Source organism: Streptomyces sp. NPDC029014 (genome assembly GCF_055564695.1).
Map to the genome: position 1 here is coordinate 1 of NZ_JBVHVT010000035.1, position 53,727 is coordinate 53,727.

57 protein-coding genes, 1 tRNA gene and 1 pseudogene are annotated in these 53,727 nt (G+C 73.6%); 26 read left to right on the forward strand and 33 right to left on the reverse strand.

Going from position 1 to position 53,727, the window contains the following annotated elements; all coding sequences use genetic code 11:
* On the reverse strand, nt 1-1,237 hold a 1,237-nt coding region (locus tag ACZ4VL_RS20375), incomplete at its 3' end, for a hypothetical protein (RefSeq protein WP_468201668.1).
* A gap of 120 nt (nt 1,238-1,357) precedes the next feature.
* Between ACZ4VL_RS20375 and ACZ4VL_RS20380 the strand changes: the two genes are divergently transcribed.
* Together ACZ4VL_RS20380 and ACZ4VL_RS20385 are read left to right on the forward strand one after the other, a co-directional pair.
* Nucleotides 1,358-2,479 carry a GlxA family transcriptional regulator gene (locus ACZ4VL_RS20380; RefSeq protein ID WP_468201670.1) on the forward strand — a complete coding sequence of 374 codons (1,122 nt, stop codon included), beginning with the start codon at nt 1,358-1,360 and terminating at the stop codon, nt 2,477-2,479.
* Between the two features lie 102 nt (nt 2,480-2,581).
* Entirely contained in the window at nt 2,582-3,358 is a 777-nt protein-coding gene (locus tag ACZ4VL_RS20385) for an MBL fold metallo-hydrolase (RefSeq protein WP_468201673.1), read from the forward strand.
* Nucleotides 3,359-3,374: 16 nt separating this feature from the next.
* Here ACZ4VL_RS20385 and ACZ4VL_RS20390 read toward each other — a convergent pair whose 3' ends face one another.
* Genes ACZ4VL_RS20390 through ACZ4VL_RS20400 form a run of 3 tightly spaced genes read right to left on the reverse strand, consistent with a single transcriptional unit; the run spans nt 3,375 to nt 4,474 of the window.
* Nucleotides 3,375-3,809: a hypothetical protein gene (locus ACZ4VL_RS20390; RefSeq protein ID WP_468201675.1), complete on the reverse strand. Its 435-nt coding sequence runs from the start codon at nt 3,807-3,809 to the stop codon at nt 3,375-3,377.
* The gene (locus tag ACZ4VL_RS20395; protein ID WP_468201678.1) at nt 3,806-4,246 is read right to left on the reverse strand and encodes a MarR family winged helix-turn-helix transcriptional regulator; all 441 of its coding nucleotides are present in this window, start codon (nt 4,244-4,246) and stop codon (nt 3,806-3,808) included. The genes ACZ4VL_RS20390 and ACZ4VL_RS20395 overlap by 4 nt, the downstream gene beginning before the upstream one ends.
* Nucleotides 4,247-4,297: 51 nt before the next feature.
* The gene (locus ACZ4VL_RS20400; protein WP_468201680.1) at nt 4,298-4,474 is read right to left on the reverse strand and encodes a hypothetical protein; all 177 of its coding nucleotides are present in this window, start codon (nt 4,472-4,474) and stop codon (nt 4,298-4,300) included.
* Between the two features lie 156 nt (nt 4,475-4,630).
* Here ACZ4VL_RS20400 and ACZ4VL_RS20405 point away from each other — a divergent pair.
* A pseudogene (locus ACZ4VL_RS20405) lies at nt 4,631-4,838 on the forward strand (discoidin domain-containing protein); the annotation flags it as partial.
* Nucleotides 4,839-5,037: 199 nt separating this feature from the next.
* Nucleotides 5,038-5,319, forward strand: a complete 282-nt coding sequence (locus ACZ4VL_RS20410; RefSeq protein ID WP_468201683.1) for a hypothetical protein — start codon at nt 5,038-5,040, stop codon at nt 5,317-5,319.
* A gap of 58 nt (nt 5,320-5,377) precedes the next feature.
* Here the strand turns inward: ACZ4VL_RS20410 and ACZ4VL_RS20415 are convergent, their stop codons facing one another.
* Together ACZ4VL_RS20415 and ACZ4VL_RS20420 are read right to left on the reverse strand one after the other, a co-directional pair.
* Nucleotides 5,378-6,133, reverse strand: coding sequence for a DsbA family oxidoreductase (locus ACZ4VL_RS20415; protein WP_468201686.1), 756 nt, complete (start codon nt 6,131-6,133; stop codon nt 5,378-5,380).
* 170 nt (nt 6,134-6,303) lie between these two features.
* The gene (locus ACZ4VL_RS20420) at nt 6,304-6,435 is read right to left on the reverse strand and encodes a hypothetical protein (protein ID WP_468201688.1); all 132 of its coding nucleotides are present in this window, start codon (nt 6,433-6,435) and stop codon (nt 6,304-6,306) included.
* Between the two features lie 189 nt (nt 6,436-6,624).
* On the opposite strand from ACZ4VL_RS20420, the gene ACZ4VL_RS20425 reads away from it, so the two are divergent.
* On the forward strand, nt 6,625-9,504 hold the full coding sequence (locus ACZ4VL_RS20425) for an ATP-binding protein (RefSeq protein WP_468201689.1): 2,880 nt from the start codon (nt 6,625-6,627) through the stop codon (nt 9,502-9,504).
* On the opposite strand, the gene ACZ4VL_RS20430 is transcribed toward ACZ4VL_RS20425, so the two are convergent.
* Both ACZ4VL_RS20430 and ACZ4VL_RS20435 read right to left on the reverse strand, forming a co-directional pair.
* Nucleotides 9,478-10,614 carry an NADAR family protein gene (locus ACZ4VL_RS20430; RefSeq protein WP_468201692.1) on the reverse strand — a complete coding sequence of 379 codons (1,137 nt, stop codon included), beginning with the start codon at nt 10,612-10,614 and terminating at the stop codon, nt 9,478-9,480. The two genes, ACZ4VL_RS20425 and ACZ4VL_RS20430, sit on opposite strands and share 27 nt — an antisense overlap.
* Before the next feature lie 60 nt (nt 10,615-10,674).
* The gene (locus ACZ4VL_RS20435; RefSeq protein WP_468201694.1) at nt 10,675-11,382 is read right to left on the reverse strand and encodes a TetR/AcrR family transcriptional regulator; all 708 of its coding nucleotides are present in this window, start codon (nt 11,380-11,382) and stop codon (nt 10,675-10,677) included.
* Between the two features lie 194 nt (nt 11,383-11,576).
* On the opposite strand from ACZ4VL_RS20435, the gene ACZ4VL_RS20440 reads away from it, so the two are divergent.
* The 3 genes from ACZ4VL_RS20440 (at nt 11,577) to ACZ4VL_RS20450 (ending at nt 13,473) form a co-directional block, all read left to right on the forward strand.
* Nucleotides 11,577-12,290: a hypothetical protein gene (locus ACZ4VL_RS20440; protein WP_468201696.1), complete on the forward strand. Its 714-nt coding sequence runs from the start codon at nt 11,577-11,579 to the stop codon at nt 12,288-12,290.
* A gap of 67 nt (nt 12,291-12,357) precedes the next feature.
* A tRNA-Trp gene (locus ACZ4VL_RS20445) sits at nt 12,358-12,432 on the forward strand.
* A gap of 57 nt (nt 12,433-12,489) precedes the next feature.
* Nucleotides 12,490-13,473, forward strand: coding sequence for a hypothetical protein (locus tag ACZ4VL_RS20450; protein WP_468201698.1), 984 nt, complete (start codon nt 12,490-12,492; stop codon nt 13,471-13,473).
* 56 nt (nt 13,474-13,529) lie between these two features.
* Here the strand turns inward: ACZ4VL_RS20450 and ACZ4VL_RS20455 are convergent, their stop codons facing one another.
* From ACZ4VL_RS20455 to ACZ4VL_RS20465, 3 genes are all read right to left on the reverse strand, one after another.
* Nucleotides 13,530-13,769 (reverse strand): hypothetical protein, encoded by a 240-nt coding sequence (locus tag ACZ4VL_RS20455; RefSeq protein WP_468201700.1) that lies wholly within the window; start codon nt 13,767-13,769, stop codon nt 13,530-13,532.
* A 99-nt stretch (nt 13,770-13,868) separates the two neighbouring features.
* Nucleotides 13,869-15,095: a cation:proton antiporter gene (locus tag ACZ4VL_RS20460; protein WP_468201702.1), complete on the reverse strand. Its 1,227-nt coding sequence runs from the start codon at nt 15,093-15,095 to the stop codon at nt 13,869-13,871.
* A gap of 7 nt (nt 15,096-15,102) precedes the next feature.
* Nucleotides 15,103-15,573 (reverse strand): cation:proton antiporter regulatory subunit, encoded by a 471-nt coding sequence (locus ACZ4VL_RS20465; RefSeq protein WP_468201704.1) that lies wholly within the window; start codon nt 15,571-15,573, stop codon nt 15,103-15,105.
* A 261-nt stretch (nt 15,574-15,834) separates the two neighbouring features.
* Here ACZ4VL_RS20465 and ACZ4VL_RS20470 point away from each other — a divergent pair, with 261 nt between their 5' ends.
* From ACZ4VL_RS20470 to ACZ4VL_RS20485, 4 genes are all read left to right on the forward strand, one after another.
* On the forward strand, nt 15,835-16,833 hold the full coding sequence (locus tag ACZ4VL_RS20470) for a HAMP domain-containing sensor histidine kinase (protein ID WP_468201707.1): 999 nt from the start codon (nt 15,835-15,837) through the stop codon (nt 16,831-16,833).
* On the forward strand, nt 16,830-17,501 hold the full coding sequence (locus ACZ4VL_RS20475) for a response regulator (protein WP_468201710.1): 672 nt from the start codon (nt 16,830-16,832) through the stop codon (nt 17,499-17,501). Before ACZ4VL_RS20470 ends, ACZ4VL_RS20475 begins: the two co-directional genes overlap by 4 nt.
* A gap of 257 nt (nt 17,502-17,758) precedes the next feature.
* Nucleotides 17,759-17,962, forward strand: coding sequence for a hypothetical protein (locus ACZ4VL_RS20480; RefSeq protein ID WP_468201711.1), 204 nt, complete (start codon nt 17,759-17,761; stop codon nt 17,960-17,962).
* A gap of 88 nt (nt 17,963-18,050) precedes the next feature.
* Complete coding sequence (locus tag ACZ4VL_RS20485) at nt 18,051-18,740, forward strand: hypothetical protein (protein ID WP_468201714.1); 690 nt, start codon at nt 18,051-18,053, stop codon at nt 18,738-18,740.
* A 50-nt stretch (nt 18,741-18,790) separates the two neighbouring features.
* On the opposite strand, the gene ACZ4VL_RS20490 is transcribed toward ACZ4VL_RS20485, so the two are convergent.
* The gene (locus ACZ4VL_RS20490) at nt 18,791-19,747 is read right to left on the reverse strand and encodes an alpha/beta fold hydrolase (protein ID WP_468201717.1); all 957 of its coding nucleotides are present in this window, start codon (nt 19,745-19,747) and stop codon (nt 18,791-18,793) included.
* A gap of 124 nt (nt 19,748-19,871) precedes the next feature.
* On the opposite strand from ACZ4VL_RS20490, the gene ACZ4VL_RS20495 reads away from it, so the two are divergent.
* Together ACZ4VL_RS20495 and ACZ4VL_RS20500 are read left to right on the forward strand one after the other, a co-directional pair.
* Nucleotides 19,872-20,480, forward strand: coding sequence for a TetR/AcrR family transcriptional regulator (locus ACZ4VL_RS20495; protein WP_468201719.1), 609 nt, complete (start codon nt 19,872-19,874; stop codon nt 20,478-20,480).
* A 157-nt stretch (nt 20,481-20,637) separates the two neighbouring features.
* On the forward strand, nt 20,638-21,141 hold the full coding sequence (locus tag ACZ4VL_RS20500) for a hypothetical protein (RefSeq protein ID WP_468201720.1): 504 nt from the start codon (nt 20,638-20,640) through the stop codon (nt 21,139-21,141).
* Nucleotides 21,142-21,187: 46 nt separating this feature from the next.
* On the opposite strand, the gene ACZ4VL_RS20505 is transcribed toward ACZ4VL_RS20500, so the two are convergent.
* The 7 genes from ACZ4VL_RS20505 to ACZ4VL_RS20535 all read right to left on the reverse strand — a co-directional run bounded on the left by ACZ4VL_RS20505 (nt 21,188) and on the right by ACZ4VL_RS20535 (nt 26,585).
* Nucleotides 21,188-21,538, reverse strand: coding sequence for a hypothetical protein (locus ACZ4VL_RS20505; protein ID WP_468201722.1), 351 nt, complete (start codon nt 21,536-21,538; stop codon nt 21,188-21,190).
* Entirely contained in the window at nt 21,535-22,134 is a 600-nt protein-coding gene (locus tag ACZ4VL_RS20510; protein ID WP_468201724.1) for an RNA polymerase sigma factor, read from the reverse strand. Before ACZ4VL_RS20510 ends, ACZ4VL_RS20505 begins: the two co-directional genes overlap by 4 nt.
* A 424-nt stretch (nt 22,135-22,558) precedes the next feature.
* Nucleotides 22,559-22,945 carry a peptidase inhibitor family I36 protein gene (locus ACZ4VL_RS20515; RefSeq protein WP_468201727.1) on the reverse strand — a complete coding sequence of 129 codons (387 nt, stop codon included), beginning with the start codon at nt 22,943-22,945 and terminating at the stop codon, nt 22,559-22,561.
* Nucleotides 22,945-23,592, reverse strand: coding sequence for a hypothetical protein (locus ACZ4VL_RS20520; RefSeq protein ID WP_468201728.1), 648 nt, complete (start codon nt 23,590-23,592; stop codon nt 22,945-22,947). Before ACZ4VL_RS20520 ends, ACZ4VL_RS20515 begins: the two co-directional genes overlap by 1 nt.
* An 82-nt stretch (nt 23,593-23,674) precedes the next feature.
* Nucleotides 23,675-25,318, reverse strand: coding sequence for a PLP-dependent aminotransferase family protein (locus ACZ4VL_RS20525; RefSeq protein WP_468201731.1), 1,644 nt, complete (start codon nt 25,316-25,318; stop codon nt 23,675-23,677).
* 287 nt (nt 25,319-25,605) lie between these two features.
* Entirely contained in the window at nt 25,606-25,758 is a 153-nt protein-coding gene (locus ACZ4VL_RS20530; protein WP_468201734.1) for a hypothetical protein, read from the reverse strand.
* 296 nt (nt 25,759-26,054) lie between these two features.
* Nucleotides 26,055-26,585, reverse strand: coding sequence for a nucleotidyltransferase domain-containing protein (locus ACZ4VL_RS20535; protein WP_468201736.1), 531 nt, complete (start codon nt 26,583-26,585; stop codon nt 26,055-26,057).
* 100 nt (nt 26,586-26,685) lie between these two features.
* On the opposite strand from ACZ4VL_RS20535, the gene ACZ4VL_RS20540 reads away from it, so the two are divergent.
* Nucleotides 26,686-27,579, forward strand: coding sequence for an aminoglycoside phosphotransferase family protein (locus ACZ4VL_RS20540; protein WP_468201739.1), 894 nt, complete (start codon nt 26,686-26,688; stop codon nt 27,577-27,579).
* Nucleotides 27,580-27,649: 70 nt separating this feature from the next.
* Here ACZ4VL_RS20540 and ACZ4VL_RS20545 read toward each other — a convergent pair whose 3' ends face one another.
* The gene (locus ACZ4VL_RS20545; protein ID WP_468201854.1) at nt 27,650-27,763 is read right to left on the reverse strand and encodes an ALF repeat-containing protein; all 114 of its coding nucleotides are present in this window, start codon (nt 27,761-27,763) and stop codon (nt 27,650-27,652) included.
* A 5-nt stretch (nt 27,764-27,768) separates the two neighbouring features.
* Nucleotides 27,769-27,852, reverse strand: coding sequence for a hypothetical protein (locus ACZ4VL_RS20550; RefSeq protein WP_468201856.1), 84 nt, complete (start codon nt 27,850-27,852; stop codon nt 27,769-27,771).
* Between the two features lie 179 nt (nt 27,853-28,031).
* On the opposite strand from ACZ4VL_RS20550, the gene ACZ4VL_RS20555 reads away from it, so the two are divergent.
* Together ACZ4VL_RS20555 and ACZ4VL_RS20560 are read left to right on the forward strand one after the other, a co-directional pair.
* Nucleotides 28,032-29,324: a sensor histidine kinase gene (locus ACZ4VL_RS20555; RefSeq protein WP_468201741.1), complete on the forward strand. Its 1,293-nt coding sequence runs from the start codon at nt 28,032-28,034 to the stop codon at nt 29,322-29,324.
* Nucleotides 29,312-29,998 (forward strand): response regulator transcription factor, encoded by a 687-nt coding sequence (locus ACZ4VL_RS20560; protein ID WP_468201744.1) that lies wholly within the window; start codon nt 29,312-29,314, stop codon nt 29,996-29,998. Before ACZ4VL_RS20555 ends, ACZ4VL_RS20560 begins: the two co-directional genes overlap by 13 nt.
* 81 nt (nt 29,999-30,079) lie before the next feature.
* Here the strand turns inward: ACZ4VL_RS20560 and ACZ4VL_RS20565 are convergent, their stop codons facing one another.
* Complete coding sequence (locus ACZ4VL_RS20565; protein WP_468201747.1) at nt 30,080-32,533, reverse strand: trypsin-like serine protease; 2,454 nt, start codon at nt 32,531-32,533, stop codon at nt 30,080-30,082.
* Nucleotides 32,534-32,837: 304 nt separating this feature from the next.
* Nucleotides 32,838-33,422: a hypothetical protein gene (locus ACZ4VL_RS20570; RefSeq protein WP_468201749.1), complete on the reverse strand. Its 585-nt coding sequence runs from the start codon at nt 33,420-33,422 to the stop codon at nt 32,838-32,840.
* Between the two features lie 329 nt (nt 33,423-33,751).
* Between ACZ4VL_RS20570 and ACZ4VL_RS20575 the strand changes: the two genes are divergently transcribed.
* Nucleotides 33,752-37,120, forward strand: coding sequence for an ALF repeat-containing protein (locus tag ACZ4VL_RS20575; RefSeq protein WP_468201752.1), 3,369 nt, complete (start codon nt 33,752-33,754; stop codon nt 37,118-37,120).
* Here ACZ4VL_RS20575 and ACZ4VL_RS20580 read toward each other — a convergent pair.
* Together ACZ4VL_RS20580 and ACZ4VL_RS20585 are read right to left on the reverse strand one after the other, a co-directional pair.
* The gene (locus ACZ4VL_RS20580; RefSeq protein WP_468201755.1) at nt 37,089-38,564 is read right to left on the reverse strand and encodes a hypothetical protein; all 1,476 of its coding nucleotides are present in this window, start codon (nt 38,562-38,564) and stop codon (nt 37,089-37,091) included. The two genes, ACZ4VL_RS20575 and ACZ4VL_RS20580, sit on opposite strands and share 32 nt — an antisense overlap.
* A gap of 102 nt (nt 38,565-38,666) precedes the next feature.
* Nucleotides 38,667-39,782 (reverse strand): hypothetical protein, encoded by a 1,116-nt coding sequence (locus ACZ4VL_RS20585; protein WP_468201758.1) that lies wholly within the window; start codon nt 39,780-39,782, stop codon nt 38,667-38,669.
* Nucleotides 39,783-39,966: 184 nt separating this feature from the next.
* On the opposite strand from ACZ4VL_RS20585, the gene ACZ4VL_RS20590 reads away from it, so the two are divergent.
* Nucleotides 39,967-40,563, forward strand: coding sequence for a class I SAM-dependent methyltransferase (locus ACZ4VL_RS20590; RefSeq protein ID WP_468201761.1), 597 nt, complete (start codon nt 39,967-39,969; stop codon nt 40,561-40,563).
* Between the two features lie 43 nt (nt 40,564-40,606).
* On the opposite strand, the gene ACZ4VL_RS20595 is transcribed toward ACZ4VL_RS20590, so the two are convergent.
* Nucleotides 40,607-41,461, reverse strand: coding sequence for an alpha/beta fold hydrolase (locus ACZ4VL_RS20595; RefSeq protein WP_468201764.1), 855 nt, complete (start codon nt 41,459-41,461; stop codon nt 40,607-40,609).
* Between the two features lie 206 nt (nt 41,462-41,667).
* On the opposite strand from ACZ4VL_RS20595, the gene ACZ4VL_RS20600 reads away from it, so the two are divergent.
* Together ACZ4VL_RS20600 and ACZ4VL_RS20605 are read left to right on the forward strand one after the other, a co-directional pair.
* Nucleotides 41,668-42,141: a hypothetical protein gene (locus ACZ4VL_RS20600; protein WP_468201767.1), complete on the forward strand. Its 474-nt coding sequence runs from the start codon at nt 41,668-41,670 to the stop codon at nt 42,139-42,141.
* 50 nt (nt 42,142-42,191) lie between these two features.
* Entirely contained in the window at nt 42,192-42,344 is a 153-nt protein-coding gene (locus ACZ4VL_RS20605; protein ID WP_468201770.1) for a hypothetical protein, read from the forward strand.
* 600 nt (nt 42,345-42,944) lie between these two features.
* Here ACZ4VL_RS20605 and ACZ4VL_RS20610 read toward each other — a convergent pair.
* Nucleotides 42,945-43,259, reverse strand: a complete 315-nt coding sequence (locus ACZ4VL_RS20610; protein WP_468201773.1) for a hypothetical protein — start codon at nt 43,257-43,259, stop codon at nt 42,945-42,947.
* Between the two features lie 229 nt (nt 43,260-43,488).
* Nucleotides 43,489-43,968 carry a hypothetical protein gene (locus ACZ4VL_RS20615; protein WP_468201775.1) on the reverse strand — a complete coding sequence of 160 codons (480 nt, stop codon included), beginning with the start codon at nt 43,966-43,968 and terminating at the stop codon, nt 43,489-43,491.
* Between the two features lie 213 nt (nt 43,969-44,181).
* Between ACZ4VL_RS20615 and ACZ4VL_RS20620 the strand changes: the two genes are divergently transcribed.
* Both ACZ4VL_RS20620 and ACZ4VL_RS20625 read left to right on the forward strand, forming a co-directional pair.
* Nucleotides 44,182-45,165, forward strand: a complete 984-nt coding sequence (locus ACZ4VL_RS20620) for a nucleotidyl transferase AbiEii/AbiGii toxin family protein (protein ID WP_468201778.1) — start codon at nt 44,182-44,184, stop codon at nt 45,163-45,165.
* Nucleotides 45,156-46,418: a DUF1266 domain-containing protein gene (locus tag ACZ4VL_RS20625; protein WP_468201780.1), complete on the forward strand. Its 1,263-nt coding sequence runs from the start codon at nt 45,156-45,158 to the stop codon at nt 46,416-46,418. The genes ACZ4VL_RS20620 and ACZ4VL_RS20625 overlap by 10 nt, the downstream gene beginning before the upstream one ends.
* A gap of 37 nt (nt 46,419-46,455) precedes the next feature.
* Here the strand turns inward: ACZ4VL_RS20625 and ACZ4VL_RS20630 are convergent, their stop codons facing one another.
* The 3 genes from ACZ4VL_RS20630 to ACZ4VL_RS20640 form a co-directional block, all read right to left on the reverse strand.
* Complete coding sequence (locus ACZ4VL_RS20630; RefSeq protein WP_468201783.1) at nt 46,456-48,156, reverse strand: sensor histidine kinase; 1,701 nt, start codon at nt 48,154-48,156, stop codon at nt 46,456-46,458.
* Between the two features lie 132 nt (nt 48,157-48,288).
* Nucleotides 48,289-48,999: an ABC transporter permease gene (locus tag ACZ4VL_RS20635; protein ID WP_468201786.1), complete on the reverse strand. Its 711-nt coding sequence runs from the start codon at nt 48,997-48,999 to the stop codon at nt 48,289-48,291.
* Between the two features lie 55 nt (nt 49,000-49,054).
* Nucleotides 49,055-50,059, reverse strand: a complete 1,005-nt coding sequence (locus ACZ4VL_RS20640; RefSeq protein WP_468201789.1) for an ABC transporter ATP-binding protein — start codon at nt 50,057-50,059, stop codon at nt 49,055-49,057.
* A 191-nt stretch (nt 50,060-50,250) separates the two neighbouring features.
* Here ACZ4VL_RS20640 and ACZ4VL_RS20645 point away from each other — a divergent pair, with 191 nt between their 5' ends.
* Entirely contained in the window at nt 50,251-50,931 is a 681-nt protein-coding gene (locus tag ACZ4VL_RS20645; RefSeq protein WP_468201792.1) for a response regulator, read from the forward strand.
* Nucleotides 50,932-51,127: 196 nt separating this feature from the next.
* Nucleotides 51,128-52,345 carry a glycosyltransferase gene (locus tag ACZ4VL_RS20650; RefSeq protein ID WP_468201795.1) on the forward strand — a complete coding sequence of 406 codons (1,218 nt, stop codon included), beginning with the start codon at nt 51,128-51,130 and terminating at the stop codon, nt 52,343-52,345.
* Nucleotides 52,346-52,508: 163 nt separating this feature from the next.
* On the opposite strand, the gene ACZ4VL_RS20655 is transcribed toward ACZ4VL_RS20650, so the two are convergent.
* Nucleotides 52,509-52,865, reverse strand: a complete 357-nt coding sequence (locus ACZ4VL_RS20655) for a hypothetical protein (RefSeq protein ID WP_468201798.1) — start codon at nt 52,863-52,865, stop codon at nt 52,509-52,511.
* Between the two features lie 159 nt (nt 52,866-53,024).
* Here ACZ4VL_RS20655 and ACZ4VL_RS20660 point away from each other — a divergent pair, with 159 nt between their 5' ends.
* Nucleotides 53,025-53,390: a hypothetical protein gene (locus ACZ4VL_RS20660; protein WP_468201801.1), complete on the forward strand. Its 366-nt coding sequence runs from the start codon at nt 53,025-53,027 to the stop codon at nt 53,388-53,390.
* Between the two features lie 33 nt (nt 53,391-53,423).
* Here the strand turns inward: ACZ4VL_RS20660 and ACZ4VL_RS20665 are convergent, their stop codons facing one another.
* Complete coding sequence (locus ACZ4VL_RS20665; RefSeq protein ID WP_468201805.1) at nt 53,424-53,609, reverse strand: hypothetical protein; 186 nt, start codon at nt 53,607-53,609, stop codon at nt 53,424-53,426.
* Nucleotides 53,610-53,727 lie beyond the last annotated feature (118 nt).

Below are 53,727 nucleotides of genomic sequence, written 5' to 3' on the forward strand. Positions count from 1 at the left end.
CGGGTCGTCCCGCCCGCCCCCCCCCCCCCCCCTCCCCCCCCCCCCCCCCCCCCCCCCCCCCCCCCCCCCCCCCCCCCCCCCCCCCCCGCCGCAGCCACCACGACCGCCGTGGCTCCGCGACGCGTTCGAGGGGGAGGTCGACCAGGTGTGCCCGGTAGTGGCCGGTTTCCAGCTCGCGGATCAGCGGTTCCAGAGCGCGTACGGTCGCTGCGGTGAGGCGGCGCGGGTCGGCGAGGGCTCCGCGCACGCGCGCCGCACCGGTCCTCGCGCCGGCGGGCGGGAAACCGAGCAGGTTCATCGTGGTCTCGCAGGTGTCGCAGTCCGGGCCGACGCGGTAGAGCGCGTGCGGTCCGACGTACAGGGTGCGGTCCCAGCGCGGCCGTGATGCTCCCGGCTGCGGCGGGTCGTGGTCGACGCGCACCCGCCCGCGTCCCTCGTCCAGGGAGAAGCGCAGCCGCCGGGGCGAGTCGGCGGCCACGTCGCGCACCTCGGGTACGGGCGACGCGGCGAGGTCGACGGTCGGCCAGACGCGGCGGACGTGGGCGCAGTGGTCCTGCGCCGTCCGCCACTCGGGCAGGAGCGGGTCGCGCCCGGTGAGGCGGACGAGGGCGCGGTGGACGTCGCCGGCGGGCAGGTCGGGACCGGTGCCGAGCCAGTCGAGCAGGTGCGGAACGGCCGCCGGGTCGCCCATCTCCTCCAACGCGACCGTGCAGGCGACGTGGGTGAGCCCGGTGACCTCGAACAGGCGCCGGGCGATCGGCACGGTCCACTCGCGCGCACCGAGGCGCGCCAGCCCGAGGGCCGCCCGCCCGCACTCGGCGTCCCTCCGCAGCAGTGTCCCGAGCCCCGCCGCGCGGCTCGGATCCCGGGACAGCCCGAGCGCGTCGATGGTGGCCGGCGTGTACCCCAGGCGCGCGATCAGCCCGTCGAGCACCGGCGCCGGCACCGCCAGGCTGCGCTGCACCGCCACCGCCAGCAGCTCTGCCGAACCGAGCCGCGCCAACAGGTCGAGCACGACCCGGTCGCCGCCCTCGCGGAGCAGCGTGAGGAGGTGCCCGAGCAGCTGGCGCTCGCCCTCGTCTGCGCCCTCGTAGCGGCTGCTCGCGTACGCGGCCAGTACGGCCGGGCCGCCGGGCGGGTCGGCGACCAGCTCCTCGAACGCGATCCAGTAGCAGGTGTCGGCGAGGGCGGCGTCGACGCGGGCTTCGAGACGGGCTTCGAGACGGGCTGCGGGCATGAGGTGGAGGGTATCGGGGCGTGGTTCGTCGGGCGCGGCCGCGGCCATGGCCGGGGCATGGCCGTTTCTGACAGGAACGGGTCGTTGCGGACGGGCCTGCTCCGGGCCAAGGATCGGGGCATGGCCGAAACGCGCAGAGTCGTCATCGCAGCTTTCCCGGGCGTCGAGTTGCTTGACGTGACCGGGCCCGCCGAGGTGTTCTCCGTCGCGTCGCGCCTGCTGGCACCCACCGGGCCCGGGTACCGGGTGGAGATCGCGGCCGCGGCCGCCGGGGAGCTGCGCACCTCCGGCGGGGTGCGCCTGGTGGCCGACGTGGCGTTGGACGACGTCGGCGACGGGGTGGACACGCTGCTGGTGGCGGGCGCGATGGAGAGGGAGCAGTCGGGGGGACGGATCGCGGCGGTGGTGGACCCGGTCGTGGCGGACTGGCTCGCCCGCACCGCTCCGGGGGCGCGTCGTGTCGCCGGGATGTGCGCCGGTGCGCACCTGCTGGCCGCCACGGGGATGCTGGACGGCCTGCCCGCGACCACGCACTGGTTGACGGCCGATCAGCTCGCCGCGGAGCACCCCGCGGTCGCGGTCGACCCCGACCCGATCTTCGTACGGGCGGGGCGGGTGTGGACCTGTGCCGGGGTCACGGCGGTGCTGGACCTGGCCCTCGCCATGGTCGCGGAGGACCACGGTCAGGCACTGGCCGTGGAGGTGGCCCGGGCCATGGTGATGTACGTCAAACGGGCGGGCGGGCAGAGCCAGTTCAGCGTTCCGCTGTCCGTGCAGGCTGCGGCCGACGACGACCGCGTCGACGAGCTGCGCGCCTGGATCCAGGAGCACCTGGCCGAGGACCTTCCCGTGCCGGTGCTCGCCGACCGGATGCACCTGAGCGTGCGCCACTTCGGGCGGCTGTTCCGGCGCCGTACGGGGCGGACGCCGGCTGCGTACCTGGAGGCGGTGCGCCTGGAGGCGGCGCGACGGCTGCTGGAGGAGAGCGATCGCGGCCTGCCGGAGGTCGCCGCCCGGACCGGGCTGGGCTCGGTCGAGACCCTGCACCGCGTCTTCCGCAAGCGGCTGGGGACCACCCCGGCCGAGTACCGTCGCCGGTTCCGCTCACCCGACGCGCCGACCGACGCGCCGACCGACACGCCCGGCACATTCGACGCGCCCGACGCGCCCCACGCGCCCCACGCCCCTGCGGCCCTTGCCGGGCCCGCCGCCTCCGGGCGGCCCGCCTCCCGGGCCTTCTGATCCTTCGCAGCGCGTCCTCACCGCACCGCCGCCGTTCGCCGGGGGCGGTGGGTCGCCCCGCGCTGCCGTCCGACCACACGCACCACACCGAGGAGAAACCCCATGTCCCGCACCGAGGTCGTCGCGATCCCCGTCCTGGGCAAGCACGCCGTCAACGCCTACCTGCTGCTGGGCCGCCGGCCGGTCATCGTCGACGCGGGCACGCCGGGCAGCGGCGCCATGATCCGCGATGCCGTGGCCCGCCACGGCGTCGACCCCGCCGACATCGCGCTGATCGTCATCACCCACGGGCACATCGACCACTTCGGCTCCGCCGCCGAACTGGCCCGCCTCACGGGAGCGCCCGTCGCCGGCCACGCCGCCGACGTGCAGACGTTCCGCAGTGGCCGCGCCCGCGAACCCCACCTCCCGACCGGCCCGATGGGCCGCCTGATGGACCGCAACCCGAAGCTGCACGCCACCGCCGAGCCCTTCGAACCCGAGGTCCTGGTCCGCGGGGAGACGAGCCTGCACGACTTCGGGATCGGCGGCCGCATCATGCCCACGCCAGGCCACACCGCCGGCTCGATCTCCGTCCTCACCGACGACGGAGACCTGGTCGCCGGCGACCTCGTCGCGAACTCCTTCATGGGCCTGATCCCCGGCCGTCCCGCCAATCCGCCCTTCCACGACGACCCGCAGCAGAACCTCGCCAGCCTGCGCGAGATGCTCGCGCTCAAGCCGACCCGGCTGTACGTCGGCCACGGCACCCCGCTGGACCCCCGGCGCGTCGCGACCTGGGCTTCGGCGGAGCAGCGGCGCCTGGACGCACGGGCCGCGGCCGGCCGGCTGCGCGTGCGGACCCCCGACGCCGCGGCCCCGCAGGACCTCGGGCGGTGACCGGCCGGTCCAGGGCTCAGGCGTCGGCGTGCTGCCAGGGGAACGGGCTGCGGTCGGGTGCGACCCAGCCGGTCCTGGCCCGGGTGCCGGCCAGGGTGGCGGGGTGATAGTAGCGGGTCAGCAGCTTCTTGTCGAGCAGCGCCGGGTTGCGGTCGGCGAACGCGTCGAAGTCGGCGGTGTCCGTCCCGTCGGCGTGGTGGCCCACCAGCTCGACCCAGGCGCGGCTGACGGTGGAGTTGTACTTCTGCGGGGCGCCCGCGTAGCGGGCGGTGCGCCGGATGCCGTCGCTGACCAGGGCCACCGCTGCGCCGGTTCCGTGGCGTCGGACGGCCAGCCAGGTCAGCTGCACGTGCTGGCGGTGCCCGAAGTGTTCGGCGGTGGCCATGACCTCTGCCATGAGCTCCGCGAACGGTGACGGGTCCTCGTGCGCCTGCTGCGTTTCGGTGGTCATGATCCCGATCCCTTCTCGATCAGCGCGTCCAGCACGGCGTGGAAGCCGTCCACGGCCCCGGCGGGCAGGCCGTGCAGCGCGCGGCCTTCGAGATCGGCGAGGGTTCGGCTGATCTCGGCGGCTGCCGCGCGCCCGGACGCGGTGAGTTCGATGCGTACGGAGCGGCGGTCGCCCGCCTGCTTGCCGCGGGTGATGTGTCCGCGCCGCTCCAGCCGGTCCAGCACGCTGGTGAGCGTGGTGGGCCGGCTGCCCACGGCGGCTCCCAGTCGGGAGACGGTCCGGCCGTGGCCGTCGGCCAGGTTGGCCAGTGCGTTGATCTCGGCCGCGGTCAGGTCGAGGTGGGCCAGTTCGGTGGTGATCAGGTGCAGCGTGGCGTGGGTGGCGCGCTGCAGGGCCAGGAGCACCGACTGCTCGGCGGGCATCGATTCAGAACTCACGATTTCGGATAATACGATATCGCAGTATTGGCCGACGAGCGAGGGCGCAGGTCAGTCTCCGCCACCTCCCCCGCCCCCGCCGCAGGAGGAACCGCACGAGGATCCGCCGCCGCAGGAGTCGCCGCCGCCACCCCACAGGCCCTTGCGCCGCTTCGATCTCCCGCCCCCGCGCAGCACCTGGAAGACCACCACGACGATGACCACTGCCATGGTCAGTACGACTTCCATCACTCGACCCCCGTTTCTCTCCGTTCCGGTCGTAGGGGCACGATGCCCCGAGCGGTGGCGCCCCCAAGCCCGGGTTGAGCAACTTCAGAGCTTCCGCGACCACGGGCGGGCGCGGTGGCGCGGTGGCGCGGTGGCGCGGTACGGCGCGAACCGGCCCTGCTGATCGGCCCCGCGACCGCCGGCGCGGCCGCCGGGCCGGGTTGGTGGGAACCGACGGCGCGTCCGGCCCCGGACTCGCAGGTCGACGTCACGGGCGAGCCGTTTCACCGGGACCGACGCGCAGGGACGGGTCCGCGGCTGGGTCGACGGGCACGTCCACCTGATGTCCGACGAGGGCTTCGGAGGGCGCCTGGTCTGCGGAAGGGTCTCGCCTGGCTGCCCGGCCCCCGGGCCGCGTCCGGAAACCCCGTGCAGTACCCGTTCCGCAGCCCCGACGGCGGATCGGTCCTCGACCGGCAGGTCACCGGCAGCCGGGTGTGGGACGTCAACACGGACGGCGGCGGCACCCACTACGGGCACCTCGCCTCCCCGCGCCCCCTCCCGGCGGATTCACCCACGAGGCGGTGTGGAAGGTGCTGCGCGACCCCGCGCCCGGCACGGTCCGGCTCTACGAGTGCAAGGCCGCCGAGCACTCGCTGCTGACCCGCGACCCGGGTTGCGAGGGCCAGCAGCCGCTCGGCCCGGTCGGCTACGTGTACACCGCGGCCGTACCGGGGTCGGTGCCGCTCTACCGGTGCTACATCCCCTCCGTCTTCGACCACTTCGTCTCCACCGGGCCCGACTGCGAGGGCCCGTCCACGAGGGAGGGTCTCCTCGGCTACGCCGTCCCGACGACCGCGCCGTAACCCCCCTCCCCCGGGCTGCGCGCCGGAGGGAGACGGGGGCGTCGGAGGTCCGCCGAGGCTAGCGGGCGGCTGCGGCGGCGTCCGCGTGCACGTCCGCGTTCACGTCCGCATCCGCATCCGCATCCGCATCCGTGTACAGGGTGTCGAGGAGTTCGTCGGCCCAGTCGGTGCTGTACGCGTCCAGCCTCGGGAAGCCGCCCTCGTACGGGGAGCGGGTCCAGGTGAAGGTGGCGCCGGGGTTGTGGCTGGCGTAACCCTCCGCGGCGAACAGGTGCGGGCTGCCCTGGATGCCGGGGCCCTGGGCGATCCGCCACTGCTCGTAGACCTCGGCGCGGCCGCTCCCGCGGGCCAGGGCGGCCGCCAGCGCCTCGGCGTCCACGTGCTCGCACCCCTCGGCGAGTTCGAGGATCACCGAGTGGAGGCTGATGCACTTGCTGTCGACGTAGAACGCCGTGCGCAGCGCGCGGTCCAGCTCGTCGCTGCCGCGCAGCCCGCCGATCGCCGGGTCCTTGGCGGCCTGCACCGCCTCCAGGGCGGGCAGGGTGGTGACGGGGTAGGTCTCGGGCCGGCCGTGCCACAGCCGCCATCCCAGCTCGGGGCGGTTCGCGGCGATGGTCACGATCTCCGGGTCGACGATGAACTTCGGGGTGGGCTCGCTGTTGAACAGCTCCAGCGGGAAGGCCCGGTGGTCTATCTGCAGGTCCAGCTGCCGCCGGTCGACCGCGTCGTTCAGGGTGTGCAGGGCGAGGCTCGCCCACGGGCAGCCGATGTCCGACCAGACGGTCACCGTAGGGCTGTTGGTGTGCGTCGGCACGTTCTCCTCCGAAGGTAGTACGAGGCCCCCGGCCGCTTCGCTGCGGCCGGGCGCGCACGCCGATCACAACCCGGGCCGGGACCGCAGGTCCATCGGCGACGGGGCAGTCCGTCAGGTGACGGGTGCTGCTCGGGCGGCGCCTCCCGAAGGCGCAGCCGCGGCGGCCCCGTTCAGCGCTGGAGGAGACGGGTGACCAGAGCCTCGGTCGCGCCGGCCGCGACGACGAGGCCGAGGGGCGGCAGTGCGGTGCGGAGGACCTTGCGGACACGGGCGAGGAACGACGGTCCGGAGGTACGGGTCATGGCGGGCTCCCGGAGGGCCGAGCCGGCCGCCGGGTGCGGCCGGGCGATGACCCCATGGACGCGCTTCCGGGGGGTTTCCGGCGAACCCGCCCGCGCTCGCCGGACGGACACCTAGCCTGCCGTCGGGGGAACATCGGATCTTCCGACGTCCGGCGGAGTCCGGAAGCCTCGGAACGGCAGGGGGCGCTCGTGGGTGGTCAGGCGGAACGGTTCTGGGCCGCGCTCGCGAGGGCCTACGAGGAAGCGCGACGTCCCACGCTCAGCGCGTTGGTGCGCGCGGCGGAGCGGCCCGGCCCACCGGGCAGCGGCCCCGGGAAGTCCACCGTCCACGGCTGGTTGACCGGAGAATCGGTGCCCGGTCGGGAGCACGCGGGACACTTCCTGCGCGTCGCCGCCTTCCTGCGGGACGAGGCGGCCGAGGCGGGACACGCCCACCCGGTGCTCGGGGAGGCGGGCTGGCAGCAGCTGTTGGCCCGGGCCCGGCGGGAGCGCGACGAGGCCCGGGGCGGCCGGCCCCGTACGCGCAGCACGCCCGACGTCCGGATCACGCCGGCGAACCTGCCGCCCGACCCGCCGGGCTTCACCGGCCGGGACGAGGAACTGGCCGCGATCCGGTCCGGGCTGACCCCGTCCGGGGGCGAGGACACCACGGCGGTGGTGGTGTCCGCCGTCGCCGGGATGGGCGGGATCGGCAAGACCGCGCTGGCCCTGCGCGCCGCCCATGAGGCCCTGGCCGGGGGGCGGTTCCCCGGCGGCGTGCTCTTCGCCGACCTGCACGGCTACGGTGAAGTCGACCCGGTGGACGGTGCGGGGGCCGTCGCCGACCGCTTCCTGCGCCTCTCGGGGGCCAAGCCGGACGCGCTGCGCACGAACGACGAGAAGTTGGACGCCTGGCGGTTGCGCCTGGACCAGCTGGCCGCGGAGGACCGACCGGTACTGGTCGTCCTGGACAACGTCCGCACCCCGGGCCAGATCGGCGGCCTGGTGCCGCCTCCCCCGCACCGCGCCCTGGTCACCTCGCGCCACCGGCTGTCCTCCCTGCGGGCCCGCCGTGTCGGCCTCGCCCCGCTCCCACCGGACGTGGCCGTCGGCCTCCTGGCGCGGGCGTCGGCCACGGAGGGCGCCGCGGTCGACGCGCGGATCACGGCCGGGCGGGCCGACGCGTTGGCGCTGGCCGGCCTGTGCGGGTACCTGCCGCTGGCCCTGTGGATCGTCGGCGTACTCCTGATCGACGAGCCGGAGCGTCCCCTCGCCGACCTCGTGGAGGAACTGGAGGACGCCCAGGCCCGGCTGGACGTGATGACGTACGACGGCGAGGACGACGACGGCCGCCCCCTGGCGGTGCGGGCCTGCTTCGAACTGTCGTACCGGCACCTGACCGAGCCGCAGCGCCGCGCCTTCCGGCTCCTGGCCGCCGTCCCGGGCCCCGACGTCTCCACCACGGCGGCCGCGGCCCTGCTCGACCTGCCCCGGGCCGGTGCGCGACGGATGCTGATCGGACTGGACCGGGCTCATCTGCTCGTGCACGCGCCGGGCACGGAACGCTGGTCGATGCACGACCTCGTCCGCCTCTTCGCCGACGAGGTCGGCCGCGCCGGAGCCGAGCAGGACGACCGGGACACGGCCGTCGCACGGCTGCTGGACCACTACCTCGGCATGACCGCGGCAGCGGTCGCCCACCTCCAGCACGATCCGGAACGACCGGACCATTTCCGCGATCACACACAGGCGCTGCAATGGCTGGACGAGGAACACACCGCGCTCCTCGCGGCGGCCGGAGCGGCACCCGCCGGCCACCCCGCCGCGACGGACATCGCCGTGACCCTCGCCCCGTACTTCGCTCGACGGCGCCGCTTCGACGAGTGGCTGACGCTGACCACGGCCTCCTTGGCGGCCTTCCGGGAGGCCGGCAACCGCCGAGGCGAACTCACGGCGCTCAACAACCTCGCCTACGCGTTCCGTGAGGCGCACCGGATCGAGGAAGCCGTCGACGCCGCGACCGCCGCCGTCGACGGCTTCCGGGAGACCGGAGATCGCACGGGCGAGGGCAAGGCGCTCGTCAACCTCGGGTGCGCGCTCATGGAGGCGGGCCGAAACGAGGAGGCGATCACCGTACTCGGCGCAGCGGTCGACGTCTTCCACGAGACGGGCGACCGCACGGACCGGGCGACCGCCCTCAACGATCTCGGGGCGACGCTGCTGCAGGCAGAACGGGCAGCGGCGGCCGTCGAGGCCCTGACTGCCGCCGAGGCGATCCAGCGCGACACCGGCGACGAGTACGGCCGGGCCAGGACGCTCACCAACCTCGGCGTCGCCCACAAGGACGCGGGCCGGCTCGCCGAGGCGTTGGACGTCCTGCGGGAAGCGGCAGCGGTGAGCAGGGCCTCGGGCGACACCCACGGTGAGGGGCGGGCGCTGCTGCACCTCGGCCGGACCCTCGCCGAGACCGGCCGCTTCGGCGCGGCCGTCGAAGCCGCTGCCGGCGCTGCGGGGATCCTCCGCGAGGCCGAGGACCGCCGCGGCCTCGCGTCGGCGCTGCACTGCCTCGGCCTGGCCATGGCCCGGGTCGGCCGGTACCCGGAGTCGTTCGCCGCACTCCGCACGGCCGCCGCGATCCACCGCGAGTGCCACGACCCGCACGGGGAGGCGACGGCGCTGAACAGCCTGGGTTTCGCCCTGAACGAGACGGGCGGCTGGAGCGAGGCGGCCGACGTCTTCTCGACAGCGGTCGGGCTCTTCCGCGAGGCGGGTGACCACCAGCACGCGGGCGGGGCGCGCATCAACCTCGGTACGGCGCTGGGCCATCTGGGCCGGCACGCCGAGGCCGCCCGCCAACACGCCACGGCCGCAGCCGGCTTCCGCGAGGCGGGCGACCGGCACGGCGAGGCGTGGGCCCTGCTCGGCCTGGGCAGCGACCTGGCCGGTCTGGGCCGGTCCGAGCAGGCGGTCCTCGTCCTGAACACGGCGGCGGCCATGTTCCGCGCGACCGGCGACCCCGGCCTCGAAGCCCTGGCACGAACCAATGCAGCCCGACTCGGCCTCCTACGCCTGGGCTTCGACGGCCCCTGAGGGACCGGCCCTGCGGGCCTGGAGTTCGGAGCGGACGAGCTCCAGCAGGCGGCCCGACCAGTTGAGGCCGCGGCCGCCGTTGTCACCCCAGAAGTCCGAGTCCGCGTCGTCGTAGAGCACCGCCCCGGCGCCGGTGGCGAGGAGGACCTCGGCGAGGTCGGGGTGCTGTTCGTACTTGGCGCGCAGCAGCCGGGCCATGACCGCCGTCCGGACCTGCTCCCAGCCGTCGCGGCGGGCGGCTCCGGCCGCGAGGGTGCGGGCCTTGGCACCCGACTCCGCTGCCGTGACGCGGGCGCGGTCCGCGGGTGCGGCGACGGACAGGGCCCAGTACGCGTGCGCCGCCGACGGGTGGGTGGTGCCGTCCACGGTGACCGCGGCCGGGTAGTCGTGGCGCAGGGCGCGCTTGTCCGGTTCCTCCAACGCACGCTGCGGGTACGAGTGGTAGAGCTTGACCGCGGGAGCGAAGGACTTCGCCGCGCCGTCCGCCGGAACCCGCTTCGGGGCTTCGGCGATCCACCGGTCGCGCTCCTCGAAGTAGGCGAGGGCGTGGTCGTACTCCGCCTGCGTCACCCGCCCCTCGGACGCGCCCGGCGTCCGTCCGCCCGGACCGGCCACGAGGACGCGGAGCGGGCGGTCCTTGCGGTCCATGTCGCCGAGCGCGTAGCGGCGCACGGTCTCGGGTACGGCCAGGTAGGCGGCCCGGGCCGCGGCGCGGTTGGCCTCCGTCCGGTCGGCGAGGAAGACGTCCACGGCGGCGAGGCAGCGGCCGGTCGAGTCGGGGCGGCCGTTCAGCTCGTCGATCGTGTCGCGGACCTCCGCGAGCAGCAGCTCGGGCGTCAGCCAGGTCTGCGGCTCGCCGAACCTCCACGCGGCCAGGTCGTGGGCGGACGCGCGGCCGCCTTCGGGAAGGCTGGTGGCCACCCATCCGGTGCGGAGCTTCTCCTCGAACTCCTCCAGGGTGACGAGCTCCCAGCAGTCGACGAGGCCGTCCGCGTAGATGAACAGGTCCGTGAGGAAGTAGGAGCCGCCGTTGCAGATGAAGGCGTGCCGCCAGGTGCCGGGTATGCGGACGCCGTCCGCCGTGCGATGGGTGATCCGATTGCCGATCATCTCGTGATCATGCCGGTCGGAAGGGTGGGAATGCACGCGAATTGTCGCGGGCCGGATGGCTCAGACGGCGGTGTCGCCGTGCGGGGGGACCTCCAGTCCGATGCTCTCGGCCGCCACGGCGACGGCGTAGTCGAAGAACGCGGCCTCGTCCTTCACGCTGTCGTGGGTGCGGCTGAAGACCTGGAAGACCAGGAGCCCGATCAGGTTGCTCCACAGGACGATGCCGCGCTCGATGACGTCCGAGAACGGGGCCTCGGGCACGCCGCCGAAGAGCTCGACCGCCGCCGGCAGGAGCAACGGCGTTCCGCGCAACGCCCGCCGGGGCGGGGTGAGCTCGCCCGCCTCCAGTGCGGCCCTGACGATGCCGGCGAGCACCGCGGGGGTGCGGGAGGCGGGCAGGACCGTGTCCTGCGGCGCGTGGTAGCCCGGCACGGGCGAACCGTAGATCAGCGTGAACTCGCCCGGGTGCGCGAAGGACCACGCCCGCAGTGCACGGGTGACCGCGAGGAGGCGGGCACCCGCCGACGCGCCGGCGTCGGCGGCGGCCCGGTCGGCCTGCTCCATCGCGGCGCCGGAGGTGTCGTAGGCGTCGATGACCAGGGCGGTCAGCAGGTCGTCCCGGTGCGGGAAGGCGGCCTCCACGGCGGTACGGGCGAAGCCGCCGTCGCCGGCCACGGCGTCCGGGGAGAGCCCCGCAGCTCCCAGGCCCGGCAGGAGGCGACGGGCAGCGTCCTTGATCACGGCATCCGGTATCACGTTGTCATCCATGCGGAAACCGTACCTGTCACTGAACACGGGTGTTCGGGACGGTGGGTGAGGCGTTGTCAGTTCAGCGGGGTGTGACGGCCGGGCCGGACGCGTCCGGTGCGGGCCGCTGCTTCGGGGGTGAAAAACGGGGAATCCGGGTCGGGGCGGTCGGGGGTCCCGCTACGGTGGCCGTGTCACCGCCCAGTGGAGGTCCAGTGCCAACGACCGTGGTGGGGTTCCGGCTCGGCTGCGATGCGCGGAGCCGACAGGCGACCATCGTTCTGACCGAGTCCGGTGTCCTCCACCGCTCCAACGGTCCCCTGGGGTCGACGTCGAAGTCCGGTCGGCCCGACGCTCCCGCGTCCGTGGACCCCCACCCCGTACCCCGGCAGGCCGCCAAGCTGCGGAAGCTGCACGCCGAGCTGACCGGTGCCGGGTTCAGCCGGGTACTGGTCCCGCCCGCCTGCGTACGGCTGGAGACCGACGAGCATCCGCTGCACGCCAAGCCGTACGGGGGCAATGCGCCGCCTCCGCATCCCGAACTCGTCGAGGAGTTCGTCGGCCTGGCACCCACCTCCTCGATGCCGCTCGACGAGGCGATCCGTGCCTTCTACACCGCCGTCGGCATCCCCTCCCGACCCCGCAACGCCGTCCCGGTGGGGTCGGCGGCAGCGCGGCCCTTCCCACCGCGTGTCGAGCAGGCCCTGCGTGCCCTCGCCCGTGGGAACGCCCTCGCCTCGTCGCCGCGGCGCGGCGTCGGATGGCGGATCACCGCCGGCGGGGTCCGCCTCCACGTGGGGCCCGCCGGTGAGGCGCTCACCCGTCAGGAGGTCGCGGACCTCCAGGCCGCGCTGTCGGCGTGGTTGCGGCTGAACCCGCAGGGCCCGCAGGCCGCGGTCCCGGAATCGGGCCCGCAGGGGCCGGCGTGAGAGGCGTGCCCGTCGGCCTGACGCACCTGCCGGACGCCGTGCCACCCCCTACAATGCCGGTCGGGGCGAAGCCGTAGCGCAGAGGTCGTCGCGCGCGGTCTCCAAAACGGCGAGGACGCCGGTTCGAATCCGGTCGGCTTCGCCCCCGCCCCGTAGGTTCGGGCGGGCATGGCCCGGTCAGGTTCAGTAGCCTCGCCCCATGGCCGAATCCCGATCACCGCAGCTCGTCACACGTCTCATCGACGGACGGATCTGTTCCTACGCCCTGGCCGCCGACGCCTCGGGCGTTCTGGAACCGGCTGCCGTGTTCCGACCGATCGCCGGTGACGAGGCCGTCGGAGCGGCCGCCTGCGCCGACCTGCAGCGGGCGGTGTACACGACCCTGAACGCGGTGGTGTGCGTGTCGGGTGCGGGGGAAGCGGTGTGGCGGGTGGCGCTCGACCCGTACGCGGACGAACCGCACGGGCACCGGCCCGGCTGTGTGTTGTCCCGGGACGGCCGGGTGGTGTGGGTCTACCGGCCGGACGCCATGGCGGGCCGGGGCGGGCCGGACCAGTGGGTCGCCCTCGACGCCGGGACCGGTGCGGTCGTGGCCCGTACGGACCTCGACACGGTCGGCCACGGCGCCTTCCAGTTCCTGCATCCTGGGGACGGCAGCGTGCTCCTGGACGTGGGCGAGGGCCAGGACGGTTCGGTCATCTACCGGGCGACACCCGGCGACGACGGTACGCCCGCCTTCGACGCCTACCCGTGGTCCGACCGCTGCCTGATCGATCTGGCGCCCGGCGGGGAACAGTTCATGACGGTCGACCACGGGCAGGCGGACGTCGCGTTCCACCGCTATCCGGACGGGAAGGTGCTGTTCGCCCTCTCCGTCGAGGCGTTCGGACACGATCCGGACGCGGTCTGGATGGAGTGGAGCGGCGGCTACCTGACCCCGGACACCGCCGTCGTCACCCTGGTCGGCGACGGCGTGCACGGGAAGCGGGGCGGCAACGGAGACGGGGACGTGGGCGAAGAGGCGGAGGAGAGGTACCGCTGCTACCTCGTCGACGTGCGGGCGGGCACGGTGGCCGGCGAGTTCACCGCGCACGCCCGGCACGCGTACGACGTCCAGCCGCTCGGCGACGGGTCCTGGCTGACCAGCGCCCCTTCCGGGCACCCGGTCCGCCGCCGCGCCTGACGGGGCGAGGACGGCGGCTCGGGCACCCGCCCCCGTCGCCCCCGGCGGCCGCAGGGTTACGACGTGCCGCCGCGCTTGCTGCGCCACGCGGCGAAGGCGACGAGGCCACCCACGGTGAGGGCACCGATCTTCACCCCGGCCTTGACGGACAGCCATCCCAGCACGAAGGGGATGTGCCAGCCCGACCACCACACCAGGGCGAGGAGCGAGAGGGCGACGAGAATGCCGACGGCGACTCCGGCAGCCGTCTTCAGGGGTGTGGAGCCGTCGCCGTGCTCCGCCGTGTCGTCTGTCATGGCCACAACGTTAGCGGCCCGTTATACGGCGACCGTACTTCGAACGGATGACCTCCTTGTCATCGAAAGTTGATGCGTCGAGCGGGCCGTGACCGACTTTCAGCCGTCCTGGCCGGCGGGCTCGTGCTGCCGAGGAGCGGACGGTTCGACGGGGGCCGGTGACGTGCCGCCGCGACGCGGGGCGAGCCGTTCCGCCAGGGGCTGGGTGTAGCGGGCCGTCAGTGGACCGAGTACGACGAGGATCAGGACGTACGCGGTCGCCAGCGGTCCGAGCGCCGGCTCGATGCCGGCGGTGACGGCGAGCCCGGCGATGACGATGGAGAACTCGCCGCGGGCCACCAACGTGCCGCCCGCCCGCCAGCGGCCGTTGACCCCGATCCCGGCGCGCTTCGCGGCCCAGTAGCCGGTTGCGATCTTCGTACCGGCGGTGACCACGGCCAGCGCGAGCGCGGGCAGGAGCACCGGCGGGATGCTGGCGGGGTCGGTGTGCAGGCCGAAGAAGACGAAGAACACGGCGGCGAAGAGGTCCCGCAGCGGGCTGAGCAGGGTGTGCGTGCCCTCGGCGACCTCGCCCGAGAGGGCTATGCCGACGAGGAAGGCGCCGACGGCCGCGGAGACCTGCAGCTGCTGGGCGATGCCCGCCACCAGCAGGGTCAGGCCGAGGACGACGAGCAGGAGTTTCTCGGGGTCGTCGCTGGAGACGAAGCGGGAGATGATCCGCCCGTAGCGCACGGCGACGAACAGCACCGCACCGGCGACGCCGAGCGCGATGGCGAGGGTGGCACTGCCCGCGGCGAGGCCGACGCCGGCCAGGAGCGCGGTGATGATCGGCAGGTAGACCGCCATGGCGAGGTCCTCGAGGACCAGGATGCTGAGGATGACGGGGGTCTCGCGGTTGCCGAGCCGGCCCAGGTCCCCCATGACCTTGGCGATGACGCCGGAGGAGGAGATCCAGGTGACGCCGGCCAGGACCACGGCCGCGACGGGCCCCCAGCCCATGAGCAGCGCGGCGGCGGCGCCGGGCAGGGCGTTGAGGGCGCAGTCGACGAGGCCGGCCGGGTACTGGGTGCGCAGGTTCGAGACGAGGTCGTTCGCGGTGTACTCCAGGCCGAGCATCAGCAGGAGGAGGATGACGCCGATCTCGGCGCCGATGGCGACGAACTCCTCGCTCGCGCCCAGCGGGAGGAGGCCGCCGGTACCGAAGGCGAGGCCGGCCAGCAGGTAGAGGGGTATCGGTGAGAATCTCAGCCGGCCCGCGACCCGGCCGAGCAGCCCCAGGCCGAGGAGGATCGCACCGAACTCGATGAGGAAGAGGGCGGAGTGCACGGGCGCCTCACTCCCGTCCGAGTATCGCGGCAGCCGCGTCGACGCCCTCGCGGGTGCCGATGACGATCAGGGTGTCCCCGCCGGCCAGCCGGAAGTCCGGCCCCGGGGAGGGCCGTGCCTCGGCCCGCCGCAGTACGGCGACGACCGATACGCCGGTCTCGGTCCGCATCCGGGTCTCGCCGAGCACCCGGCCGTTCCAGTGCGAGTGTCCGGCCAGTTCGATGCGCTCGGCGACCAGGCCGAGTTCGGTCGTGTGGAGGAGGCTCGGGCTGTGGTGGGCGGGCATCAGGGCGTCGATCAGGGCCGCGCTCTCCCCGGCGGTGAGGTGGAGCGACTGGAGGCAGTCGTCGGGGTCGTCGGCGCGGTAGAGGTTCACGCTGCGGGTGCCGTCGCGGTGGGCGATCACCGACAGGTGCCGGCGTTCGCGGGTGGTGAGGTCGTACTGGACCCCTATGCCGGGCAGCGGCGTGGTGCTCATCCGTGGAGCAGGCACAGCCCATCCCCCTCGTGTCGTTCCGTGCAGGATGCCGGCGGCGCTGTGTGACGGGATGTCCGGCGGGGCGGTCCCGGCCGCGGCGGGAACATGGTGCCATCTTGTGAGCAGCGGGAATATGGGTGCCGTCACGGATGGACAGGGGTGTCCGGGCCGGTCGAGGATGGGGCGGGGAAGCAGGCTCCGTCGCAGGTCGCAGCGGTATCGGAGGGGATCTGAGCGGCCGGGAAAGGCGTGGGACGGACGGTGTCACTGTACTGGCGGGTCTTCCTGCTGAACGCGGCCGTCCTGGTCCTCAGCGTGGCCCTGTTGTTCGGCCCGGTCACCGTCTCCACCCCGGTGCTCTTCGGCGAGGGGATCGTCCTGGTCTGCGGGCTGGTCGTGATGCTCGTACTGAACGCGGTCCTGCTCCGCGTCGGCCTGGCGCCGCTGGGCCGGCTCGACCGGGCCATGGCCACGGCGGACCTCCTCAACCCCGGGGAACGGCCCCGGGCGGGCGGGCACGGCGAGATCGCCCGTCTCACCGGCACCTTCAACGCCATGCTGGACCGGCTGGAGGCCGAACGCGCCGCGAGCAGCGGACGTGTCCTGACCGCCCTGGAAGCCGAACGGCAGCGCATCGCCCAGGAGCTGCACGACGAGATCGGCCAGACCCTCACCGCCGTGCTGCTGCAGCTCAAGCACGCCGCCGACCAGGCGCCGCCGCAGGTGCGCGAGGACCTCCGCCAGGCCCAGGAGACCACCCGGGCCAGCCTGGAGGAGATCCGCCGCATCGCGCGGCGCCTGCGGCCCGGCGTCCTGGAGGAACTCGGGCTGCACAGCGCGCTGCGCTCGCTGGCCTCCGAGTTCACCGGCCGCCACCTGTCGGTGGGCGTGCACGTCGTACCCGGTCTGCCGGGGCTCGACCCGGCCACGGAACTCGTCGTCTACCGGGTGGCGCAGGAGGCGCTGACCAACTCGGCCCGCCACTCCGGGGCGTCCCGGGTGGAGATGCACCTGCGGCCGCTGCCGGGCGGCGGAACCTGCCTGCTGGTCCGTGACGACGGCCGCGGGCGGGGAGGGGCGCCCGAAGGGGCCGGGATCAGCGGCATGCGGGAACGCGCACTGCTCATCGGGGCCGAGCTCGTGATCGAGTCCGGTGCCCAGGGCGGCACGGACGTCCGCCTGAACATCGCCCCGGCCACACCCACCGCACCTGACACAGCCACCACGCCCACCACAGCCACCTCAGGAAACGAGCGATGACAGCACCCGCCGCCGAACGGCCCGCCCGGATCCTCCTCGCCGACGACCACGCGCTCGTCCGCAGCGGTGTGCGGCTCATCCTGGACGCCGAGCCCGACCTGGAGGTGGTGGCCGAGGCCGGTGACGGTGCGGAGGCCGTCGCGGCCGCCCGCGCGGACGCCGGCCTGGACCTCGCCGTCCTGGACATCGCCATGCCCCGCGCCACCGGCCTCCAGGCCGCCCGTGAGCTCGCCCGCATCCGGCCCGGGCTGCGGATCCTGATGCTGACCATGTACGACAACGAGCAGTACTTCTTCGAAGCGCTGCGCGCCGGCGCCAACGGGTACGTGCCCAAGTCCGTCGCCGACCGCGACCTGGTGGAGGCCTGCCGGGCCGCCCTGCGCGACGAGCCGTTCATCTATCCGGGCGCGGAGTCGGCGCTGATCCGCAGCTACCTCGACCGGGCCCGCTCCGGGGCGTCCCTGCCGGACCGGCCGATCACGGACCGCGAGGAGGAGGTCCTCAAGCTCGTCGCCGAGGGCCACACCTCCAGGCAGATCGCCGACCTGCTCGTCATCAGCCCGAAAACCGTCGAACGGCACCGCGCCAACATGCTCCAGAAGCTGGGCCTGAACGACCGCCTGGAACTGACCCGCTACGCCATCCGCGTCGGCCTCATCGAGCCCTGAACGCCGGACCTCCCGGCTGCGGTACCGGTACTCCATGACGCAGAAGAGGGACAAGGCCGGAGATGGTACCGGCGAGCGGCCGAGGCAGCAGCGCGGAGCCGTCTTCGCGGCGCTCGCGGGCACCCTGATCGGGGCCCTGGCCGGTCTCACGGGAAGCATGCTCGCCTACTTCGAGGCCAAGGACACCCATCGCGACGAGGCCCGGGTACGCACCGGCCAACACCGACCTGGCGCGGGCCGTGGCGACGGTGCGCCTCGTGACGACGGAGAAGGGCAGGCGCGAGCTGGAGAAGATCGATGCCCTGTCCTCCCGGGTGGGCGAGATGGCGACCGAAAGCTACGCCTCGGGGCCGGACGGGGTCGACGCGAAGAAGGTCGGCGCCGCGTTCGACGGGGCGGTGCGGCAGCAGCTGGCGGCGTTGCAGACGTTCATGGACCGGGCGGCCGACGAAGCACTGTAGGAGCCGCCCCCGGCCGGACGGGGGAACTCGACGACGGGGTTGCGACGTTCCGAACACAGAACGAAGAGGAGTACGGGGGAGGAACGACATGGAGGAGATTGCGGGCGCGCGGGAGAGGTTGGAGCAGGAGGTCGAGGCGGTACGGGGGTGTCTGCGGGCGCTGGCGGAGCAGTTGACGCCGGGGCAGGTGCCCGAGTTCGCCGTCCCGGCCGAACCGTTCCGGGACGGCGGGACGGTGCCGGCCACCTATCACCACGCGTTCATCGAACGGGTACAGGCCGACGGGGCACAGCCGCCGCAGGAGGCGTACGGGCCCGGGCTCGCCGCTCGCGCGGCCGCCCTGCTGTCCGCCGGCGGCTGGGACACCGGCGGGCGGCGGCCCGGGGCCGAGGACCGGGAGGCGAAGGGCGTCCTCCGGGGCGGGGCGTGGGTCCGCGTCTCCGTCTCTGCCTACCGGAGCTCGGTGCTGTACGAGGGGCGGACCTCCGACATCGCCCTGTACGAGCCCGTGCCGCACGAGCGGCCCGAGCCGTCGGCGACGCCGCAGACGCTGTGGGCCGGTCACGAGCTCTGCTACGAGTGCGACGGCCTGGGGTGGTGCCCCGTCTGCGAGGGGACGGGCTGGGTCCTCGGCGGCAACCCCGGATGGGGATCCGGATCCATACCGCGCGACCCCGACCGGCTGGGGCGGTGCCCGCTGTGTTCCACCCGTCGGGTCTGCCCGATCTGCAACGGTGCGGGGCAGGTGCCCGTGGGGTCCAACCCGTACGACCGGTAGGCGGGCCGGCCGGGGCCGCGCGCGGTCGGCGCCGGCCTGCCCGTGGGGCGCTATGCCCGTGCGCGGTCGTGCGCCGCGGCCGGGTCCAGGGAGTCGATGTCCTCCAAGAAGGTCAGCATCCGGGCGTTGACGAGCTCGGGGTGGTCGATCTGCGGCCCGTGGCCCGTCTGGGCGACGATCTCGGCGCGGGCGCCGGCGATCAGTCGCGGCACGCGCTCCAACTGCCGCTCCGGGCGCAGGAGGAGGCTCCGCTTGCCCATGATCAGGTAGAACGGCGTCCGGATGGAGCGCAGTGCGTCCTCGGACAGCGGGCGCGGTGCCGGCCGGCGTATCCGGAAGGCCTTCACGCCGGCGTGGATCCAGGCACGCAACTCCGGGACGACGATGACCGGTTGCTCGAGCCACCGGGCCAGACGGGGCCGCAGCGCCTTCGGGGCGAAGGTGGCGAAGAGGCTGGCGAAGATCCAGACGAAGAAGCGCAGGCCGACCTTCTCCAGTCCCCCCGGGTCGAGTGCGGTGACGGAGGCCAGCCGTCCGGGCCTGAGGTGGGCCTGGTTGATGACGAGCCAGCCGCCGTAGGAGGAGCCGACGAGGTGGACGCGGTCGAGGCCGAGCGCTTCGAGGGCCTCGTCGAGCCACTGGGCGGCGCGCTCGGGCTGCCACATCGGCTCGCGCTGGATGCTGCGGCCGGGGTCGCCGGGGGTGTCGAGGGCGTAGACGGGGCGATCGGCGCTGAGGGCGCGGGTGTTGGGGTACCACATCGCGGCGCAGCCGCCCGAGCCGTGGATCAGGACGACGGGGGTGCGGGATGCGGCGGCGGGGTCCGCCGGGCCGTACCGGTAGACGTGCGTGGTGCCGAAGCTCGTCTCGACGTCCGTCTCGGAGCGGATGGGGGCGCCCATCGCGAGGAGGACGTCGCAGGTGGCGAAGTAGCGGTCGCGCAAGGTGTCGTTGACATAGCGGCCGACGTCACGGCGGGCGCGGGGTGGCCTCGCGTTCTCGGGCACGGGTACCTCCTGGGATCCGTTCTTCGTAATACGAACGTACCACAAAAATGGTACGGCGGTATCATGAAAGGGTCCGGGGGTCCCGGGCCGCGAGTGATGCACCGAGGACGGGCGGAGAGACCACATGCCGAAACGCGTGGACCACGACGAACGCCGGACACAGATCGCCGAGGCGCTCGTCCGCGTGGCGGGCCGGCGCGGGCTGCACGCCGTCGGGATGCGCGACGTGGCCGCGGAGGCGGGAGTCTCCCTGCGGCTCGTGCAGTACTACTTCAAGACCAAGGAGAACCTGCTCTTCCACGGGCTGCAGCACCTCACCGACCGCTTCACCGCGCGCGTCGGCGCCCGCCTCGCCGCCGTCCCGGATCCGAGCCCGCGCGCTACCGTCGAGGCCCTGCTGTTGGCTTCCCTCCCCACCGACGAGGAGGGCCGGATCTTCCACCTCCTGTACACCTCGTACTCGATCCTGTCCGTGACCGACGAGGCGCTGGCCGCCCAACCGTTCATCGACAACCCCAACGCCGCGGAGGACGCCGTGACCGGCCTGCTGCGCCGGGCGCAGGAGGCCGGCCTGGCCGACCCCGGCGTCGACGCCCGCACGGAGGCGATCAGCCTGCTCGCCATGACGGCCACTTTGGGGACGAGCATCATCGTCGGCCAGCGCACACCCGAGTCGGCGATCGCCGTCCTGCACCACCACCTGGACCGCATCTTCGACGGGCGCCATGACTGACCCCGGGGCAGGTTCGAGCGCGACGTCACGAGGTTCGACCGGCTGAGCCGGGTCACGCGGTGAACGCGCGTCAAGGTCGGGCTCAGCACATAGCCCGGAGGCGTCCAATCCGCTGGTTTCGCCCCGATGCCCTCGACCCGGGGCGTAGCGTGGCCGCATGAGCGATGTCGTGGAGGGCGGGAGCCCGAAACCGCCGCCGTCGTACCCAGCGCAGTCGCCGCCGAAGCGGCAGAAACCGGTGGAACACCCGCGCCCCCGGCTGGCGGTGCGGAACCGGCAGACGGCCGCGCTGGTGTACCGGTCGGACGAGTGGGCGGCGAAGAAGGCCGCCGGGGAAGCCCTGGCAACCGTCCGCGGCTGGGGATACGGCGAGTTGGACGCGGCCGACCTGGACGAGGTGGTGCGGCTGCTCGTCGGCACGGTCGTCGCGGACGGAGGGAAACGGGTCAGCGTGCACCTCGCGGACCAGGACCGGTCCGTCCTCGTCCTCGTGCTCAGCCACCGGGTCGACGGGGGACGGGGCGAGCGGCAACTGCTCAGCGACCTCGCGACCGTGGCGAGCGTCCACACCTGCGGCAGCGACGTCGGAGAGGACGGCCGGCGCGTGTGGGTGCTCCTGCACGCACACCCTCGACCCCGCCGCACGGGCCGAGTGGCATGACCCCGACGAGGAGCCCGTCGACCCGGCGCGGCGGGGTCGTCCCCCGCTAGTGCCGCCCTGCGCTGGTCAGTTCGCACCTCCCGTCCGTGCAGGACCGGCGCAGCCGCCCGGCCGAGACGGTCTCCACCAGGCCGATCGCCCAGCACATCGGGCACCCGCGCAGCGCCACCAGGCCGACCGGGGCGAGCAGCAGGCTCGCCGGGCCGGCGAGCGGCAGCAGCGCCAACGCCCCGACGAGCGCGCCGAACCCGACGGCTCCGCGGGCCAGATGGCGCGGGACGGTGTCGCTGGCGAAGCGGCCGCGCGTCGGCGCGCCACGTGCGACAGCGTGGGCGGCGGCGTCGGGCGGGAGAACGGGCGTCGCGGGACGTGTCGCCCTGGTCGCGTCGGGAGTCATCGTCGGGCTCCGCTCGTTCCGGCCGCTTCGTCGCCCAGTGCCTCGCGCACCGTCGAACGGGCGCGGTGCAGGCGGGACTTCATGGCGGCGGTGCTCAGCCCGAGCCGTTCGGCGACGGTGCGGCCGGGCATGCCCTGGATGTCCCGCATGACGAGCACCTGCCGCTGGTCGTCGGGCAGCGCGGCGACGGCGGCCGCGACGCGCTCGGCCTCCAGGCGCATCAGGACGTCGTCCTCGGCGGACCGCGCGGTGCCGCCCCCGAGCGCGTCGTCCCGGCCCGGCGTGCCGATCCGGTCGGGTTCGTCGGCCGGCCCGCGGTGGAGCAGGGTGCGGGCGCGGCGCAGGCACTCGTTGCGGACGATCCGGAACATCCACGACGCCAGAGCCGCGGAGGCACGCAGCATGCCGATCTTGCGGTAGAGGATGATCAGCGCTTCCTGGGCGGCGTCCTCGGCGTCCTGGGGCGTGGCGCACAGGGTGTGCGCGAACCGGTGCACGTGCGGGGACGAGCCGTACACCAGCGCGGTGAGCGCCTCGACCTCGCCGCGTTGCGCCGCGGCGACCAGGGTCGCGCCGGGCCAGGTGTACTCAGCCACGCTGACGCCTCCGGCGGCGCAGCAGCGTGACGGTGCACGCGCACAGCAGCAGCGCGGCGGCTGCGACAGCGATGACGACGGTGGTCATGGGGTCCTCCCGGTGGGGTGCGGGGCGGACGGGGTCGTCCGCACACCCATGAGAGGCACGGCGCGCGCAAAAGGATTCACGCCGGTTCCGGGATTCGTCGGTCCGGGGCCCGGATCGCGGTCGGGTCGCGGTCGGGTCGCGGTCGCTCGTGGTCGGTCGCGGTCGGTCGCAGTCGGTCGTGGTCGCGTGAGAGCTCGTAGGGATGGTCGGGCCGGGCGACGCGGTACGCCTCCTCCGGGACGTACGCGCTGCCGGCCCGCCCGTGCTCCCTCGCTCATGGCCGTACCCTGCCACACCCCGCCGACCGGGGGCGACGACGTGCAGCAGGTCAGTACCTCAGCAGCTCATGGCCCAGGTGTGGGAGTCGCCGCTGTCGTTGGCCGCGCTGTTGAAGTTGACCTCCTGGCCGGGGGTGAGGCAGATGGTCATGTGCCCGCCCTGGTGCGCCGCGGAGTACACCTTCACGTGGTCCTTGATGCCGGGGCCGGAGATGCCGTGGTTGGCCCAGGAGGAGTCCTCGTCGGCGATCCAGCTCTCCCACCAGCCGTCGTCGCCGCTCCAGTTGGCGCGCTGCCCCTTGAAGTCGGCGTGCTCCCAGGCGCAGAACTCGCCGCTCGGGCAGTCCGCCGCCCCGGCCGGTCCGGCTGCCGCCAGTCCGCCGGTGAGGACGAGGAACGCCGCGGCGGCGGTGGTGAGCAGCTTGCTCCGCGTGGTGAGGTTCATCAGGGGACGTCGCCTTTCGGGTGGGGGGTGGACGGTTCGGCCAGCACGTCGGCCGCGCGGTGCGCCGCGCGGTCGCGGAGCCGGTCGTACGTGGTGAGTTCTTCGCGGTGCGCGGCGCGGACCTGGGCGAGCCGCGCCGGCTCCAGCCTGCCCCGCAGCTCCTCCAGGCCGCTCGCGCGGATGCAGTCGGCCTGCTGGTCGCCGCACGCGGCCCTGCGGGCGAGGGCCTCCCGGTACGCGGGGTCCTCGCCGAGCCGGGCCTCGGCTTCGGGGCGCAGGTTGTTGACCGTGACCTCGGCGCGGAACCAGCGGGCCTGGTCGCCGTAGAGGAAGCGGTGTGCCTCGGCGAGACAGCCGTCGGTGTGCGTACGGACGGTGTGGCCGGTGGCGAGCGTGACCGACAACTCGGCGGGCCCGGTGCCGAACAGCACGTCCTCCCGGGGAGGCGGTCCGGCCGCACCGCGGGCGGTCAGGCAGCGGTCGACGAGTACCTGCTGGGCGGCTTTGACCAGGTCGCTGCGGCCCTGCTCCGAGGTGGGCGGGGCCGGCGGGGGCGGTGTCGTGCAGGCCGAGGCGCACAGCGCGGCCAGCACGAGACCCGCCGCCGTCCGACCCGTCGCCCGCCTCCGGGCAGTGCTGCGCTCCACACCCCGTCAAACGATCAAGGACGGGCGGGGACACGCGGCGGGACGGGCGGGATCGCCGGCGGGCCCGGGTGTCGGGAGCGGGTCAGCGCTGCCCGGGGATCGGCGGCCGCTCGGCGCCCGCTTCGGCGGAGCGGTCGAAGGCCCCGGGGTGGGAGAGGTCGTCGACGAGTTCGTCGATGAGTTCCCGGGTGACGTGTGGCATGACGTAGACGTGGCTGTAGTCGTGGCGGCGGCCGCCGAGGTTGAGCGGTACGCAGGCGAGGGTGTACTTCCGCGCGATCTCGGCCCGGGGCTGCTGGAACCAGACGCTGAGCGCGTGGTCCCCGTGGCCGACCTCGATGCCGTCCTCGGCCCACGGCTCGCCGCGTTCCTGCAGCTGGACGCTGAGCTTCCTGAGGCGTTCCGCCGTGTACTCGGCGGTCCGCAGGACGTCGGCTGCCTGCCGTACCTGCTGCTCCTCGCTGAACTGCGCGAGGTGGTTCCACATGGCCAGGGAGGCGAACCCGCTGCGGGAGCCGGCGAAGGTGCTGTCCGGGGAGGACACGACCGCCGGGTCGGACGGCGGGCGCAGCTTCGATCCCGCGCGGGACATGTAGATGCCGGTGGGGACGGGCGCGCCGGGGTACTTGTGGCCGCTGGTGACGATCGAGGAGACCTCCGGGATCCGGAAGTCGAAGACCGGGGGCGCGGTGTCGATGAGCCCGGCGTCGCGGGCCCTCTCCAGGTACGGGGCGTAGGCGCCGCCCAGCGCCCCGTCGACGTGGATCCAGTACCCGTTGCGGACGCTGACCCGCTCGGGGTCGTCGGGATCGAAGCGCACGGTGCGGTCGACGAGTCCGTGCGCCTCGAAGACGGGGCGCAGGCGCTCGCAGGCGTACTGGACGTCGTCGTAGGCGCCCTTGAAGACGCTGCCGACGTTGAAGTTGACCAGGACGGGGTGGCCCTTGGCGGCGAAGAAGTCCACGAGGGCGACCAGGGCGTCGACGTCGACGGTTCCGGGTCCCGCGTCACCGCCGGTGGTGGGGACGCCGCCGAGCGGCCAGCCGTTGTAGGTCTGCATCCCGGTGCCGGCCAGGTCGATGGGGCACTGGCCCGGGTAGAGGCTGCCGCCCAGGTCGTAGAAGGTCGGGATGTCCAGCACCCGCATGGCCTTGATGTGGGAGTAGTGGGTCTCCTGGGAGAAGAACGCGACCGGGGAGTAGGCGTTGGGGTTGTCGTCGGGGTGCTCGGCCCGGAGGTAGGTGGTGCGGCAGCTGGTGCCGCCGGAAACCTCGTCGCGTACGAGGGCGTTGCCGTCGAGGTAGTCGCGGGCGTTCCACAGGGCGTAGAGGTTGCCCTCGGTGCTGCCCATCGACAGGACGTAGCCCCAGCCGTCCTGGTCCTGCGGGTGGGCCGGGTCCCGGGGCAGCGGAACGTGCCACAGACGGGCGTAGTGTTCGAGGACGGCGCGTTCCAGCCAGCGGGTGTGCAGGTTGTAGTTGCTGTCGACGAACGGGTCCCCGGCGTTGTTGATGTGGTGGCCCAGGAACCGACCGAGGGCGGGGTGGCCGTCGAGCGCCAGGTTGACCTGGTAGCCCAGCATGCGGCCGCTGCGCTCGTCGAGGTACTCGGCCAGTTTGGCGAGGACCGCCGTCCGCTGCTCATCGGTGTAGCCCTCGGTGCCCAGCCGGTAGTCGTCGTTGGTCGGCAGCGCCGCCGCGTACACATCCGAGTGCGCAGTATTCATTCCGTGTCCGATTCTGAGCGATTTCGCGAAAAGGGAACGACGCGCGAGACACGCCCACTGAGCTGCGCAAACAGCTGTGCAATTACACTGCCCGGATGTCTCGCCGGACACAGAATACGCACCGCCGGCCCGTTGCGATCACCAATCTGATTTCACATATATCCCGTTCATGTTATTGACCGAATGTGACCGTACGGGCCCGTCGGCCCGGGCCGGCCGTCCTGATCACTGCCCGGCCGTCCGGTGGACGGACGGACGAACGAACGCACCGACGGCCGGCGTTGGGGTCAGTCCTCGCCCAGGATGATGTGCTCCTCGACGGTCGGGTCCGGCCGGCCCTCGGCGCCGGCACTTCGGCGGACGCTCTCGGCCGTCCCGGGACGGGGAGTGGTACGCCGTGCCTCTTCGGGCTGGTCCGTGTTTGCGAAGTCGTTCCGCATCAGGGGTTCCTTTCATCCGACTCGGATCGGAGCGGAGGCGGGCGGACGCCCGCGGCCCCCACCCTCGCGGCACTCCGTGCCGGGCTCGCCCGGGGTGCGCCGCTCTCCGCGATGTCGTACGCGCTCCTCCCTGCGGCCGCTGAAAAACAGGACGCGCCCACACTGTGACCGGCCGCACGGTGCGGCGCCCCCGGTGGGACGCCGTCCGGGTGACGGCGGCCTCGCCTCGGCGACCGCCCCGGGCGACTGCGGAAGCCTGCGGCCACCGGCTGTCAGGCCTTCTGGCCTTCCGGTCTTCAGGCCTGCAGGCCCAGGGCCGTCCGGAGCCGACTGATGTCCTCGGCGTCCTTCTTGCGGCGGGGCCGGCCGGGAACCCAGACCGGCATCATCCGCTTGATCTCGATCTGGGCGTGGGCGCTGATGATCCCGCACCGCAGCGCCCCGAGTCGGCCCTCGGCCGCATCGAGCATGCCCTCGGGCCACGACTCCCCGGCCCAGGGACCACCCGCGACCACCACGCGCCCGGACCGGTCCCGGTCCAGGAGGGCGAAGCTGCTCTCCACGCCCTGCTTGACGAAGTCGAGCTGCTGGTCCGGCGGCGGCCCGGGCAGGGGTTCCCAACCGGCCCGCAGCAGGCCGTCGGTCAGGGCATCGGCGTCCGCCGCCCAGGCGAACCAGTCGATGTCCTCGTGATCACGGGTGACTTCGCCGAGGAAGAAGTCCATGGCCCAGCCCCCGCGGAGCCGCACCTCGACGCCGCAAGCCTCCGCGATCCCCACCGTTTCGCCGATCAGCCGCAGCTGCCGCGCGCTCCGCCCCCTGTCCACGATCACTCAGGCTACGACCCCGACCCCGCGCGCGGCAGCCCGATTTCGGGCTGCGCCCAGCGGGCCGAGAATGCCTGGTGCGGTACTAGCGTTGACCCCCATGGACGAGATCGACGTCGAAGAGGAGACGGTGCGCCGTCTGTTGGGGGAGCAGCACCCGGATCTCGCCGAGCTGACACTCCGTCGGGTACGGGCGGGCTGGGACAACCGGATGTGGCGCCTCGGGGACGCCTTGGCCGTGCGGCTGCCTCGCACTCCCCGGGCGCCGTCCCTCCTCCGCAAGGAGCAGGAATGGCTCCCGCTGCTGGCGCCGCGACTTCCGCTGCCGGTTCCCGTACCGGTGCGGGCCGGTGAGCCGTCCGGCTGCTTTCCGCAGCCGTGGGCCGTCGTGAGCTGGGTCGCCGGTGACGCGGGCGACCGGGCCCCGGTCAGCCGCGGTCACGACGCCGCCGACCGGCTGGCCGGGTTCCTCCGGGCCCTGCACCGCGGGGCTCCCGCCGGGGCGGTGCTGCCCAGCCCGAACCGCGGTGTCGATCTCGGCCTGCTCGCGCCCGAGTTCGACGAGAAGTTCCACGCCGTGGCCGGAACCGGCGTGGCCGCGCAGGTCCGTGCCGTGTGGGACGCGGCCGTCCGGGCTCCGGGGTGGGAGGGGCCGCCGGTGTGGCTGCACGGCGATCTCCACCCGGCCAATGTCGTCGTCGCCGACGGCACGATCGCCGGCGTGATCGACTTCGGCGAGCTGTGTACGGGCGACCCCGCGACGGACCTCGCCGCCGCATGGCTGCTGCTGCCGGTAGGAGCAGCGCCGCGGTTCTTCACCGCGTACGGGCACGTGGACCCGGCGACGATGGGGCGTGCGCGGGGGTGGGCGGTGCTGCGCGCCGTCTCCCTCATCGGTATCGGCCGGGCCTGGGAGCGGGGCCTGCCCGGCGGCCAGCCGACCTGGGGGCGGGTCGGGTGGGCGGCCCTCGGCCGAGTGCTGCGCGCCGGATGACGGGGCCCGCGCCACGCAGGCGCGGACCCCTCGGCAGGTCAGTCCGACGGATGACCGACGTCGTCGGGCATCAGACCTGGTACTGGCCGACCGTCACGAAGTACCGCAGTTCCTCCGGGGTGCCGTTCACGACCTTGGGGGCGGCCGCGCGCAGGGCGTCACCGACCCCGGGGCGGGCCGTGATCTTGCCTACGGCGACGCGGTCGTCCTCGGCCTGGGCATGCGCAGCCCGGTGGCGAGGAACGCGCTGCGGTCGGCAGGCGTACCGCTCATCGCGATCTGCGCCTCCCGCCGCACACCCCGGCCGGTGGCGGGGTCCGCCAGCCATCCTGATGCTCGATGTGCTCTTTCGGCCTGCTTCTGGCCTGATTTCGCGGTTTGGCCCGTTGTGTCACTTCGGCGGGCGGTGACGTAGGGTCGCGGGGAAACCAGCCGACCGGAGGACCGTACGCATGCCCGAACCGCCCGCGCCCGTCCAGCTCGGGACGGCGTTGAGGAGCGGCCCGCGGCGGTTCCTGCTGTCGTGGTGGCCGTGGCGCTGCTGGCTCCACCTGGCCTCCGGGGCGGTGGTGGGGTACGTGGTGCTGACCGTGCTCGCCGTGCTCCTCGCCGCCGGGGTGCTGCTGTCCTGGCTGGGCATCGGGCTGTTGCTGCTCACCGCGGCGGTCCTGAGTGCCGTACCCGTCGGCGTACTGGAGCGGCGGCGGCTGCTCCTGGTGGAGCCGGAGCGGGTCACGGACCCGCATGCCCCGGCGGCCGGGGCGGGGCCGATGAGCCGGCTGCGGACCCGGTTGCGGGAGCGGGCCACCTGGCGGGAGTTGGGGTACGCGACCCTGCTCGCGGTGGTGTTCGGGCCGGCCGGGTTCGGGGTGACCGCACTGCTGGCGTTCTCCGGTGCGCTGCTCGCGAGCCCCGTGATCGTGTGGGCGCTGGCGCCGGAAACGGTGATGTTGGTCCCCGGGCGGGCCGTCTCCGGCCCGGTGGAGGCCCTCGGCGGCACCGCTGTGGGACTGGTGGGGCTGGTGGTGGCGGCGTATGCGGCCGGTCTGGTCACCGGAACCCAGGTGCGCCTGGCGCGGACCCTGCTCGGGCCGCGCGAGGAGGACGTCCGGGTGGTGGAGCTGACCCGCTCCCGAGTGCGGCTGGTCGATGCCTTCGAGGCCGAACGGCGGCGCATCGAGCGTGACTTGCATGACGGCGCGCAGCAGCAACTGGTGGCGCTGAGCATGACGCTGGGGCTGGCCGAGCGGGAACTGCGCGGGGTGCCGGAGGCGGCGTCTGCGGCCGAACTGGTCGCCCGGGGGCGGGTGGAAGCCAAGCAGGCGCTGGCCCAGCTCCGGGAACTGGTGCGGGGCATCCACCCTCAGGTGCTGACCGACCACGGGCTGGCGGCCGCGGTCACGGAGCTGGCGCTGCGGCACCCGGTTCCGGTGACGGCCGACCTGGACGGACTCCCGCGACTGGCCGAGGCGGTGGAGGCCACCGCGTACTTCTGTGTGGCGGAGGCGCTGGCCAACGCGGCCAAGCACAGCGGCGCCACCCGGGTGGAGGTGGCGGGCCGGGTCGCGGACGGAAAGCTGAGCCTCACGGTCACGGACGAGGGCTGCGGCGGGGCCGAACCGGCTGCCGGAGCGGGCCTCGTGGGGCTGGCGGACCGGCTGGCCGTGCTGCGCGGCAGACTGGTGGTGTCGAGTCCGGTGGGCGGACCGACCGTACTGCGGGTGGAGGTGCCGTGCTCCGGCTGATCCTGGCCGAGGATTCCGTGCTGCTGCGGGCCGGACTGACCGAGGTGTTGTCCCGCAGCGGGCACGTGGTGGCCGCGGCCGTGGGCGACGCGGAGGAACTGAAGCGGGCGGTGGCCGCGGACCGGCCGGACGTGGTGGTCACCGACGTGCGGATGCCGCCCGACTTCCGGGACGAGGGGCTGCGGGCGGTACTGGAACTCCGCGCCGTCGACCCGACGTTGCCGGTGCTGGTGCTGTCGCAGTACGTGGCGACGGCGTACGCGGCGCGGCTGTTCGACGGCAGCGCGGCCGGCCCGGGCGGTACGGCCGCGGCGGGCGGGCTGGGCTATCTGCTGAAGGACCGGGTCGGCGAGGTCGACGAGTTCCTCGACGCGCTGGAACGCGTCGCGGCCGGTCAGACGGTGCTCGACCCCGAGGTGATCCGCGTACTGCTGAACCACCGCCCTGCGGCGGACCACCCGCTGGGCCGGCTCACCCCGCGGGAACGGGAGGTGTTGGCGCTGATGGCGGAAGGGCTCAACAACCAGGCCGTGGCGGCCCGGCTGTTCGTGACCGAGGCAGCCGTGGTGAAGCACGCCAGCAGCATCTTCATGAAACTGGAGCTCGACCCCGCGGAGGGCAACCGGCGCGTCCTGGCCGTCCTCGCCCACCTCCGGGGCTCCGCCGTCGCCTGACCCGCGGGTCTGCCGGGTCGCGGAAGCGGCCTTGCCCGTACCACGGTGGGACGTGGTACGGGCAAGCCGGTGAGCGGCGTACTACCGGGTGAAGGTGGCAGTGATGTCAGTCGGGCTGGTCAGGGTGCCGGGGATCGCGCGCCAGGCGGTCCAGGAGCCCAGCGTGGTGTCGAAGGTGGCGTTCTGGACCTTGCCGCCCGCGTCGGAGGCGTAGACGTGGATGTTGTTGCCGGCGGATGCGCTCGTGATGCGGGTCAGACCGCTGCCGCCGATCTTGTTCCAGGTCGGCTTCCAACTGCCGGCCAGGTAGTCGCCGGTCTGCCCGTAGAGCGCGCCGTCGGCGCCGATCGCTTGGACGTGGACGGTGTGGCCGATGTTGGAGACTGCGATGTCCTTGGCGCCGGTGAGGTTGCCGGGCAGCTCGCCCCAGACGGTCCACTTGCCGGTGCGGCTGTCGAAGTCGCGACCGTAGACCTTGCCGCCGTTGATGCCGTAGAGGCGGACGAAGGGGCCGGCCTTGACACTGGTGATGCTCGTCAGACCGGTTGCTCCGGCGACCGGGGTCCAGGTGCCGTTCCAGCGGCCGGCGTTGTAGTCGCCGACCTGCGTGTACAGGTCACCGTTCGAGCCGATGATCTGGACGTGGAGCACATTGTCGATCATCGCCGCGGAGACGTCCTTGACGCCGCCGGCGCCACCGGGGATCGCGGTCCAGTTGCCCCAGGTGTTGGTGCGGACGTCGTACGTGCGGTCGTAGACCTTGCCATCGGCGATGCCGACGTAGCGGACGACGCCGCCGTGGTCCACGGAGGTGAGGGTGGAGATGGTGGCGCCGCCGACGTTCGCCCACTGGGCGCCGAAGGCACCGGTGTCCAGCTTGCCGTTCTGGCTGAACAGGGTGCTGCCGGACGCGGCGGCGAGCGTCACCTTCGTGGGGGCGACCGCGGCCGCTGCGGCGACGTCGGAGGCTCCGGTGAGGCCGCCCTGGAGCTCGTTGAACGTGCTCCACGAACCGGTGGCGGTGTTCATCGACGCGTTGCTGATCTTGCCGTTGGCGCCGACCGCGTAGAGCTCGACGGTGTTACCGGACGGGACGCTGCTGATGCGCGTCAGGCCGCTGCCGCCGACCTTGGCCCACTTGTCGTTCCAGCGGCCGGCGTCGTAGTCGCCGAACTGGGTCCAGACGCCGCCGTCGGAGCCGATGATCTGGACGTGGACGTTGTTGCCGACGGTGCTGGAGGCGATGTCGACGGCGCCGCTGACGCTGCCCGGGATCGCACCCCAGGGAGACCAGGAGCCGGTGCGAGTGTCGTAGTCGCGGCCGTAGACCTCACCGCCGCCGATGCCCTGGACGCGCACGGTCGTGCCCGATGCGGCACTGGTGACGTGGGAGAGCCCGACCGCACCGACCGCCTTCCAGCTGTCGTTCCAGCGGCCTGCCTTGTAGTCGGCGGCCTGCTGGTACAGGTTGCCGTCGGAGCCGACGACCAATACGTGGACCGTGTCACCCACGAGGGCGGCGGAGATGTCCTTCGCTCCTGCGGCGTCGCCGGGGACCTGGCCCCATCCGGACCACCTGCCGGTCGAAAGGTCGAGGTCCTGGCCGTAGACGCGGCCGCCCGCGATGGCATAGGCACGGACCGAGTCGCCGTGGCGGACGGTGCTCACCCGTGAGACGTCCTGACCATCGACCTTGCCCCACGACGCGCCGTACTCGCCGTACCCGAGGTCGCCGAACTGCGACCACATGGTGCCGCCACCGCCGGCGAGCAGGGCCACCTGGTCGCCGTTACGGGGAGCGGTGACCTGTCCCATCCAGGCGCCGAGGTCGTCGACGCGGGCGGAGACGGCACCGGTGCGGGTCTCGGCCGGGTTCGCGCCCAGACACCCGCCCTGCCAGGAGCGGCTGTTGACGGCCACGAGTTCGCCGGCCGCGTTCAGCAGCGGCCCGCCGGTGTCGCCCTTGCAGATGGCGTCGGTACCCTTGCCGGTGAGGGCGACGGTGGTGGCGTCAGAGCCGTTGATGGTGAAGGTACCGGTGTGGAGCTTGCCGGGCACCCACTCGGTCTTCGTCCTGCCGAAGCCCGCCGCGGTCACGTCGGTACCTGCCGCCGGAACGCTGCCGGCGCGCTTGGCGGGAGTGATGCCGACGACGGGGGCGGCGAGGCGGGCCAGGACCACGTCCCGGTCGGAGGCACTCGCCGAGACCTCTACGATGTCACGGCTCTGCCCGTTGCTCAGCGCCGCTGTCGACCTCAGGGCGGGCTTCCCGGCCGGAACCGGCTTGCCGGGGGTGGCCGCGAAGCAGCTCGCGGCGGTCAGGACCCAGCGCGGGTCAACCAGCGTGCCGGTGCAGGCCCGGCCGCTGCTCTCGTCGCCGATGGTCAGCTTCACGGTGTGGGCGTACTGGCCGGCTGCGGCTTCGGGTCCGGTGACCGCCTGTGCGGGGCCTGCCGACATGAGACCTGCGGCCACCGCAGTGGCGGAGACCAGCAGACCAGTCCTCCGAGCGGGGCGCAGAAGGGGTACAGACATGCTTCTTCCTTGTGAACAGGGCACCGGCACGCGGGTTTCTGGCGGGTTGCCGGGGCGCGGGCCGACTGCGTAGTCGACGTTGAGTCGGTGTGGTTGGCGGTGTCGCGGACAGCGTCCGCAGTACGGCCGGCGTATCGCCGGGCTTCAGCCAGGTTCGTCCGTCCGGAAGTTCACGGGTGCCGAGCCGGCTGCAGGGCGGGTGCGAGCGGCGATACGTAAACAGTCTTCTCATCCGGACATCCTCGGCATCAAGGATTCGGGGTCGAGGATTTGACCAAGAGGAGAAACCGCCAGCCTGAGGGGTTTACTTGGCAGCCTTGATTTCCATGAGCATGAAATCACGGCCCTGTGCATCCGCGGTCTCACCGACCGGAGTCCAGTCGTTCTTCTTCACTTCGAACGTCTTCTCCTCGGTACCAGCCGACATCTCCACCTGCGTGTTGTAGCTGTTTCCCATGATGAAGTAGACCGCGGGAATCTCCAGGGCAAGGTAGCCACTGGTGCCGGTGAAACTGAAGCAGGTCTTTTCGTTCTTGCGGCCCCAGACCTCAAGCAGGTCGGGCGCGCTCCCACATTCGGCGAGGAGGATGTGGCCATCACCGCGCTTGAGCGTGATGTGCCGTTCCGCGAGGATCTTGTCGGCGTTCGGATAGGCAAAGTCCTCAACGGCATAGCCAGGGCCTTCGTCGGCGACCGTCTTCATGGAGGAGGTGTTCGCGGCGGATCCGCCCGTCACGACGCCCGCAATCGCGAACCATGCCAAGGCGGTGGCCCCCGCAGCCGCACCAAAGGTTCGCACAATTGCCTTACGTGCCTTCATCACTGTCCTAGTCGTCGGTTTCGAGGAAACCTCGAAAGATGCATCAACGCCGGAGGTGAAGGCCATCATCTGACCAACGGGAAACGACCGTCCAAGAGCCCATCTCCCGCTGGAATCCCCCCACTCCGAGCCGGATCGTAACTGCTCGTCAAGAGTCACCCTAATCGGAAGGCTGGATTCCAGCTGCGGGCTTGGCTGAAAATGCGCCGTTCGCCGGGCGTCTCGGGTCTTCAGTGACCGAACACCGCATAGGGTCACGGTGCCCGCCTGTCGCACCCCCTCCCGACTTTCCTATGGGTCGGGAGATATGAGTGCGCCGCCAGGGCAATTCCCTGTCTGGCGATACGCCGCCGCCGGCGCGGCAACCACCGTCAGGCGCTGATCCCGAAGGACTGTTTTTGGACACCATCTACTGGAGCAGGCGGCGCGTTCTCACCGCTGTCGCTGCCACCACGGCTGTCGTCACTACCTCCAGCCTTGTCCTCAACCCCGTGGCAGCATGGGCCGATACGCCGCCACCTGAGGGCGACGGCGGTGACCCGTTCAAGCTGCCCGACACCCCTCGAGCGAAGGTCGTCAAGGCGTGGCTCCTCGGTGGTAGGGGTGTTCGCGCCGCCGCGGAAGCGGCGTTGATCGGATCCGATGCCGACGTCCAGAACTTCCTGACCGTCACACTCCCCGCGGAGACCGCGGTGGACAACCGTGTTGCCGTCGTCGCCTCACTCACAAGAGGCGGCAAGGGCAGCCGGCGTGATGCCACAGCGGCTCTCAAGGGCGGCGACGCCGCCATCGCCGCCTACCTCGCCGGCGGTTTCAAAACCGCCATCGCTGAGGACCTGCGGGTGGCCACCGGAACGGTGATGGCCAACGGCGGCAAGGGCGTGAACCGCGCAGGCAGCGACGCCCTGAATGCCGGCACCCAGGCCGCGCTGGAGACGTTCCTCACTGAAGGCCAGTACACCGCCCGCCAGGAGGACATGCGCGTCGAGGTCGGCAAGATCTCCTTCCAGTCGGGCCCGGAGGTGAGGAAGTACGCCTCCCGCGCCATGTCCGGCACCGCCGCCGACGTCGAATGGTTCCTGGACACCGGTCAGCACATCGCGCGCGCTCGCGACCAGGAGGCCTCGAAGATCGAGGAGCTCGTCGCGGTCGTCGAACGCGAAGGCAAAAAGGCCGACGCGATGACGAAGCAGGCCGAAGAAGCCTCCGCCCGGGCCATCAAGGCAGCGGAGGAGGCCAAGGTGGCGGCGGAGAAGGCCGCGTACGAGGCCCAGCAAGCCCAGGCCGACGTCGCCAAGTCCGGCAGGGCGGCCCGCAACGCCGCCGATGCCGCGAAGGGTGCGGCCGATTCGGCGCGTATCGCGACCAGCGCTTCCCACGCTGCCGTTCAAGCCTCACGCCGCGCCGCCTACGCCGCTGCCGCCGCGAGCCAGGCGGCTGCCACCGCAGGCTCCGCCGCAGCTCATGCATACGGCGCCGCCATTGCCGCGTCCAAGGACGCCTCCCAGGCCGCCGCCGCCAAGGACGCCGCCGTCTCCGCCCGCAACGCCGCGGCCAGGGCACGCAGTGCGGCGACGGCCGCCGACTACGCGGCCAATGCTGCGTCCCAGGCGGCCGGCGCCGGGTCCGCCGCCGCATCGGCCGCGCGCAATGCCGCCGCCGCCGCGAGGTCTTCGGCCGTGGCAGCGGAGGCTGCGGGCGCCGCACAAGCGCAGGCCGCGCAGGCCAGGCGCGAAGCGGACATCGCCAGCGCGAACGCGCAGCTCGCCACCAACGCCGCCGGTATGGCACAGACCCTTGCGAACAGGGCGGCGGCAGCCGCCCGCACGGCACGTGACGCGGCGAACAGCGCAGCTGACCACGCCGAAAGGGCCGCGACCGCCGCCGAGTGGGCCGTCCAGTACGCCGGTCAAGCGGTGGAGTACGCGAACAAGTCGACCGAGTTCGCCAACGAGGCCAGCAAGGCCGCGAAGACCGCCACCGACGCCGTCGCCGAAGCGGTCGCCGTGGAGCAAGCGGCGCGGGAGGCCGAGTGGCAGCGTCTCGACCAGGACACGCAGCATGCGATCGAGGAGACCCGCCTGCTCAAGCGGATCGAGGACCTGGAGCGGGCGGGACTCGCCGAGAAGCGCACCCAGGCCGCGCAGGCCGAACAGGCCCAGAAGGACCTGATAGCCCAGGCCGAGTCGGCCCTCAAGGCAGGTGACAACAGCCTTGCCGCCGCCCTCGGGCGCAAGGCGGCCGTCGCCATGATGGGTTCCAAGGGCACCTGGTCGCTCGAGGCCGCACGGTTCGCCCTGTCCGGCACTGACTCCGACGTTCACGTGTGGATCGACACCGCCCGGCAGATCGCCCAGCGGCAGGACGACCGGGAGACCAGCCTCTATATCGCTCGAACCTGCGCCCCGGACATCGCCGATGCCGCCACCAGGGCATTGGCGAGCACCGACGCGGAAGCCGCCACGAAGTTCCTGGGAGGGGGTGCCATCCAGGCCGCCTCGACGGAGAACCGCGTCATGGTCGGCCGCATCCTGGCCGGCAACCCCGGCAAGGCGGTGAAACAGGCAGCGACCGAGGCGCTGAACGCGGGAACCGCCCAGGCCCTGCACGAATTCATCAACATCAAGCACGAGGCGGCGCAGCAGGAAGACGACGCGGTCGCCACCGCAGCCCTCATCGGCTCCGGGGGCCGGTACACCCAGGCCCATGCCAAGGCCGCGATGGAGGGCCCGGCCTGGATGCGCCGCAACTTCATCTCCTCCGTTCAGTACAAGACCGCTCTGCTCGACTACGACTCCGCCACCCACATCGCCGCCATGCAGGGCGCGATCGCGGCCGCTGCGAAGATCGCGTACAAGGCGCAAGAGAACGCCCATCGCGCCCAGGAGGCAGCTGCCAAGGCCCGTGACGCCGCCGCCGAAGCGGTGCAGTGGGCGGACAGGGCGAAGCAGTCGGCCACACAGGCCGCCACCTACGCGCAGCAGGCGAACACGTTCGCGAACAACGCCGAACAGTCGGCGGCGTCCGCGCAGGCCTCGGCCGACCGGGCCAAGAAGGCGGCCGCCGTCGCGCGCACGGCCGCGCGCTCCGCGAACTATTCCGCCAACCGTGCCCTGGATTCCGCCCGCAGCGCAGTCGCCTCCGCCAACGCCGCCCAGGCGTCGGCCGCTGCCGCCCACGCCTCCTCCGCTCAGGCCGGCCAGGACGCCAGGTCAGCGGCGGCGGCGGCAAGCGAGGCACACCGGATCGCCGCTGACAAGCGGACGGCTGAGATCGCTGCAGCTGCCAAGAAGGCGGCTGAGGAGGGCCGCGCGGCCAAGGACGCCGGGAAGAACCCGGCCGACACCGCCGACAACGACACCGTAAAGAACGACCTTCCCTGGTGGAAGGACGTGAAGTGGTGGGCGAACGCCACGAACTGGGCGAGCATCGCCACCGGATTCCTCTCGGCGGGCTTCGGTGTCGCCGGTATCTTCTTCCCGCCCCTGGAAGGCATCGCCGCCGGGCTCGCGTACACCTCCATCGGACTGTCCGTCGTCAGCACCGTGCTCACCGGATTCGGCTACGGATGGACGAGCGGCGAGTTCAAGACGTCGCTCGGGGGCACCGCCCTGGGAATCCTCACCCTCGGCCAGTCCAAGTGGATCGGCGCGCTCAGCAAGATCGAAGAAACGAAGGTGGTGGCCCCTGTGGCAACGAAGATCACGCAATTCGGGCACGACCTCATATCGCCGGTCACCGGCCTGCTGGGAACCCTCGGCTTCTAAGACGGTAGTGAAAAGGTGAGTGTTCAGGGCCGGCGGCAGTGCGCCGTCGGCCCTGTCGCACACGGTGAAGCCCGGGAATGGCGGCGGACACCGCGCGGCGACCTCCGGGTCCTTCTGGGGACTTGCTGGTGGTCACCTCGCGAGACCCTGCGCCGGACTCCACGTCTTCTCCTCCCGGGCCACCCGGGAGGATTCCGCCCGGCACGGGCCCGCAGACGAGGGGGCCCACGGAGGCCGTTGGTGTCGACGAGGCGACGACGCGGGAGGTCGGGGGCGCCGTGGGGGCCGGGGACGCCGACCGGGCCCACAGGGCCAGCAGCACGGGTAGCGCCAGGTAGCCGAACCGGCCGGCGGGGGCCAGCAGGAACGCCACCGTCAGGCCGACGGCGAGCCGGTCGGCGGCGGCGACCACGGTCCGCGGCGGACGCAGGACCAGCGAGACGGCCACCGCCGCGCCGCCGAGGAGCAGCAGGGCGACCGTCACCCACCAGCCCCACGGCCCGAGTTCGCTGATCAGGCGGCCGGGCAGGGGGCTCCGCGCCGGGGTCGGCACGTCGGCGCGCCCGGTCGGGAACGCGAACACCTGCCGGACCAGTTCGGCGGGTTGCAGCAGGGCCGCCGGCAGCACCGCCAGCGCCGTCCCCGCCGACGCGATCAGCCCGCAGCGCACTGCCGCCCGCCACCCGTACACCGCTGCCAGGAGCACCACCGCCACGGGTACGGCCGGCCAGGCCGTCCACTTCACCGCACACGCCCCGGCCAGCGCGGTGCCCGCCGCCACGGGCCGCCCCGTCGCGGCAGCCGCCAGCGCCAGGCAGCACAGTCCGGCCAGCGGCAGGTCCACCCCGCTCACCGACAGCGGCAGCGCCACCACCGGGGAGGCGACCAGCAGCGGCAGCAGCCCGCGGTGACCGGCGTCAGGTGCGCCCAGCAGCCTGCGCCCGCCCCGCATCCCGCCGAGCAGGGCCGCGGCACACCAGATCCTGGCGTCCCCGAGCAGCCGCAGCAGCCCGCCGGAGTCCCCGAGCACCGCCCGAGGCATCCCGAACAGCGCCATGCCCGGCAGGTACGGGGTGTACTCCTCGACCCGGCCGGGCCCGTCGACGTACGGGCTGCCGGACTCCAGCAGCAGGCGGCCGGACCGTTCGATGACGGCGACCTCCGACTGGCCCTGCCCGGTCCACGCCAGGTACAGCAGCGGGACGGCGACCGCTCCGGCCAGCGCGAACACGAGGGCGGCGCGGGGCCGCCGCAGCCGCGTGGCGCAGGCGGCGCCGAGGTATCCGGCGGCCGCGCACCACCCCCACAGCCGGTGCGTGGCCAGCTCGGACACCCACGGGAAGGACAGTGCCCAAGCGGCCGCGCACAGCCAGCCGAGGGCCCACCAGCGCGTTCGGGTGCGGGCACGGGTACCGGCATGAGTACGGGTACGGGAGGAGGTCATGGCTCCCATTGCAGCCGCGGCCACCCCGCCGGGTCTGCCCACCCGGGCGGACACTTGGGGGTCGGGTTTTCCCTACCCCCGGTCCGTCCTGCCGGTGGCCCGTCAGGCCCCCGGCAGGAACGCCTGCCTGCTCGCGCAGGTCCACACCGTGGCGCGGCCGAGCCCGTTCTCGTCGAGGACGCTGCCGCCGACCCGGTCGTCGTCGGTGACCGCGTGGGCGCTGCCGCGGCGAGGACCGGAGCCGCCGGGCAGGGCCAGTACCGGCCCCTTTCCGGGCCAGTACGCGGGCTGCGAGCTCTTCCTCCAGCCCTCCTCGAAGGAGACGGCCGCGCCGACCACCGCCCCGCTGGTGGGGCTGGTGGCGTCCAGGGACAGGTCCTCCTCGCCGGCCAGCCGTCCGGGCTCGGCGGGCAGCGCGTCGTACGGCTGCTTCCAGGTCGCCGGCCGGAGGTGCTGGAGCTCGCGCCAGGCCGTCCACTCGTGGCCGACGACCCGGCCCCGGTTGTCGATGGCACTGCCGATCGTGGAGTGCATCTGCGCCTCCTGGTTCCAGGCCCGGAGGCTGTACGCCGGGTACCCGCCCGCCGGCCAGACCACCGGGTAGGAGCGCATGATGATCTCGTCGGTCTCCTGGTTCCAGAACTCGCTGTACAGGTTGCCGAGGACGTCCCCGCGCTTGTTGACCGAGCTGACGGACAGCCGGCTGTTCGGGTACGCGTCGGCGGGCGCCGGGAGTTCGCGGACGACCGAGCCGTTCGCCCACTCCTTCGCGACGCCGTTCTCGCTGGTGACCACCCGCCCGGTGGTGCTGATCGCCGCGGTCGCGCCGGAACGGGTCGGGCCGGTCAGCAGCCGGACCTGGGCGTCGCCCGGCCGGTAGCCGAACGCGGCCGTGGTGTCGACGTCGCGGGTCAGCGTGCCGACCATCATGCCGTCGTCGCTGACGGAGCCGACCGTGCCCCCGGTCCAGCCGTCGGGCAGCGGCACGGCGTGCGCGGTGGTTCCCGTCCAGTAGACCGGCAGGCCGTTGCTCGTGCCGACCGCGAGGTCGCCGCGCCCCAGACCGTGCACGGTCCCGCTGCGGGTCGGCCCCGCGGTGGACAGGGCGTCCAGGGTCCGCAGTTCCGGTGTGCAGCCCGCGGCGCCGGCCGGCCCGGCGGCCGTGACGAGTCCTGCGAGCGCAACGACGGCAGCGGCGGTGGCAGTTGTCTTCCTCATACGGAAAATCCCCCCTGATCATCACATGTACGAGGCACATGGTGCCGTGCGGATCGGCGGAATGGTACAGACCGCTTGTGATCATTCGATCGGGCGGACATGGGCACGGCGTCGGTGTCGGCGCGACCGCGCCGTGGGCCCGTGGCGCCGGCGCGGGCGGCGGGGCGTGTGCTTCGATGAGGACGTGGAGAGCATCACACGGCAGCTCCTGACCAGGGCGTTCGGTCGGCCGAGTGGTCTGCTGGGCCGTCTCGGCGGCCGGCTCATGGCCCACGGCAACGCCGCCACCGAGCGCCATGTGGTCGCCGTCGCCGCACCCACGGAAGCGGACGTCGTCCTCGTCATCGGTCCCGGGCCGGGCGTCGGGCTCGCGGCCGCCGCCCGGCGGTCGGCCCACGTCGTCGGCATCGACCCCTCCGACCTCATGCTGGCCACGGCCCGCCGCCGCTGCGCGGCCGGGCTCGCGCAGGGCCGTCTCCGCCTCGCCCTCGGCACGGCCGCGCGTACCGGTCAACCCGACGCCTGCGCCGACGTCGTCGTCTCCGTCAACAACCTGCACCTGTGGCCCGACGTTCCGGCCGCCCTGGCCGAACTCCACCGCGTCCTGCGGCCGGGCGGCCGTCTGGTCCTCTCCGCCCACGAGAGGTGGCTGCCGGCCGGCCTCCCCGCGCTCGCCCGCGTCGTCACCGCGGCCGGCTTCGACTCCGTCCGCACGTGGACCTGGGAACCCCCGACACGCATGGCGTCGACGGCGGCGCAGCTGAGCGCCGTACGCGGGTAGGTGCGTCGCGCCGAGACTGCCGGTCGGCCGGCCGGCCGGTCGGTCAGCGGGCGGAGCGGTCCACGAGCCATTCCAGGGCGGCCGGACCGGCGTCGAGGACGGAGATGTGCCCGTCGGAGGGGCACAACCGCAGCTCCGCGGACGGGCACCGGCCTGCCAACCACCGGCCGTGCGAGCTGGGCACGATCCGGTCCCGGGCGCCGTACAGGAAGAGGACCGGGGCGAGGACCCGCGCCGGATCCGCTCCCCAGGGGGCGACGAAGGCCAGGTCGTCGTCGATCAGCCCGCCCGGACCGGCCTCCACGGCCGGGCCGACGACGTCGCCGAACCACGACCAGTCGCCGACGAGCGCGGCATGGTCCTCGGGGGTGAACATCTCCGGGTCGTAGGCGGCGTTCGCCTCGTAGCGCTCCTTCGCCGCGCGCCCCGCGGCGGCCGCGCGCAGGGACGCGGCGCCGGATTCCGTCATGCCCGCGTACCAGTCGAGCCCCTCGGCGCCGAACGGGGCCAGGCCGGCGCCGCAGACCACCGCGAGGACGCGGTCGGCCAGCAGGGCCCCGCAGGCCAGGGCGTGCGGGCCGCCACCGGAATGGCCCATGACCGCGAAGCGGTCGATGCCGAGCGCCTCGGTGACGGCGGCCACGTCGGCCGCGGCCGAGGCGATGTCCCGGCCCGGGCGCGGGGTGGACCTTCCGTAGCCGGGCCGGTCGTACGACACCCAGCGGATGCCGAGCCGTTCGGCGGCGGGGAAGAGGGGCACGGGCGGCGCGCCGATGTTCGGGGTGCCGTGGTGCCAGACGACGGCGAGGCGTTCACCGCCGGGGGCGTGGGCGGGGGCGCCGGTGTCGTAGACGTGGAGCGTCCGGCCGTCGCCCAGCACCAGGTCGGTCTCCGTCACTCCGCCACCCTGCATCCGCACGTCCCTGGCCTCTCGGGTTCCGGGGCCCCGAACCTACCGGTGGGCGTGCCCGGGTGCCAACGAGCGGCCCGGGGCGCCCGCGGCCCCGTGCGGGCCGGCGGTTAGGGTCCGTTCCGGTGATCATTGCGGTGGAGGACCGATGACGGAACCGGACCTGGGGTTCCTGGGCGTACGCCTACCGGCAGTTGCTGCGTTCGGGTGGCACCGCTCGGCCCGCCGGCCAGGAGCCGGTCGCGGACCTCGTCGGGCTCGGCCTGGCCCCCGAGTCCACTGCCGGCGTCCACCGGTCCGTACCGCCCGCCAAGGCGGTCGAGCAGTTGGTGGACCGGCAGGTGGAACGGCATGCCGCGGCCCTGCGCGCGGAGTTCGAGGAGAAGGTGGCCGCGTCCGGGATCGTGGACTCGCTGCTCGCGGAACGGGACATCGGCCTCGCGGCGGGGGGCACGCCGGACCATCTCGCCGGTCCCCCGGTCCGGCAGTGGCAGGGCACGGACACGGTCCGGGCCGCCATCGACGAACTCGCCTTCTTCACACGGACGGAGTCCCTCACCACCAACCCGCGCGGGGTCATGGCCGCCCACAACATCGCGCACTCCCGCCCGAGGGACCTGCGGGTGCTGCGCCGCGGGGTGCGGATGCGGACCGCCTGGACCGCCTGATCATCTGCGACCGGGCTGCCGCACTGACCCCGATCGACCCCGCCGACACGATGCGCGGGGCCCTGCTCGTACGGGAACCGGGGCTGGTGACGACGCTGGTGTCGCTGTTCGAGCGGATGTGGGAGTCGGCCGTCGAACTGCGCCTCGGTGCCACGAACCGGTTCCAGGCTGCGCTGCGGGCCCGGGAGCGCGGCTGGCTGTGAGCAGGCCGCGCGCCGGACCGCGCCGACGGGGGCTCAGGACCGCGGTGACCGGCCGCGCGCCCGTGCGGCTCCGAGCGCTGCAAGCGCAGGCCACGACGCCGAGTCCGCCGATCACCAGCACGGCGGTCCGGGCGGCCCCTCCAGGGCGGTCGTCCCCACGCCCAGGAACAGCACGGCGGCGGTGCTGAGCGCTGCGAGGAGCGTCATGCGCTGCGCGGCCGGGCCGGCCCCGACCTCGGCCCCGACTCGGGCGCGGGTGCGGTGGCCGGTTCGGCGACGGCGGCGGGCCCCGTCGCGGCTGCCGCTGCGGGCGGGGGCGCTGAGACGGAACGGGTGTGGGACATGGGTTCCCCCTGCTCATCGGTGGTCTGTCAGTGATGGATCAACCGTCGCTTCCCAGCGGCCGCGCCCCGGCCGCACCGGGCGGCAGCTTGCTGAACCCGGTGGGTGCAGCAAGCTGCACGGGGAGCCCGCGGAGAAGGCTCCCGGCACGCCGACGGCGCTCGCCGTGCGGTGTCACGCCGTGGGTGTGCGCCCGGCCGGTCGCCCGGGCGAACCGATACGGCGGGCACCGCGCCGGGTGACGTCACCCACCACCCGTTACGCGGCCCCGCACGGGCGGAAGGGCAGCGCGGGGGCGGACGCCGGAGCACCCCGCAGCGACCCCTGCCGGGGTCCGGTGGGCGGCCCCGGCGTCCCGGCCGGCTCGTGCCGGTACGCGCAGGCCAGCCCTCGGCTGCTGCTGTCCCGGGCGCACCCGGCGCCGTCCGCCCGCAGCTCCTCGCATCCGGTCCACGCGTCGTCGAACACCGCCGGTAGCCGTGGTGGGCCGCCGGCCGGATCGGCCGGCCACCGGGCCGTGACGCGCTGGTGCCGCTCCGGAGCCGGGTGGAGGGCCAGCGTCAGCGAGGTCACCACGGCTCTCCGGCGCTGCAGGAACGGGCCGTTGGGGTACGGGGCCTTCCCCGTCGCCGGCGGCCGGCGGCGCGACCCGGCTCCGGCCAGGTACCGGGTCGGAGCCCTGCGGTGTGCGATCCGCAGGCAGGCGGCCACGTCGTCGGGGTTCCCGGGGGCAGCACGTACCGGGCGCCCGCGGCGCCGGCCGCCGCGGGTGTCGGTGGGGTGTCGCGTCCGAGGCGCGGGGTCAGGGGCGGTGGGCCGCGAGACGGCGGGCTTCCGACACGACCTCGGCGGTGATCTCGTCCTCCGTCCTGTCGCCGTACGCGAGGACGTCGTACTCGTGGTCGAGGTCGGTGAGTCGTTCCGTCAGGGCCAGTTCGTATCCGAAGCGGCGGTACACGCGGCGCGAGAACTCCCTCGGGGTGAGCTCGCCGGCCAGCATGCGGCGGGCGAGGGCCCGGGCGGCGGCCTCCAGGCCGGCCTCGGAGCCGACCGGGTGCAAGGTCAGGCCGAGTTCGGCGAGGGCTTCGGGGAGCAGTTCGGGTACGTCGCGGTCCGCTTCGGCGCGGGTGCGGGCGGCCAGGATGCGCAGGGCGGGGCCGTCGAGGCCGGCGACGAGGGCGTCGCAGGCCGCGCCGACGAGGTCAGCGGCACTGATCTCTCCCGTGCGCCAGAGGGCGGCGTGGTCCTGCAGCATGCTGGCTGCCGATGCGGTCGGGGTCACCCGTTCATGATCGTGGGGCGGCCCGTCCCCGTCGAGGGAGTTTCGCCCCGCCCCGGAGGCTGCGGTACGGGCCCGTCGTGGTGCGTCCGGTGTTTGCTGCGGCAGTGCCGGCGGCCTACAGTCCTGCTGGAACACGTGATCGATGACGAGGGTGCAGTGAAGGATCGTGCCACGGCCCGGGGGTGCCGTCCTCACCGGGCGGCCCTCGACCACGTGCTGGGACTCATCGCCGGGGCCCCGTGGAGCGAGAACCTGGTCCTGCGCGGGAGCATGGTCATGCCCGCCTGGGCCGGGAGCCAGGCGCGTGAGCCGGCGGACCTGGACTTCGTGGTCCTACCGGAACTGCACACCCCCCTGGACGTCCTGCACCCCTACCCGTACGTGGCGGGGACCGACCTCGTCCAGCAGTGGCCCGAGGCCTTCGACGGCGCGGCCCGGTACGAGATCTGGACCGACGGGGAGGCGGAGTGGGAGACGCGCGGTCTGCGCCCGCGCACTCCCCCGGAAGGGCTGCGCTGGGACGTCGACCCCGATCCCGCGGACCCCGTGCCCCCGTACGACGACCTGCTCGACCTGGTGCGCCGACGGCCGGAAGCCGCACCGGGAGTGGTGCTCGATGCCGACGGGGCCCGCCGGGACCACACCTGGGGGTACGCCTACGGGGGCGGCGACACGGCCGGAGCACGCATGTTCATCCCGTGGCGGGCCGAGGGGACGCCCGGCGGCGAGGTCCAGCTCGACTTCGCCCTGGACGAGGGGATTCCCCATCCTCCGGTGTGGACGCTGGTGCCCCGTGGGGACGAGGGCGCTCCGACGCTCGTCCGCACGGCGAGCCGGGAACTCTCGCTCGCCTGGAAGCTCCTGTGGCTGTACGCCGACGCCGCAGCCCCCACCGGACCCCGGTGCAAGGACCTGTACGACGCCGTCCTCCTGGCGGAGGACCCCCGCACCCGCCCCGCACCGCGGCTCCTGCGGAAGGTCCTCGGTGGCTCCACCGGCGTTTCCGCCGCCGTCGCACCGGACGGCGCCCCCCGCCTGGATACGGTGCGGTTCGACGAAGCGGACTGGGCGGCGTTCCGGGCCGACCACCCCGAAGCTCAGGGCACCGCGCGGGACTGGCTCCGCCGGCTCAGCACGGCCCTGGCGACGGAGTCCGGAACGGGACGCCGGCCGCGTAGGGTTCGGCCATGGGTCTGACAGTGGGTCACGAGGGGGGCTTGCCGGCCGGAGTGCAGGCGTGGCGGGCGCCGAGCGTCCTGGAACGCGGACTGTACGAGGCGAAGGTACGGGGCGACTGGACCGCGTACTACGATCTCGTCGCCCGGGCCGACCTGTTCATGATGCAGTCCAAGGCGGCGGTCGACGCGAACCGCGGGACCAGCCGCTTCCACCCGTACTGGAACCCGCAGACCGGCACCTCCTGCCTGGCCGTCTACACCGCCGGGATGCTCCCGCCGCCCGCGCCCGACCCGGTCTTCAACGGCTACTCCCTCGGCTGGTTCGCCGGCGTGTGGGAGCCCGGTGACCCGCCCTTCCTGGTGGTGAACCCGGGCAGCCCCTGCGAGGGCGTGCTTCCGGCCGGCCCCGAGGCCCGGGAGCTGTGGCGGCGGCACTACGCCGGAGTGGAGCAGCCCGGTCTCGCCCGGGACACCGTCCACACCCTCGAAGTCGGTGGCCCGCGGCAGGGCCACGTGGCGTTCGGCCTGGCCGTCGGCGCGCACCTGTCGGTCCGCAACGGCCGGTTCTGGAACGCGATGGCCTACCACGGCGACGGCTACGCCGCCGAGAAGAAGATCCTCGACGAGTGGTGGGGCGTCACCACCCGGCAGGACTGGCTCGACATGCAGGAGACGCTGCTGAGCGCCCGCATGGTCAGCAGCACCTGGAGGTTCGTCCTCCAGCTGCGGCGCGAGATGGCCCTCGACTTCGCCGGCCCCGTGGACGCCGAGCGCTGGCGCACGGCCGCCGCCCAGGTCGTCCGCCGCCGGGCCGAGGAGGCCGCCGAGCCGGTGCTGACGCCCGACGGCGTCACCCGGGGCGAGGCGCCGACCGCGTCCGAGGTCGAGTCCGAGGTCGACTGCGTACGGCGGCTGATCGGGCGGATCACCCGCTACGAGGCCCGGTTCCGCGCCGACGGGCTGCTCCCGGAACGCGGGTACGTGCGCGCCATCGAGGCGTGGGACCACGGCCGGGCCTCCGGCATGGCCCGCTGGGGGCTGGCCGCCCGGCTGTGCTCCCTGCAGGAGGCTGAGGCGGCGGTCGTCCGCGCCGGTCGTCTCGCGCACGCCCACCACCGTTCCTGGGAGGACTTCTCGGCGGCGTACCTGCTCGGCCGCTGTCTGCACTTCGACGGCGAGGAGTTCGGGGAGTCGTACGAGACCGCGCTGCGCGTCCACCGGGTCCTGACCACCGACCCCGCCAGCCCCTGGCGCACCCTCCCCTGGGCCTGAGACCACCGTATGACGACCCGGCCGGGGGCGGGCCGGGTCAGGGCCTGCGCGCGGGCAGGGTGTCCTTGGCGGCCAGGGTGTCGCCCTCCCAGCACAGGCGGTACAGGTCGACCTGGTCCAGGACGTCGCGGCCGGAGCGGTAGAACACGCAGACGGTACCGGGCGGCCGGGGTGCGGAGCGGGCGTGGTCGGGCGGGTGGGGAAAGGAGCGGGGCGGCAGCAGTCGGGCGAGTTCGGTACGGGACCGGCCGGTCTCCACCTGGTCGAAGCGGGACGGCGGGAGCACGCTGGTCGTGAGCTGCCAGGCCAGGTAGAGAGCGGCGGGCACGAAGAACGCCGCCGCGACGACGGGGGCTGCGAAGGCGACGACGGACCGGCGGCGGGCGGCGCGCCGGACGTCGGCCAGCCGCCGGGCGGATTCCAGGGGGATGCCGGCGCCCGCGCCCGTGCCCGTGGCCGTACCCGCGCCCGTCTCCGTGGCGGGGTTCGTGTGCCGGCGCGGGCGCGGACCGTCCGGCGCCGGGGTCGTCGGACGGGCCGGGGTCTGGTGCGGGAGGACGGCGGTGACGCGGAACCCGCCCCGGTACGGGCCGGTGTGCAGTACGCCGCCGAGGACCGCCACCCGCTCCCGCAGGCCCGTCAGCCCGTGCCCGCCACCCGCCGCGGTCCGGGGGCCCTGCGGCGGCGCGGGACCGTCCGTCGGTGCCGCGGTGTTCAGGACGCCGACACGGGTGCGGTCGCCCTCGTGGGTGATCCGGACCCGGACCGCACTGCCCGGCGCGTGTTTCACGGCGTTGGTGAGGGCCTCCTGCACCACCCGGTAGGTCCCGCGTTCGACGAGGGGGGACAGTGGGGGCACCGGCCCGCGCCGCTCCCAGCGTACGGGCACCCCGGAGGCGGCCGCGCGGGCGAGCAGGTCCTCGACGGTGTCGCCGACGGGCAGGCCCGTCCCTGTCCCCGTGCCCGTGTCCGCTCCGGGCGGGTCGCGCAGCACGGCGACGGTCTCCCGCAGTCCCTCGACGGCGTCGGCGATCGTCCCGCGCAGTTCGGCGAGGTCGGCACGGTCGCGTTCGGTGAGGTCGGGAGAGAGTTCCAGGGCCCCGGCCCGCAGGGCGACCAGGCTCAGGACGTGCCCGAGGGAGTCGTGCATGTCGGCCGCGATGTCCGCGCGTTCGGCCAGCCGTGCCCGCTCCGCGGCCAGGTGTTGCCGCTCTTCCATGCTGCGGGCCAGCCGCCATCCCTCGCGCACCAGTTCGCGCCGGCCGCGCCAGTGGCGTCCGGCCAGCCACGGCAGCAGGAGGGCCGCGGGCAGCACCGTCAGCGCGTAGAACCACCACACGACCTGCACCCGCAGCACGGCACACACCGCGACGTCGACCGCCAGGCAGCCGGCGAGCACCAACAGCGGGGCGCGGGCCGGGGCGACGCGGGCGCCCAGCAGACAGCACATCGCGGCCAGCGACAGGACGTGGGCGTTGGCGGGGGTCGCGGAGTCGGCGAGGCCCAGCGCGCACAGTCCGTTGACGAGGGCCACCGCGAGCCCCGGGCGACGGTGCGACAGTGGTACGGCCGTCGCGAGGACGGCCAACGGGAGCAGCAGGTCCAGGACCGGCGAGGCGGTGCGGGCGTCCCGGAACCCGTAACCGGTGGCGGCGGCCAACGCGCCCCAGAGGGCCGTGTCAGCGAGCACGGTCCAGGCCGCCCGGCCCCGGACCCGGGGTATGCGCGCGTACAGCATGGTGCGTCGATCGTCCTTCCGATGGTGTCCTCGGCCGCCCGGTCGATTCTGCGGGACGGGCCCGGACGCCCGCCGGCGCGGGTGCGCGCCGGCGGGCGTCCCGCCACGGGCCGGTGGGGACCCGACGTGGTGTCAGGCGTCGCGGCGGCGCAGTACGTACAGGCCGACGAGGTGCGCTGCGGCGGCCCACGCCGCCACCGTCAGGGCCGCCGTCGCCGAGCTGTGCCCGGCTTCGGTGCCGGCCCGCATGAAGCGGTCCCCCGCGCCGTACGGCAGATGGTCGTCGACCGCCGCGAGCAGGGTGCCGCCGAGGCCCAGGAGGACGCTCGGCAGCGCCCACAGCAGGGTGACGAGGAGCGACAGCGCACCGGCCGGGTGACGGGTCGCGAAGGCCACCCCGACGGTCAGCACTGCGACCAGTGCCTGGTAGACGCCGACGGCCAGGACCTGGCCGAGGGTGGTGCCGGCTTCGAAGGTGGCCCGCCCGTCGAACGCCCCCCAGGCCACGGCCGTGCCCACCACCGCGTACGCGGTGCCGGCGACGAACGCGACCGCGGCCGCCACCAGCGCCTTCGCCGCCTGCACCCGGTGCCGGCGGGGCACCCACAGCAGGGAAGCGCGCACGCTCCCCGCCGAGTACTCCGAGGTCACGACGACCGTGGCCAGGACGACCACGGCGAACTGGGAGAGGACGGCCGAGGACGCCGCCGCGTTGCCGACGGGCTGGACGGGGTGCCCGTTGATGCGGGCGATCGAGGCGTAGTAGTAGGTGAAGACCCCGGTGATCGCGAGGCCCGCGAGGAGGCAGAGGTAGGGGCCCGGACCGACCACAGTTTGGTCCATTCGGAGGCGACCGCCGCGGCGGTGCCCCGGCCGGGGCGGCGGGTCATCGGTCCGGTCACCGTCGTCCCCCTTCGTTCGGTGCGGCGGTGGTGGTCGCGCCGGCGCCGTCCGTCGCGTACCCGGTGGCGGCCGTCGCGCCCTCGGCGCTGCGCGTCGCGTACTCGACGCTGCGCGCGGTCAGGTCCATGTACGCCTGCTCCAGCGAGACCCGGACGTCGCTCAACCCGTGCAACCGGACGCCGCAGTGGTGGGCCAGGTCGCCGACCTCGGCGGCGGTCCGCCCTTCGACGGCGATCTCCCCGGAGGCGGACGTCTCGACACCGACCCCGTCGGTCGCCATCAGGTGGCGGACCAGCGTCGCCCGTTCCGCGGGGTCGGGGACCGATGCGCGCGCGGAGGCGGGGGAGGCGGTGGCGAGGAACTCCTGCACGGACGTGTCGCTCAGCAGGCGTCCGCGTCCGATGACGACGAGGTGATCGGCCGTCAGCTGCATCTCGCTCATCAGATGGCTGGAGAGGAACACGGTGCGCCCTTCGGCCGCCCGCTCCCGCACGAGCCCGCGGATCCACCGCACGCCGTCCGGGTCGAGGCCGTTGACCGGCTCGTCCAGGATCAGTACGGGCGGATCGCCGAGCAGGGCGCCCGCCACCCCGAGCCGACCGCTCATGCCGAGCGAGTACGTGCCGGCCGGCCGCCGCGCCACCTTGGCCAGGCCCACCGTCTCCAGCACCTCGTCGACGCGGCGCACCGGGATGCCGTTGGCCCGGGCCTGGGCGACGAGGTGCGCCCGGCCGGAACGGGCCGGGTGGACGGCCCGGGCGTCGAGCATCGCCCCGACCGCGCACAGCGGGCGGCGCAGGTCCGCGTACGGACGGCCGGCGATCAGGGCCCGCCCGCGGGTGGGGTGGTCCAGGCCCAGGATCATGCGCATCGTGGTGGACTTGCCGGCCCCGTTGGGGCCGAGGAAGCCGGTCACGCGGCCCGCCCTGATCTCGAGCGTGAGGTCGTCCACGGCGAGGGTGTCGCCGTAGCGTTTGGTCAGTCCTCGGAGGGTGATCATGGGCTTCCTTCGTCTTCCTTCATCTGCCGTCGTCCTTCCCGTACGGAAGCGACGCTAGGAGTCCGCAGGTCCGGGGCCCATCGGTCGATCGGCAGGGGCTTCCTGCCTTTCGTCGGGGGTGCGCCCCGCCCCCGGGCGGATCTCCGGGGCGCGCCGCTCTGCCGGCGGGGCGGCGGCCGTAGGCTCGGCTCGTGGACGAGACGACAGCGAGCAGCCGACCGGTCCGGGTCCTGGTGGCCGACGACGAGGCGATGATCCGTGCCGGGGTGCGGGCCATCCTGGCCCGCGATCCGCAGGTGGACGTGGTCGCCGAGGCCGGCGACGGACGCGAGGCCCTCGCGCTGGCCCGCCGACACCGGCCGGACGTGGTCCTGTTGGACATCCAGATGCCCGTCCTGGACGGCCTGACGACGGTGGCGCGGCTGCACGGGCAGCTACCGGCGGTCGGTGTGATCATGCTGACGACGTTCGGGCAGGACGCCTACGTGACGAGGGCCCTGGAGGAGGGCGCGGACGGATTCCTGCTGAAGGCGGACGACCCGCGCGAGCTCCTGAACGGGGTGAGGGCGGTGGGTGCCGGCGGGGCCTACCTGTCCCCGAGGGTGGCCGGCCGGGTCATCGCCGGGCTCCGCGCCCACCGGGCTGCACACCCCCACCGGTCGCTGGAGCGGCTGACGGACCGGGAGCGGGAGGTGCTGGCCGGGCTCGGGGCGGGGCTGTCCAACGCGGAGATCGCAGGCCGGCTGCATCTGGTCGAGGGCACGGTGAAGGCCCATGTCAGCGCGGTGCTCGCGAAGTTGGGGGCGCGCAACCGGGTGGAGGCGGCCATCGCCGCCTATGAGGCGGGGCTCGTGCCGCCCCGGCCCCGCTGACCGGATGCGCGTACCGGCACCGCTCATTGTTCCGTGTGGGAACGGGCTGCTCGTGGCGGGCGTTTCGGGGAAAGGGGGCTGGTCCCGCGCCTTCCACTCCCAACCTATAGCGCACCGGGGGGCTTGCGGCAAGGTGCTGGAGGTGACGCAGAATCACCGGTCTGAACAGTGTGGGTGAGGGAACGGGGTGTGCCGAATGCGTGTGGTGCTGTCGACGTACGGGTCGCGCGGGGACGTCGAGCCGCTGGTCGGACTCGCGGAGCAGGTGCGGGCGTTCGGCGCGGAGGTGCGGGTGTGTGCACCGCCGGACGAGGACTTCGCACGGCGGTTGGCCGCCGTCGGGGTCCCGCTGGTGCCGGTCGGGCCGTCGGCGCGGGCGCTGACGGTCGCGGCGCCCGCGCCGTCGTCGCTGCCCGAGCGCGCGGCCGCGTTGATCGCCGGCCTGGTGGACGGGGTCACTGCGGCGGCGGAGGGGTGCGACGTGCTGGTGGCGACCGGAGCGATGCCGGCCGCGGCGGGCGCGAGGTCGGTGGCGGAGAAACTGGGCGTCCCGTCGGTGTCCGTGACGTTCCAGCAGCTCACCCTGCCGTCCCCGCACCGGCCGCCGCTCGCGTACCCGGGCCGGCCGCATCCGGCGGACGTGACCGACCACCGGGCGCTGTGGGAGGTGGACGCGCAGAGCATCAACGCGCTGTTCGGCGGGGCGCTCAACACGAGCCGGGCGTCGATCGGCCTGCCGCCGGTGGCCGACGTCCGCGACTACGTCATCGGCGACCGGCCGTGGCTGGCGACTGACCCGGTGCTGGATCCGTGGCGGGGAGATCCGGGCCTCGACGTCGTCCAGACCGGCGCGTGGATCCTGCCGGACCCCCGGCCGCTGCCGGCCGATCTGCTGGCGTTCCTGGACGCGGGTGCGCCTGCGGTGTACGTGGGCTTCGGCAGCATGCCGATGCACGCCGCGGCGGACGTGGCCCGGGTGGCCATCGATGCGGTGCGGGCGCAGGGCCTGCGTGCGGTCGTGGCCCGCGGCTGGGCCGACCTGGCCCTGATCGACGACCGGGACGACTGCTTCGCCGTCGGCGAGGTCAACCAGCAGGCGCTGTTCCGACGGGTGGCCGCCGTCGTGCACCACGGCGGCGCGGGGACGACGACCACGGCCTCCCGGGCCGGCGCGCCCCAGGTGGTGGTGCCGCAGCTCGCGGACCAGCCGTACTGGGCCGGCCGGGTGGCCGACCTGGGCATCGGCGCCGCCCACGACGGTCCGGCCCCGACCTTCGAGTCCCTGTCGGCGGCGCTCCGGACGGCCCTGGCTCCCGCGACCCGGGCCCGGGCGACCGAGGTGGCCGGGAGGATCCGTTCCGACGGGTCGGCGGTGGCCGCGAAGCTGCTGCTCGACACGTTCGGCCGGCAGTGACGGCCCCGGCGGCCAGGGCGGCCAGCGCTGCCCGGGCATGGGAGACGGGCTGAAGGGACGCCCTCCAGCCCGTCGGCCGCGCGGCACGAGGAGAAGGGGTGCCCACCGCGCGGCCCTTCGGGAAAGCCGTTCTCGTGGGGTCCCCTGCCCCGGAACGGGCGCTTCACACCATGGTGCGGCCGTGGAGGCGCAGGTGGATGTCCTTCTCCTGGTCGCCGGCGGCGGTCCCCACCGTGTCGATCACGAACGCCGAGTCCAGTACGGCCACCAGTCGGTCCACCGCCCGATAGCCGCCCTGGGCCTCGACGCTGACCTGGTGTGCGAGGGGGGCGACGGCCTCGGGGCTCCGTTCGCCGGGGGTGGCCACGTCATAGGCGGACGTCCAGACCGTCGCCCCGGTGCCCGAGCGCGGCCTGGTCGTCTTCTCCGTCGTGAAGGCCGCGTCCAGGGTCGCGAAGACGGCGCGGGCGTCCTCCTCGGCGCAGTCGCTGACCACCACGGTCACCTCCGTACTGCTCATGGCGGGCTCCTCCCTTGCAGCCGGAACGCTTCGGGTCCTCCTCCAGCATCCACCCGTACCCGCCCCGTGTCCCCCGTGTCCGCACGGGCACCGTCGGTGACCGCGGCCGGTAGAGGGCTCCGGCGGCGGTCCGCGGCGTGCGGAGCTACGCTGCCCGAGATGGAACGCGCAGAGATACTCAAGCGAGTGATCGGCATCCTCACCGAGGCGCAGGACATCCGCCTGGCCGCCGAGGCGGGCGAGGACGTCGACCTACAGGAAGCGGGGCCCGGCGTGGCCACCCTGCTCCTGAACGAGATGCTGCCGTCGATCAGGGTGCCGGCCGACGCGTCTGCCCAGCAGGTGGCGGCCCACGTGTCCCGAGCCCTCGGCCCCGCCCTGCACACCATGGTCTCCGGGTTCAGCCTGGCGTTCACCAGCCTGGCGATCGCACACGACAACGGGCGGACGGAGGTCTCCTCGATCGAGGTCCTCCAGGAACTCGCCCTGGAGGTCGAGGCGGGGATGTACGACGACGGGCCGTAGGGCCGTCGACCGTTCGGGGGGCGCCCCGGACGCTCACCGCGCGCCGCCGGCCCGCTCCTCGGCGATCCTCCGCTCCTGCTGCCTGCGCAGTTCCTCGGGGCTCTTGCCGGCCACCGGCTTGCTGGCCTCGGGGTGGACCGGATCCGGTCCGGGATGCTTCTGCGCCCGCTCCTCGCGGCCCTTCGGCGGGTCCTGCCGCTTGTCCTCGGTGCCCTTCACGGCTGTGCCTCCCGGAGCTCTGCGTCCGGTGTCCCGGACTACCTACCCTGCCCCTGCCCGCGAACGGCCCGGGCAACCCCCCTTCCCCCGACCGGGAGTGCCCCGCGGGGACGGGGGC

What these genes read in the sequence shown, in the direction of transcription:
- ACZ4VL_RS20380 (WP_468201670.1), top strand. Translation starts at nt 1,358, where the DNA reads ATGGCCGAAACGCGCAGAGTCGTCATCGCAGCTTTCCCGGGCGTCGAG.
- ACZ4VL_RS20385 (WP_468201673.1), top strand. Translation starts at nt 2,582, where the DNA reads ATGTCCCGCACCGAGGTCGTCGCGATCCCCGTCCTGGGCAAGCACGCC.
- ACZ4VL_RS20390 (WP_468201675.1), bottom strand. Translation starts at nt 3,809, where the DNA reads ATGACCACCGAAACGCAGCAGGCGCACGAGGACCCGTCACCGTTCGCG.
- ACZ4VL_RS20400 (WP_468201680.1), bottom strand. Translation starts at nt 4,474, where the DNA reads ATGGAAGTCGTACTGACCATGGCAGTGGTCATCGTCGTGGTGGTCTTC.
- ACZ4VL_RS20420 (WP_468201688.1), bottom strand. Translation starts at nt 6,435, where the DNA reads ATGACCCGTACCTCCGGACCGTCGTTCCTCGCCCGTGTCCGCAAGGTC.
- ACZ4VL_RS20430 (WP_468201692.1), bottom strand. Translation starts at nt 10,614, where the DNA reads ATGATCGGCAATCGGATCACCCATCGCACGGCGGACGGCGTCCGCATA.
- ACZ4VL_RS20435 (WP_468201694.1), bottom strand. Translation starts at nt 11,382, where the DNA reads ATGGATGACAACGTGATACCGGATGCCGTGATCAAGGACGCTGCCCGT.
- ACZ4VL_RS20450 (WP_468201698.1), top strand. Translation starts at nt 12,490, where the DNA reads ATGGCCGAATCCCGATCACCGCAGCTCGTCACACGTCTCATCGACGGA.
- ACZ4VL_RS20455 (WP_468201700.1), bottom strand. Translation starts at nt 13,769, where the DNA reads ATGACAGACGACACGGCGGAGCACGGCGACGGCTCCACACCCCTGAAG.
- ACZ4VL_RS20465 (WP_468201704.1), bottom strand. Translation starts at nt 15,573, where the DNA reads ATGAGCACCACGCCGCTGCCCGGCATAGGGGTCCAGTACGACCTCACC.
- ACZ4VL_RS20475 (WP_468201710.1), top strand. Translation starts at nt 16,830, where the DNA reads ATGACAGCACCCGCCGCCGAACGGCCCGCCCGGATCCTCCTCGCCGAC.
- ACZ4VL_RS20485 (WP_468201714.1), top strand. Translation starts at nt 18,051, where the DNA reads ATGGAGGAGATTGCGGGCGCGCGGGAGAGGTTGGAGCAGGAGGTCGAG.
- ACZ4VL_RS20495 (WP_468201719.1), top strand. Translation starts at nt 19,872, where the DNA reads ATGCCGAAACGCGTGGACCACGACGAACGCCGGACACAGATCGCCGAG.
- ACZ4VL_RS20500 (WP_468201720.1), top strand. Translation starts at nt 20,638, where the DNA reads ATGAGCGATGTCGTGGAGGGCGGGAGCCCGAAACCGCCGCCGTCGTAC.
- ACZ4VL_RS20505 (WP_468201722.1), bottom strand. Translation starts at nt 21,538, where the DNA reads ATGACTCCCGACGCGACCAGGGCGACACGTCCCGCGACGCCCGTTCTC.
- ACZ4VL_RS20515 (WP_468201727.1), bottom strand. Translation starts at nt 22,945, where the DNA reads ATGAACCTCACCACGCGGAGCAAGCTGCTCACCACCGCCGCCGCGGCG.
- ACZ4VL_RS20525 (WP_468201731.1), bottom strand. Translation starts at nt 25,318, where the DNA reads ATGAATACTGCGCACTCGGATGTGTACGCGGCGGCGCTGCCGACCAAC.
- ACZ4VL_RS20530 (WP_468201734.1), bottom strand. Translation starts at nt 25,758, where the DNA reads ATGCGGAACGACTTCGCAAACACGGACCAGCCCGAAGAGGCACGGCGT.
- ACZ4VL_RS20540 (WP_468201739.1), top strand. Translation starts at nt 26,686, where the DNA reads ATGGACGAGATCGACGTCGAAGAGGAGACGGTGCGCCGTCTGTTGGGG.
- ACZ4VL_RS20550 (WP_468201856.1), bottom strand. Translation starts at nt 27,852, where the DNA reads ATGAGCGGTACGCCTGCCGACCGCAGCGCGTTCCTCGCCACCGGGCTG.
- ACZ4VL_RS20555 (WP_468201741.1), top strand. Translation starts at nt 28,032, where the DNA reads ATGCCCGAACCGCCCGCGCCCGTCCAGCTCGGGACGGCGTTGAGGAGC.
- ACZ4VL_RS20565 (WP_468201747.1), bottom strand. Translation starts at nt 32,533, where the DNA reads ATGTCTGTACCCCTTCTGCGCCCCGCTCGGAGGACTGGTCTGCTGGTC.
- ACZ4VL_RS20570 (WP_468201749.1), bottom strand. Translation starts at nt 33,422, where the DNA reads ATGATGGCCTTCACCTCCGGCGTTGATGCATCTTTCGAGGTTTCCTCG.
- ACZ4VL_RS20580 (WP_468201755.1), bottom strand. Translation starts at nt 38,564, where the DNA reads ATGACCTCCTCCCGTACCCGTACTCATGCCGGTACCCGTGCCCGCACC.
- ACZ4VL_RS20585 (WP_468201758.1), bottom strand. Translation starts at nt 39,782, where the DNA reads ATGAGGAAGACAACTGCCACCGCCGCTGCCGTCGTTGCGCTCGCAGGA.
- ACZ4VL_RS20605 (WP_468201770.1), top strand. Translation starts at nt 42,192, where the DNA reads ATGCGCGGGGCCCTGCTCGTACGGGAACCGGGGCTGGTGACGACGCTG.
- ACZ4VL_RS20625 (WP_468201780.1), top strand. Translation starts at nt 45,156, where the DNA reads ATGGGTCTGACAGTGGGTCACGAGGGGGGCTTGCCGGCCGGAGTGCAG.
- ACZ4VL_RS20630 (WP_468201783.1), bottom strand. Translation starts at nt 48,156, where the DNA reads ATGCTGTACGCGCGCATACCCCGGGTCCGGGGCCGGGCGGCCTGGACC.
- ACZ4VL_RS20635 (WP_468201786.1), bottom strand. Translation starts at nt 48,999, where the DNA reads ATGGACCAAACTGTGGTCGGTCCGGGCCCCTACCTCTGCCTCCTCGCG.
- ACZ4VL_RS20640 (WP_468201789.1), bottom strand. Translation starts at nt 50,059, where the DNA reads ATGATCACCCTCCGAGGACTGACCAAACGCTACGGCGACACCCTCGCC.
- ACZ4VL_RS20650 (WP_468201795.1), top strand. Translation starts at nt 51,128, where the DNA reads ATGCGTGTGGTGCTGTCGACGTACGGGTCGCGCGGGGACGTCGAGCCG.
- ACZ4VL_RS20655 (WP_468201798.1), bottom strand. Translation starts at nt 52,865, where the DNA reads ATGAGCAGTACGGAGGTGACCGTGGTGGTCAGCGACTGCGCCGAGGAG.
- ACZ4VL_RS20660 (WP_468201801.1), top strand. Translation starts at nt 53,025, where the DNA reads ATGGAACGCGCAGAGATACTCAAGCGAGTGATCGGCATCCTCACCGAG.